Origin of the sequence: Acinetobacter sp. ANC 4204, from assembly GCF_002135205.1 — a bacterium.
GTDB lineage: Bacteria > Pseudomonadota > Gammaproteobacteria > Pseudomonadales > Moraxellaceae > Acinetobacter.
The window spans coordinates 285816-343486 of sequence record NZ_NEFZ01000001.1 but is presented as its reverse complement, the minus strand read 5'-3'; the positions used below and the strand labels follow the sequence as shown (position 1 = coordinate 343486).

Annotated in this window: 51 protein-coding genes, 1 other RNA gene and 3 pseudogenes (2 of these 55 cut by a window edge); 30 read left to right on the top strand and 25 right to left on the bottom strand. The window is 41.4% G+C overall.

Annotated elements, in window-relative coordinates:
* Positions 1-126: the end of an Lrp/AsnC family transcriptional regulator gene (locus B9T36_RS01705; RefSeq protein WP_086207856.1), read on the top strand. The gene continues 330 nt to the left of window position 1, outside the view; 126 of the gene's 456 nt are visible here — the last part of the coding sequence; the start codon falls outside the window, past its left edge; the stop codon is at positions 124-126.
* Between the two features lie 145 nt (positions 127-271).
* Here the strand turns inward: B9T36_RS01705 and B9T36_RS01700 are convergent, their stop codons facing one another.
* A complete protein-coding gene (locus tag B9T36_RS01700; protein ID WP_086207855.1) occupies positions 272-679 on the bottom strand; it encodes an Lrp/AsnC family transcriptional regulator in 408 nt (135 codons plus the stop codon).
* 132 nt (positions 680-811) lie between these two features.
* On the opposite strand from B9T36_RS01700, the gene B9T36_RS01695 reads away from it, so the two are divergent.
* Complete coding sequence (locus B9T36_RS01695; protein WP_086207854.1) at positions 812-1357, top strand: cysteine hydrolase family protein; 546 nt, start codon at positions 812-814, stop codon at positions 1355-1357.
* Between the two features lie 72 nt (positions 1358-1429).
* Here B9T36_RS01695 and B9T36_RS01690 read toward each other — a convergent pair whose 3' ends face one another.
* On the bottom strand, positions 1430-1939 hold the full coding sequence (locus B9T36_RS01690; RefSeq protein WP_086207853.1) for a hypothetical protein: 510 nt from the start codon (positions 1937-1939) through the stop codon (positions 1430-1432).
* 427 nt (positions 1940-2366) lie between these two features.
* Between B9T36_RS01690 and B9T36_RS01685 the strand changes: the two genes are divergently transcribed.
* The 4 genes from B9T36_RS01685 (at position 2367) to B9T36_RS01670 (ending at position 6395) form a co-directional block, all read left to right on the top strand.
* A complete protein-coding gene (locus B9T36_RS01685) occupies positions 2367-3533 on the top strand; it encodes an ATP phosphoribosyltransferase regulatory subunit (RefSeq protein ID WP_086207852.1) in 1167 nt (388 codons plus the stop codon).
* Positions 3534-3602: 69 nt separating this feature from the next.
* A complete protein-coding gene (locus B9T36_RS01680; RefSeq protein WP_086207851.1) occupies positions 3603-4922 on the top strand; it encodes an adenylosuccinate synthase in 1320 nt (439 codons plus the stop codon).
* 209 nt (positions 4923-5131) lie between these two features.
* Positions 5132-5437, top strand: a complete 306-nt coding sequence (locus tag B9T36_RS01675) for a hypothetical protein (RefSeq protein ID WP_086207850.1) — start codon at positions 5132-5134, stop codon at positions 5435-5437.
* A gap of 184 nt (positions 5438-5621) precedes the next feature.
* The gene (locus tag B9T36_RS01670) at positions 5622-6395 is read left to right on the top strand and encodes a M48 family metallopeptidase (protein ID WP_086207849.1); all 774 of its coding nucleotides are present in this window, start codon (positions 5622-5624) and stop codon (positions 6393-6395) included.
* A gap of 182 nt (positions 6396-6577) precedes the next feature.
* Here B9T36_RS01670 and B9T36_RS01665 read toward each other — a convergent pair.
* Both B9T36_RS01665 and crp read right to left on the bottom strand, forming a co-directional pair.
* Positions 6578-7626: pseudogene (locus B9T36_RS01665) on the bottom strand (NADP(H)-dependent aldo-keto reductase).
* Between the two features lie 183 nt (positions 7627-7809).
* The gene (crp, locus tag B9T36_RS01660; RefSeq protein ID WP_086207848.1) at positions 7810-8517 is read right to left on the bottom strand and encodes a cAMP-activated global transcriptional regulator CRP; all 708 of its coding nucleotides are present in this window, start codon (positions 8515-8517) and stop codon (positions 7810-7812) included.
* A gap of 147 nt (positions 8518-8664) precedes the next feature.
* Here crp and B9T36_RS01655 point away from each other — a divergent pair, with 147 nt between their 5' ends.
* The 4 genes and pseudogenes from B9T36_RS01655 (at position 8665) to B9T36_RS01635 (ending at position 14876) form a co-directional block, all read left to right on the top strand.
* Positions 8665-9087, top strand: coding sequence for an OsmC family protein (locus B9T36_RS01655; RefSeq protein WP_004982311.1), 423 nt, complete (start codon positions 8665-8667; stop codon positions 9085-9087).
* 390 nt (positions 9088-9477) lie between these two features.
* Positions 9478-12057, top strand: a complete 2580-nt coding sequence (clpB, locus tag B9T36_RS01645) for an ATP-dependent chaperone ClpB (RefSeq protein WP_086207846.1) — start codon at positions 9478-9480, stop codon at positions 12055-12057.
* Between the two features lie 237 nt (positions 12058-12294).
* A complete protein-coding gene (locus B9T36_RS01640; protein ID WP_086207845.1) occupies positions 12295-13581 on the top strand; it encodes a DUF945 family protein in 1287 nt (428 codons plus the stop codon).
* A gap of 140 nt (positions 13582-13721) precedes the next feature.
* Positions 13722-14876, top strand: a pseudogene (locus tag B9T36_RS01635) (IS4 family transposase).
* Between the two features lie 100 nt (positions 14877-14976).
* Here the strand turns inward: B9T36_RS01635 and rlmKL are convergent.
* Entirely contained in the window at positions 14977-17181 is a 2205-nt protein-coding gene (gene rlmKL, locus B9T36_RS01630) for a bifunctional 23S rRNA (guanine(2069)-N(7))-methyltransferase RlmK/23S rRNA (guanine(2445)-N(2))-methyltransferase RlmL (protein ID WP_086207844.1), read from the bottom strand.
* A 230-nt stretch (positions 17182-17411) separates the two neighbouring features.
* Between rlmKL and B9T36_RS01625 the strand changes: the two genes are divergently transcribed.
* From B9T36_RS01625 to B9T36_RS01605, 5 genes are all read left to right on the top strand, one after another.
* Positions 17412-17765, top strand: a complete 354-nt coding sequence (locus tag B9T36_RS01625) for a hypothetical protein (RefSeq protein WP_086207843.1) — start codon at positions 17412-17414, stop codon at positions 17763-17765.
* A 287-nt stretch (positions 17766-18052) separates the two neighbouring features.
* A complete protein-coding gene (locus tag B9T36_RS01620) occupies positions 18053-19069 on the top strand; it encodes an aspartate carbamoyltransferase catalytic subunit (RefSeq protein WP_086207842.1) in 1017 nt (338 codons plus the stop codon).
* An 11-nt stretch (positions 19070-19080) separates the two neighbouring features.
* Positions 19081-20316 (top strand): dihydroorotase, encoded by a 1236-nt coding sequence (locus B9T36_RS01615; protein WP_086207841.1) that lies wholly within the window; start codon positions 19081-19083, stop codon positions 20314-20316.
* Between the two features lie 167 nt (positions 20317-20483).
* Positions 20484-21941 carry an OmpA family protein gene (locus B9T36_RS01610; protein ID WP_086207840.1) on the top strand — a complete coding sequence of 486 codons (1458 nt, stop codon included), beginning with the start codon at positions 20484-20486 and terminating at the stop codon, positions 21939-21941.
* Positions 21942-22053: 112 nt separating this feature from the next.
* Positions 22054-23076 (top strand): DUF1311 domain-containing protein, encoded by a 1023-nt coding sequence (locus B9T36_RS01605; RefSeq protein ID WP_171264400.1) that lies wholly within the window; start codon positions 22054-22056, stop codon positions 23074-23076.
* Positions 23077-23288: 212 nt separating this feature from the next.
* On the opposite strand, the gene B9T36_RS01600 is transcribed toward B9T36_RS01605, so the two are convergent.
* The 7 genes from B9T36_RS01600 to B9T36_RS01570 are packed head-to-tail and all read right to left on the bottom strand — an operon-like array spanning position 23289 to position 31179.
* Complete coding sequence (locus B9T36_RS01600) at positions 23289-23918, bottom strand: CoA transferase subunit B (RefSeq protein WP_010327116.1); 630 nt, start codon at positions 23916-23918, stop codon at positions 23289-23291.
* A gap of 3 nt (positions 23919-23921) precedes the next feature.
* Positions 23922-24626, bottom strand: coding sequence for a CoA transferase subunit A (locus tag B9T36_RS01595; RefSeq protein ID WP_086207838.1), 705 nt, complete (start codon positions 24624-24626; stop codon positions 23922-23924).
* 26 nt (positions 24627-24652) lie between these two features.
* Positions 24653-25555 carry a hydroxymethylglutaryl-CoA lyase gene (locus B9T36_RS01590; protein WP_086207837.1) on the bottom strand — a complete coding sequence of 301 codons (903 nt, stop codon included), beginning with the start codon at positions 25553-25555 and terminating at the stop codon, positions 24653-24655.
* Positions 25552-27543, bottom strand: coding sequence for an acetyl-CoA carboxylase biotin carboxylase subunit (locus B9T36_RS01585; RefSeq protein WP_086207836.1), 1992 nt, complete (start codon positions 27541-27543; stop codon positions 25552-25554). The genes B9T36_RS01590 and B9T36_RS01585 overlap by 4 nt, the downstream gene beginning before the upstream one ends.
* A gap of 20 nt (positions 27544-27563) precedes the next feature.
* A complete protein-coding gene (locus B9T36_RS01580) occupies positions 27564-28358 on the bottom strand; it encodes an enoyl-CoA hydratase/isomerase family protein (protein ID WP_086207835.1) in 795 nt (264 codons plus the stop codon).
* A 10-nt stretch (positions 28359-28368) separates the two neighbouring features.
* Positions 28369-29970, bottom strand: coding sequence for a carboxyl transferase domain-containing protein (locus B9T36_RS01575; protein WP_086207834.1), 1602 nt, complete (start codon positions 29968-29970; stop codon positions 28369-28371).
* A gap of 36 nt (positions 29971-30006) precedes the next feature.
* On the bottom strand, positions 30007-31179 hold the full coding sequence (locus B9T36_RS01570) for an isovaleryl-CoA dehydrogenase (RefSeq protein WP_086208236.1): 1173 nt from the start codon (positions 31177-31179) through the stop codon (positions 30007-30009).
* A gap of 148 nt (positions 31180-31327) precedes the next feature.
* On the opposite strand from B9T36_RS01570, the gene B9T36_RS01565 reads away from it, so the two are divergent.
* The 7 genes from B9T36_RS01565 to B9T36_RS01535 all read left to right on the top strand — a co-directional run bounded on the left by B9T36_RS01565 (position 31328) and on the right by B9T36_RS01535 (position 38186).
* The gene (locus B9T36_RS01565; RefSeq protein ID WP_086207833.1) at positions 31328-31957 is read left to right on the top strand and encodes a TetR/AcrR family transcriptional regulator; all 630 of its coding nucleotides are present in this window, start codon (positions 31328-31330) and stop codon (positions 31955-31957) included.
* Between the two features lie 101 nt (positions 31958-32058).
* Entirely contained in the window at positions 32059-33747 is a 1689-nt protein-coding gene (locus tag B9T36_RS01560) for an AMP-binding protein (protein ID WP_086207832.1), read from the top strand.
* Between the two features lie 74 nt (positions 33748-33821).
* Complete coding sequence (bioB, locus tag B9T36_RS01555) at positions 33822-34814, top strand: biotin synthase BioB (RefSeq protein WP_086207831.1); 993 nt, start codon at positions 33822-33824, stop codon at positions 34812-34814.
* A gap of 70 nt (positions 34815-34884) precedes the next feature.
* A complete protein-coding gene (locus B9T36_RS01550; protein WP_086207830.1) occupies positions 34885-35559 on the top strand; it encodes a class I SAM-dependent methyltransferase in 675 nt (224 codons plus the stop codon).
* A 53-nt stretch (positions 35560-35612) separates the two neighbouring features.
* On the top strand, positions 35613-36410 hold the full coding sequence (locus B9T36_RS01545; protein WP_086207829.1) for a thioesterase family protein: 798 nt from the start codon (positions 35613-35615) through the stop codon (positions 36408-36410).
* Between the two features lie 89 nt (positions 36411-36499).
* Positions 36500-37273 carry a Rossmann-like and DUF2520 domain-containing protein gene (locus tag B9T36_RS01540; RefSeq protein ID WP_086207828.1) on the top strand — a complete coding sequence of 258 codons (774 nt, stop codon included), beginning with the start codon at positions 36500-36502 and terminating at the stop codon, positions 37271-37273.
* Between the two features lie 127 nt (positions 37274-37400).
* Entirely contained in the window at positions 37401-38186 is a 786-nt protein-coding gene (locus B9T36_RS01535) for a fatty acid desaturase family protein (RefSeq protein WP_086207827.1), read from the top strand.
* A gap of 376 nt (positions 38187-38562) precedes the next feature.
* Here B9T36_RS01535 and ssrS read toward each other — a convergent pair.
* From ssrS to B9T36_RS01520, 3 genes are all read right to left on the bottom strand, one after another.
* Positions 38563-38747: non-coding RNA, 6S RNA (gene ssrS, locus B9T36_RS01530), on the bottom strand.
* Between the two features lie 100 nt (positions 38748-38847).
* Positions 38848-39132: a cell division protein ZapA gene (locus tag B9T36_RS01525; RefSeq protein WP_086207826.1), complete on the bottom strand. Its 285-nt coding sequence runs from the start codon at positions 39130-39132 to the stop codon at positions 38848-38850.
* 2 nt (positions 39133-39134) lie between these two features.
* The gene (locus tag B9T36_RS01520; protein WP_086207825.1) at positions 39135-39686 is read right to left on the bottom strand and encodes a hypothetical protein; all 552 of its coding nucleotides are present in this window, start codon (positions 39684-39686) and stop codon (positions 39135-39137) included.
* Positions 39687-39750: 64 nt separating this feature from the next.
* On the opposite strand from B9T36_RS01520, the gene B9T36_RS01515 reads away from it, so the two are divergent.
* The 3 genes from B9T36_RS01515 to B9T36_RS01505 all read left to right on the top strand — a co-directional run bounded on the left by B9T36_RS01515 (position 39751) and on the right by B9T36_RS01505 (position 42857).
* Complete coding sequence (locus tag B9T36_RS01515; protein WP_086207824.1) at positions 39751-40383, top strand: UPF0149 family protein; 633 nt, start codon at positions 39751-39753, stop codon at positions 40381-40383.
* Between the two features lie 80 nt (positions 40384-40463).
* On the top strand, positions 40464-41786 hold the full coding sequence (gene pepP, locus B9T36_RS01510) for a Xaa-Pro aminopeptidase (RefSeq protein ID WP_086207823.1): 1323 nt from the start codon (positions 40464-40466) through the stop codon (positions 41784-41786).
* A gap of 144 nt (positions 41787-41930) precedes the next feature.
* The gene (locus B9T36_RS01505; RefSeq protein ID WP_086207822.1) at positions 41931-42857 is read left to right on the top strand and encodes a phosphotransferase family protein; all 927 of its coding nucleotides are present in this window, start codon (positions 41931-41933) and stop codon (positions 42855-42857) included.
* 74 nt (positions 42858-42931) lie between these two features.
* Here B9T36_RS01505 and B9T36_RS01500 read toward each other — a convergent pair.
* A pseudogene (locus B9T36_RS01500) lies at positions 42932-44104 on the bottom strand (IS3 family transposase).
* Positions 44105-44831: 727 nt separating this feature from the next.
* On the opposite strand from B9T36_RS01500, the gene ubiH reads away from it, so the two are divergent.
* The 3 genes from ubiH to B9T36_RS01480 all read left to right on the top strand — a co-directional run bounded on the left by ubiH (position 44832) and on the right by B9T36_RS01480 (position 47708).
* Complete coding sequence (gene ubiH, locus B9T36_RS01490) at positions 44832-46040, top strand: 2-octaprenyl-6-methoxyphenyl hydroxylase (RefSeq protein ID WP_086207820.1); 1209 nt, start codon at positions 44832-44834, stop codon at positions 46038-46040.
* On the top strand, positions 46037-47281 hold the full coding sequence (locus B9T36_RS01485) for an FAD-dependent monooxygenase (protein WP_086207819.1): 1245 nt from the start codon (positions 46037-46039) through the stop codon (positions 47279-47281). Before ubiH ends, B9T36_RS01485 begins: the two co-directional genes overlap by 4 nt.
* Positions 47282-47456: 175 nt before the next feature.
* Complete coding sequence (locus B9T36_RS01480) at positions 47457-47708, top strand: hypothetical protein (RefSeq protein WP_086207818.1); 252 nt, start codon at positions 47457-47459, stop codon at positions 47706-47708.
* A gap of 123 nt (positions 47709-47831) precedes the next feature.
* Here B9T36_RS01480 and B9T36_RS01475 read toward each other — a convergent pair whose 3' ends face one another.
* The 5 genes from B9T36_RS01475 to B9T36_RS01455 form a co-directional block, all read right to left on the bottom strand.
* Positions 47832-48488 carry a DUF2238 domain-containing protein gene (locus tag B9T36_RS01475; RefSeq protein WP_086207817.1) on the bottom strand — a complete coding sequence of 219 codons (657 nt, stop codon included), beginning with the start codon at positions 48486-48488 and terminating at the stop codon, positions 47832-47834.
* Between the two features lie 94 nt (positions 48489-48582).
* Entirely contained in the window at positions 48583-49971 is a 1389-nt protein-coding gene (purB, locus tag B9T36_RS01470) for an adenylosuccinate lyase (protein ID WP_086207816.1), read from the bottom strand.
* A gap of 57 nt (positions 49972-50028) precedes the next feature.
* Positions 50029-50760, bottom strand: a complete 732-nt coding sequence (gene hflD, locus B9T36_RS01465) for a high frequency lysogenization protein HflD (RefSeq protein WP_086207815.1) — start codon at positions 50758-50760, stop codon at positions 50029-50031.
* Between the two features lie 13 nt (positions 50761-50773).
* Complete coding sequence (gene mnmA, locus B9T36_RS01460; RefSeq protein WP_086207814.1) at positions 50774-51907, bottom strand: tRNA 2-thiouridine(34) synthase MnmA; 1134 nt, start codon at positions 51905-51907, stop codon at positions 50774-50776.
* Positions 51908-51911: 4 nt separating this feature from the next.
* Positions 51912-52397 carry an NUDIX hydrolase gene (locus tag B9T36_RS01455; RefSeq protein WP_086207813.1) on the bottom strand — a complete coding sequence of 162 codons (486 nt, stop codon included), beginning with the start codon at positions 52395-52397 and terminating at the stop codon, positions 51912-51914.
* Positions 52398-52587: 190 nt separating this feature from the next.
* Here B9T36_RS01455 and B9T36_RS01450 point away from each other — a divergent pair, with 190 nt between their 5' ends.
* Complete coding sequence (locus B9T36_RS01450) at positions 52588-53499, top strand: LysR family transcriptional regulator (protein WP_086207812.1); 912 nt, start codon at positions 52588-52590, stop codon at positions 53497-53499.
* 7 nt (positions 53500-53506) lie between these two features.
* Here B9T36_RS01450 and B9T36_RS01445 read toward each other — a convergent pair whose 3' ends face one another.
* Complete coding sequence (locus B9T36_RS01445) at positions 53507-54016, bottom strand: polyketide cyclase (RefSeq protein WP_086207811.1); 510 nt, start codon at positions 54014-54016, stop codon at positions 53507-53509.
* Positions 54017-54304: 288 nt separating this feature from the next.
* Positions 54305-54982, bottom strand: coding sequence for a hydrolase (locus B9T36_RS01440; protein WP_086207810.1), 678 nt, complete (start codon positions 54980-54982; stop codon positions 54305-54307).
* A 125-nt stretch (positions 54983-55107) separates the two neighbouring features.
* On the opposite strand from B9T36_RS01440, the gene B9T36_RS01435 reads away from it, so the two are divergent.
* Positions 55108-56004 (top strand): LysR substrate-binding domain-containing protein, encoded by an 897-nt coding sequence (locus tag B9T36_RS01435; protein WP_086207809.1) that lies wholly within the window; start codon positions 55108-55110, stop codon positions 56002-56004.
* 34 nt (positions 56005-56038) lie between these two features.
* Here the strand turns inward: B9T36_RS01435 and B9T36_RS01430 are convergent, their stop codons facing one another.
* Entirely contained in the window at positions 56039-56575 is a 537-nt protein-coding gene (locus B9T36_RS01430) for a gamma carbonic anhydrase family protein (RefSeq protein WP_086207808.1), read from the bottom strand.
* Positions 56576-56667: 92 nt separating this feature from the next.
* Positions 56668-57671 carry the 3' portion of a D-alanyl-D-alanine carboxypeptidase PBP5/6 gene (dacC, locus tag B9T36_RS01425; RefSeq protein ID WP_086207807.1) on the bottom strand. The gene runs 145 nt beyond the window's last position, so the window shows 1004 of its 1149 coding nt (coding positions 146-1149); its start codon lies beyond the right edge, outside the window; its stop codon occupies positions 56668-56670.

Here is a 57671-nt window from a genome sequence, read left to right as displayed (position 1 = left end):
GCAGATTTGGATGCCTATCGACAGTTTCAAATTCACCGTCTGAATAAAATTCCCAATATACAAAGTATAAAAACAGAAATTCCGTTGCAAAATATTAAACAAACGACTGAGTTACCCTTAGCTTAACGGGTTTAGTCGTGATGTATATCATCCAAGTTGAGTGCAAGCGTGATTAGAGACCTGTTCTGCAAATCAAAGGCGATTTTCCGCTTGGCAAACTTGATCACTACTCTGTGGGCTTCTACGTGAAAGGATGATTTGTGAGTTAAGTTTATAGCTCAATCGTTTTGACCACGCTGTCTACGGAATATTGTCCCCATGCGGAGAGCTGTTCAATAAAGTCATTCAATTGTCTTTGATGAAAGTGGCAGGTCAGCATATAGCATGCGGAGCCACAAACTTTATATGCATATTCAACTTGATCAAACTGTGCTAAAAAAGTTTCAAACTGTCCAAATTGATTATTTTCCATCATGATTCGAATAAATTGGGTCGTCTCATAATTTAAATCAACCGTATATTTTTGAATGAGACCTTCGTTTTGCATTTTTGCAATACGATTTCCTACCGCTTGACCTGTGCGATGAACCAATTCACCAATGTCTTTATGACTTAATCGGGAGTCATTTTTAAGAATCTTTAAGATTTTTAAGTCAATTGGATCTTGATTTGACAGCATAGATGATCGTTCTTTCACTCTGAAAACATTTATAGATACATTCTTTCATATTCAACTGCAAGAGCCGGTTTATTTTACTTATTCTATGGCATTGATACATCAGACTGAAATGAAGATGAGAGGGTGATTTAAATGAATAAAACAGCACTAATTATTATTGATGTTCAAAATGATTATTTTCCACAAGCTAAGATGGCGCTATATCAGGCTGAGCTAGCATTAAAGCAGATTAATCTTTTGGAAGACGCATTTTTGAAAAATAAACAGCCAATTATCTATATTCAGCATATTTTTAATCAACCTAATGCCCCATTTTTTGAAGCGGGCACGTTTGGTGTTGAATTACATTCAGGCTTGCAATTGACAGCAGATTCAATCGTGGTTGAAAAACATTATCCGAATAGTTTTTTTGAAACCAATCTAAAGACGGTGTTGGATCAGCTTGGTGTTGAAAAATTAGTGATTAGTGGCATGATGACGCATATGTGTGTAGATGCAACTTCCCGTGCTGCCGCGGAGTTTGGCTATGATCCAGTGGTTATTGCAGATGCAACAGCAACACGTGATTTGAGTTATGCCAATAAAACTGTGCAAGCAGAGGATGTACAGTCTGCATGTTTAGCAGCATTTCAAATGTTTTCGACGGTGCTGTCAGTAGATGAGTATTTAAACTCATAATTCTTAGATTTGAGTTGCTATGTTGAGGCAAAAGTACACAAGTGATTGGACGTGTACTTTTGCATTGACAACTTACTCTTCGTTTAAAAAGCCTTCTTTAATTTCTTTAGGCAGATCTGCATGCCACCATGCATAAATACTGGCTTTAATTTCTTCATCTTCTTCCGGATCATTTAACGGTTCATCGTCTTCGCGGACAAGCTCGTCTCCGTCGAACTTAAACCAAAACTCCCACGGATCATCATCGCCACAGCCCCATGCTTGTGTGTGAATGTCTGGAAGCAAGGCTTTCAAGAAGAATAAAATAGCTTCAATGAATTCATCGCCTGCTGAGCCATGAACAAAATGGGCAACTGAATAGCCTGCAATAGTGCCTAATGACTCAGGACCCAGATCAAACTCGATGTTATCAATCGTATTTAAAATATCTTCAGCCAGTTCAACACCATGTTCAGGGTTAATGTCACAGGTTAAAGTCGTAAATTGGCCTGCATCACCACGATGTTCTTGGAACAGCCGGTCTAATTTTGCCATGATTTGAGCATTTGCATGCTTGTAATATAAGTTGCTGTGCAATTCCATCAAACGTTCCCCAAGTGAAAATAGTGTGATTAAAATGGTCTATATAATGTGGTGTTGTATTTATTCTTGCTGTTGAATTGAGCAGGAGTATAAAATAACTTGCTTTTTTCGCAAGCAGTCTGTTAATGGGAAATAAAATATAAAACAATGTTTTAAATGATTTTTTTCAATATGCGACATGCTTCGGTATAGTCAGCAGTCGTTTGAGTTGCGATTTTGAGATGATTTAAAATCTAGTTAAGAATGAATGATTCAAAAGCAACAGATTTTATAGCGCGCTGGTTGTTAAAGTTGAAACGATAAATTAAATTTTCCGAAATTGTCTAATGCACAGCACATTGTATCGTGATAGACTAAGAGAAATCGGGTGTGCCCCGATTTTTTTATGCGGATTCGTTCCGCGCTGACAAGATTTTAGGTTTACAACATGCCCATTTCAGAGACATGGTTATTACCTGATGGTGTAGCTGATGTACTGCCAGAACAGGCGCAAGTGATTGAAACTTTGCGTCGTCAAGCATTAGATTTCCTCGCAACACGAGGTTATCAGTTGGTGTACACGCCATTCATTGAATATATCGAATCGTTATCTTCTCTTTCAGAATCGAATCAAGATTTAGACTTAGCCACCTTTAAAGTCATTGACCAGTTATCTGGTCGTTTGCTTGGTGTGCGTGCCGATATGACACCACAAGTGGCTCGTATTGATGCGCATGTACATCCAGTTGAAGGCGTTGCTCGCTATTGCTATGCAGGAACAGTCCTACATACCAAACCACAAGGCTTTAATACCACACGTGCGCCTTTACAATTAGGTGCTGAGTTATTTGGTTCAGATAGCATTGATGCTGATGTTGAACTGATCGACGTGATGATTAGCTTACTTGCGAAAGCAGGCTTTGCAGATGGTATTCACTTGGACTTAGGTCATGTGGGCTTATTCCGTAGTTTGGTGAAAGTTGCAGGCTTAAACAAAGCAACTGAACGTCAACTCTCTGATTTATATCAACGTAAAGCATTGCCAGAGTTGGCTGAATTTACTCAAGATTTGAACTTTGGTGCAGACTTTTATACTTTAGGGCGTTATGCAAGTGACTTAGATGCTTTGCAAACGCATTTAAGTGCAGCAGTGATTGCCGATGCTGAGTTTAAACAAGCTTTCGACGCATTAAAAACCACACAGTCTGAAATTCAAGCGCGTTGGCCAAACCTACAGATGGGTATTGATGTGGTTGAACTTCGTTCATATCACTACCATACGGGCTTAATGTATGCTGTTTATGCGCCTAATCGTGCTGCGCCATTGGCACAAGGTGGGCGTTATGACGGAATTGGCGAGCACTTTGGTCGTGCACGTCCAGCGACAGGTTTTAGTTGTGACTTGTATGCGCTTAGCGCAGGGCGTTTTCAGCAAAACAGTTTAGTTGTTGCGCCGAAAGGAACACAAACAGATTTGCTCCAAGCGATTGAACACACACGTGCCAAAGGCATGAGCGTGATTCAACTTTTGGGTCAGGATGATTTAACTACACTTCCATATGCGACGCACCAATTGGTGAATGTTGCAGGTCAATGGACTGTAGAACAGATTTAATCACTTCTTCAGGTCAGTTAAAGCCTGAAAAGTTCTTCAATTTTAACAGCATGATGCAATGAGGCTATTATGGGCAAGAATGTTGTGGTACTCGGTACCCAATGGGGCGACGAAGGTAAAGGTAAAATCGTCGACCTGCTCACAGATCAAGCGGCTGCGGTCGTTCGTTATCAAGGCGGACATAACGCAGGTCATACACTTGTCGTTGGTGGTAAGAAAACTGTATTACACCTCATTCCATCTGGTATTTTACGTGAAAACGTACTGTGCTTAATTGGTAATGGTGTTGTACTTTCTCCTGAAGCGCTCATCAAAGAGATGGACATTCTTGAAAAAGAAGGCGTGCCAGTTAAAGAACGTTTACGTATTTCACCAAACTGTCCATTGATTTTGCCAAACCATATCGCATTGGATCAAGCACGTGAAATTAAGCGTGGCAATGCAAAAATTGGTACAACAGGTCGTGGTATTGGCCCTGCGTATGAAGACAAAGTTGCACGCCGTGCAATTCGTGTTGCAGACTTGGTACGTGGTGGTGAGCATCTTAAAGCTCAGCTGACTGAATTACTTGAATACCATAACTTCCAATTAACCCAATTCTACGGTGTAGAAGCAGTTCAATTAGAAGATGTGCTTGCGCTTTGTGATCAATGGCGTGAAGTTGTTGCACCACTCGTGATTGATGTTACAGGTGAGTTGCATAAATACCGTAAAAATGGTGACAACATCATGTTTGAAGGTGCTCAAGGCTCACTTCTTGATGTTGACCATGGTACATACCCGTATGTAACGTCTTCAAACACCACAGCTGGTGGCGTAAGCTCAGGTTCAGGTTTGGGTCCATTACACCTTGACTATGTATTAGGTATCACAAAAGCATACACGACACGTGTCGGTGCAGGCCCGTTCCCAACTGAGTTGGTTTACGATGCTGCAAATGACGTAGGTGACGCTATTGGTAAGCACTTAGGGACGATTGGTTCTGAGTTTGGTGCATCTACTGGTCGTCAACGTCGTTGTGGTTGGTTTGATGCGGAAATTTTACGCCGTTCTGTGGAAGTCAATTCACTTTCAGGTATTTGCTTAACTAAATTAGACGTTCTTGATGGTCTAGAAGAAGTGAAAATCTGTGTAGGTTATGAAGCTGCTGATTCTGGTTGTGTTGGTTCTTCTGATGCGTTGGCATTTGAAACTTTAAAACCAATTTATGAAACGATGCCAGGTTGGTCTGAGTCTACTTTTGGTGCGAAATCAGTAGATCAGTTACCACAAGCAGCAATCAACTACGTTAAACGCCTAGAGCAATTAATTGAATGTCCAATCGACATTATTTCTACTGGTCCAGACCGTGAAGAAACAATTATCTTGCGTCATCCGTTTGAAGCTTAAGCGCTAAACACCCATTAAAAAACCCTGCCTTTGTGCAGGGTTTTTTAATGGGTGTTACAGGAGAAAGTTAGGCATTAAGCTTATATTTAATATGGATATAAACAGTTGAACTACTATAGTTTTCCAGACTAAAGTTGCATGAATAAGCACGACATCATGTATAAGTGCTTGTTAGAATAAAATTCAAGATAAACAGATGAGCAGGCAGGATGCAAAAGAATATCGCAGGAACTATTTTTTACTCACTACTTTTTGCTATGGGTGGTGCGCCAACAATCGCGATGATGATTATTCAGGGGCAAACCACTGATCCTGATGTTATTTATAGTGCGCTGATTGGGCTGTCTGTGATTATTGCTTGTATTTTGGTGCCAATTATTCTTATTCAAAATGCATTTTTATTTGCTAAACGTAAAAGTCAAACGCTTGAAGAAAAAATTGAGCCATTAAGCCATCTATATTTGGGCTTAAATATTCTGTGTCTGGTCTATTGGCTTCTGATTCAGTTTCTGTAATAACTTTAAGTTTGGAGTCTGACATTTGTTGTGAATTTGGCTTTGTTGAATATGCATAGTGATGAAGCTGTTTTTACATAATTGCTATGATAAAACATGCTTATGATATTTAACACTTTAGATCTATTCATTATAATTCAACACATTATGTGAAGTGCTTTAAAATGGATGGAGTTAAGCCATAATGAAAAATAAAATATTAATGAGTCTGTGCGCAGCAACGGTGGTCACCATTTCTGGTTGTGCAACTTTTGCGGAGGTTGCAGGTGCGGATACAGCAACTTTAAATGCAGCAGCAACTCAAGGTTTTAACAAAACTGTAAATGAAGCAAAAACCAACAAAACTTTGGACACTTCATCGAGCACGTACAAGCGTATTTATGGTGTATTCAATCGCTTGAAGCCTTATGCTGATCAGATGAATCAAACAGGCACTCGATTTGACTGGCAGTTGGCTGTACTTAAGTCAAATCAAGTCAATGCTTATGTAGCGCCTGGTGGTAAGGTGGTGTTCTATACGGGTATTGTGGATAAGTTGAACCTTACTGATGCTGAAATTGCAGCAGTGATGGGACATGAGATGGTGCATGCTTTAGAAGAGCATTCAAAGAGTAAAGTTGGTGCGCAAGCATTAACTGACTTGGCTTTGGGTATTGGTCTCAGTGCTGCTGGCGTGGGTCAAACTGGGACAGCTGCGGCGCAGTTAGGTAGTCAGATTGGTATTGGCCTGCCGTATTCGCGTAGCTTAGAAAGCCGCGCAGATGAGGGCGGTTTAATGTTGATGGCGCGTGCAGGCTATAACCCACAAGCGGCAATTAGCTTATGGGAGAAAATGAATAAGCTCGATGGGGCTGGTGGTTCTTCATTCCTTTCGACGCACCCATCAAATAGTCAGCGTATTGAAGCGATGCGTAAGAACTTAGCCGCTGCACAAGCAGTTTATAATCAAAGACGTTAATTTCTTTTTGAGCAAAAAAGGACGCTAAAGCGTCCTTTTTTAATATCAGTTTAGGATTTTAAAAAATAATAAATTATTTGTGACAGGTGAAGTAGTGATTCAAACATTACACTTATCACCCCAATAGAAGCAGTACAGATATAGTCTGAGTCATACAACAAAGCAGTGCTTTCTTGTATGACTTAGGGTGCTGGGTTTGGCTGTTGCTGATGAATGGCTTGAATACCTTGTAAAACCTCTTCTGATAAATCAATCTCAAAAGCTTGAATATTTTCTTTTAGTTGGTTTAAGTTTGTTGCGCCAATAATGGTACTGGTCACAAAGAACTGTTGTTTGATAAAGGCTAAAGCCAGTTGTGTAGGTGTTAAACCATGTTGTTCAGCCAGTTGAGCATACTGTTCCGTTGCCCATTCACTCTCAGGGTTGCTATAACGACTAAAGCGACTAAAAAGAGTCACTCGAGCATTCGCTGGGCGCGCACCATTGCGGAATTTTCCCGTGAGGTAACCAAAAGCGAGTGGGGAGTAGGCGAGTAAACCAACGCCTTCATATTTCGCAATTTCAGACATCCCAATTTCGTAAGTGCGGTTGAGTAAGTTGTAAGGGTTTTGCACACTTACAAATTTAGACAGACCAAGTTGCTCTGCAATCTGTAAAAATTTCATGGTTCCCCATGGCGTTTCATTAGACAAACCAATATAACGGATACGACCTTTTTGAATTTCAGCTTCGAGCGCAAGTAAAGTTTCTTCTAGAGATGTTACGGTTTTGGTGCTGTGAGCTTCATCATTTTCATAGCCTAATTTGCCGAAAAAGTTGGTCGGACGTTGTGGCCAGTGTAATTGGTACAAATCAATATAATCGGTCTGTAAACGCTTTAGATTGCCATCTAGAGCAGAAGAAATGTCGTTGGCATTAAAACGGGTTTGTCCGTCACGAATATGACTGCCACCTTGAGATGGGCCAGCAATTTTAGAAGCTAAAAAAGTTTGTCACGTCCCCCACGCTGCGCAATCCATTGTCCAATAATGACTTCCGTTGCGCCTTGCGTTTCAGGCTTGGGTGGAACTGGATACATTTCTGCAGTATCCCAAAAATTGATGCCTTGTGCTAAAGCATAGTCAAGTTGCTCAAAGGCTTCAGCTTGCGTATTTTGTTCACCAAAGGTCATGGTGCCGAGACAAATTTCAGGAACCAAAATGCCTGTATTGGCTAAGGGTTTAAATTGCATTCAACATTTCCTTTATGGACTGTGCTTTGGGGTCGAATAAGATTAAACAATTATCAACAGTAGGTTAAATCACTATTTTTACAAAGTTTGTCACGATTTTGTCAAAGCAGTTACGAATTGAAGGCATAAAAAAAGCAAATCCGAAGATCTGCTTTTGGCTGTATCAGCTACGAAGAATAAATTTTATTCTTCGTCATCATAATCTTCAGCATGGGCTTTGGATTCTTCTAAAGAGGCATCAAAAATTAAGATAGCTTTACCATCAGTCTCAATCATCCCTTGGTCTTCTAATGTTTTTAAAACACGACCAACCATCTCTCGCGAGCAACCAACGATGCGACCGATCTCTTGACGTGTAATACGGATTTGACGGCCATTAGGTAAGATCATTGCTTCTGGTTGAGCAGATAAGTCAATAAGACAACGTGCAATACGACCTGAAACATCAATAAATGCAAGGTCAGTGACTTTACGCGTGGTGTTTTTTAGACGACGCACAAGCTGTGCAAAAACTGCATAGCTGAGGTCTGGGTATTGTTTGCTCAATTCATGGAAGTTTTCATAAGTCACTTCAGCAATTTCACAAACGTCACGTGTACGTACTTCAGCAGTACGCTGTGAATTTGCTTCGAATAGACCCATTTCACCAAAAAAGTCACCCGCATTTAAATACGCAACAACAATTTCGCGTTCATCGTCTTCACGCAAAATAATAGAGACCGAACCTTTTAAAATCAAATATAACGATTTAGATTCTGAGCCAGCATCTACGATCGTTGTGCGCTTTGGATAACGATTAATATATGCGCGTTTTAATAGTGCTTTCACTGACTCTGGGAGTTGACCTGGAGACAGCGCATCAGTGCTTAATTGTGAAAAGCTTGAAGTCATGCTAACGGTTCCGAAAATGGATAAATTATAGATCGCACAGACCTAGAGTGAACTTGTCACACAGTCAGAGCTGAAATTCCTTATCAACTCAATTTATGGTAGTGTACAGGTACTTCGTCAATTTATAGCTTTTTTTAGGTAGTTGCAATGCAAACAACTGTTCATTGGTTAGAGAATGTTGCTTTCGAAGCAAAAACTCAAAGTGGTCACAGTGTCATCATGGATGGTTCACCCGAATATGGTGGTGAAAACCGTGGTCCAAGACCAATGGAATTGATCCTGACAGGACTCGGAGGTTGTGCTTCTTTTGACATCGTGACTATCCTTAAAAAATCACGTCAAGAAATAACGGATGTTCGCTGTGAACTCAAGGCAGAGCGTGCAGATAGCATCCCCGCAGTGTTCACAAAAATTCACTTACATTTCGTGATTACTGGTCATGCAGTGAAGGAAAAACAAGTCGCAAAAGCTGTGGAATTATCGGCAGAAAAGTACTGTTCTGCGAGCAAAATGTTGATGGATGGTGGCGTAGAAATCACCCATGATTTTGAGATTATTGAAGCAAATTAATCCCTGACTTTTAAGTCATTTGAGGCTGATCTGATGATCGGCCTTTTTCATGCTTCACGCTTTTGTTTTCATTCCGTAAACTGGTACACAGTTCGTTACATGGATAAATAGAAAAAAGAGTTGTTTGTTTGTCTAATAATTGATCAAATGATTTTAAGTTTAGCCCATTTAAATCAATCGGCCATTTCGCTTTGACAAAAAATGCAAGCTTATGCTTGAAAAATGTACATGGTGAACCCATATTATGATTAAGTTCTATTTGTTTATTGTTAAGACAAACTAATGAAAAATAAAATAAAATGTAGAAAAGTTAATTAAATTTGAATTGAATTCTGAGTAATCGTTCCCATATATCCATCAAGTTCAAAATTTGTTGTGAGGAAAACAAGAATGCGATTTGAAAAATTCACAAACCGCTTACAGCAAGCTCTTTCAGATGCTCAATCACTTGCAATGGGGAAAGACCATACCGCAATTGAGGGAATTCATATTTTATCAACCTTGTTGGAAGAAACCTCAAATCTGAGTTTGTTGCAACAAGCAGGTGCTAATCTGCCTGAATTACAAGCCAAATTAAAGCAAGCCCTTGCTGATGCGCCAACCCTGTCGAATCCGACAGGTGATGTCAACCTCAGTGCAGATGCAGTCAAAGCATTGAATTTGGCAGATAGTTTTGCGCAAAAAGCAGGTGATGAGTTTTTATCTACTGATTGGGTAATACAAGCTTTAGCTGAAGTAGGTGCAACCAAAACCTTATTAAATAGTGTGGGTGTTAAACCAGACCACCTGCGCCAAGTCATTTTAAAAATTCGAGGTGATGAGAAAGTCATGAGCAACAATCATGAAGATCAACGCGATTCTCTGAATAAGTACACGATTGATTTAACTGAGCGTGCATTGGCAGGGAAATTAGATCCTGTTATTGGGCGTGATGATGAAATTCGTCGTACCATCCAAGTGTTGTCACGTCGTACTAAAAATAACCCAGTGTTGATTGGTGAACCTGGGGTGGGTAAAACTGCAATTGTAGAAGGTTTAGCTCAGCGAATTATTAACCGTGAAGTGCCTGAAAGTTTACAAGGTAAACGAGTTTTATCTTTGGACTTGGGGTCTTTGCTTGCTGGTGCTAAATACCGCGGCGAGTTTGAAGAGCGCTTAAAAGCAGTATTGAAAGATTTAGCAAAACAAGATGGTGAAGTCATTTTGTTTATTGATGAATTACACACACTGGTAGGCGCAGGTAAGGGCGAGGGCGCGATGGATGCAGGTAATATGCTAAAACCTGCTCTCGCACGTGGTGAGCTACGTTGTGTGGGTGCGACGACCTTAGACGAATATCGCCAATTCATTGAAAAAGATGCCGCATTAGAACGTCGCTTCCAAAAAGTCTTGGTCGATGAGCCGAGTGTAGAAGACACTATTGCGATTTTACGTGGCTTGAAAGAACGCTATGAAGTGCACCATGGTGTAAAAATTTTAGACTCTGCCATCATTGCAGCAGCGAAAATGTCACATCGTTACATCACCGACCGTCAATTGCCTGATAAAGCGATTGATTTGATTGATGAAGCAGCTTCTCGTATCAAAATGGAGCTGGACTCTAAGCCAGAAGCTTTGGACAAACTTGAACGTCGTTTGATTCAATTAAAACTGCAACTTGAAGCAGTGAAAAAAGATGAAGATGCCGGTAGTCGTGCGGAAGTCGCTCATCTTGAAAAGCAAATTAGCGAAGTTCAACGTGAATACAATGACTTGGAAGAAGTTTGGAAAGCTGAGAAAACTTTAGTTGAAGGCACCAAACAAGTTCAAGCTGAATTGGATCAGGCTCGTATTGCGCTGCAAAAAGCGCAGCGTGAAAATGACTTGGGTGAAATGTCGCGTCTTCAGTATGGTGTGATTCCTGAGCTGGAAAAACGTCTCAATGAAGAAGAAGTGGTGGAGGAGAAAGAGGAGCCGAAACTACTACGTAACAAAGTTACTGACAACGAAATTGCAGAAGTTGTTAGTGCTGCAACGGGTATTCCTGTGGCAAAAATGATGCAAGGTGAACGTGAGAAACTTCTCCATATGGAAGAGTTCTTGCATAATCGTGTCGTTGGGCAGAATGAGGCTGTGGTTGCAGTATCCAATGCGGTTCGTCGTTCGCGTGCTGGCTTATCTGATCCGAACCGACCGAGCGGCTCGTTCTTATTCTTGGGTCCAACGGGTGTTGGTAAAACAGAATTGACTAAAGCACTGGCAAACTTCTTGTTTGATAGTGATGATGCCATGATTCGAATTGACATGTCTGAATTTATGGAAAAACACTCGGTCAGCCGTTTGGTGGGTGCGCCTCCAGGTTATGTGGGGTATGAGGAAGGTGGTGTCTTAACCGAAGCTGTGCGCCGTAAACCGTATAGTGTGGTGTTATTTGATGAAGTGGAAAAGGCACATCCAGATGTGTTTAACATCTTGCTCCAAGTATTGGATGATGGTCGCTTAACAGATTCGCAAGGTCGTGTGGTTGACTTTAAAAATACTGTAATTGTGATGACATCTAATCTTGGTTCAAGTGATGTACGCGAGTTGGGTGATAATCCATCTGATGAAGAAGTGCGAGCAGTAGTCATGAATGCCGTGACACAACATTTCCGTCCAGAGTTTATCAACCGTATTGATGAGTTGGTGGTGTTCCATTCACTCAAAAAAGCACAAATTCGAGGTATCGCAGATATCCAGTTGGATCGTTTACGTGCTCGTTTGGTTGAAAAAGACATGCGTTTAACAGTCGATGATCATGCTTTTGATTTGTTGATTGATGCTGGTTTTGACCCTGTATATGGTGCGCGTCCACTGAAACGTGCCATCCAACAGCAAGTTGAGAATAGTTTGGCGCAAAAAATATTGTCTGGTGAATTTGTTGCTGGAGACAATATTGTTGTCACAGCGCAAGATGGTCAACTCAGCTTCGATAAAGTAAAAATGAATTAACCATTCAAATGATTAATTTTATTTGTTGAGATTAAAAAACCCAGCTTCGGCTGGGTTTTTTATGGCAGGATAGAAGTGTTAGAAGGTGACATTTTTAAGCATAAATGTGACGTAGGTTTTCACATTTATGTGATGAATATGGCATCTAAGTGCTTTATTTGCAAAATAATTATCTTTATTTAAAAATTGTCTTTATAATTTATTTTAATAAAAAGTAAATAAATTGAGATAGAGAAAATGAGTCAATTAAAGTGGGGTGTTGGGGGCGTATTGACGCTGGCTGTGGTCGCAGTTGGTGGTAATCTTTATGCAGATAAAAGCCTAAAGGCTTATTATCAACAGGGCACTAAACAATCGAATAATTTGAATTTGCAGTATCAACAATTCCAAATGGGTGCTTTAAAAGGGAGTGCGAAATGGAGTGCCGAATTAGTATCAGATCCGTGTAAACCCAAAGACGTGGTTAAATTAAGTGGTCAAGATAATATTCAGCGTAGTTGGAATGGGTATGCGATCCAGTCGGATATTAAAATTACTCAGGCATCAGGAGCACTCCAATCTTTGTTGAAGGAACCACTCAAAGTTGATACGAAAGTCAATTGGTTAGGCACCATGAATAGTGTATTGACTACACCAGTGATTACCCGCAATGAAGCTCAACTCCAGTCTAGATTAGATCCAATGACGTTGCGGTTTCGAGCAAAGCCGATAGAACAACAGCTTAAGATACTGGATTTACAGCTTGAAATTCCAAATTTCACGATTACCGAGCCCAATATGCATATGCAAATGGTGGGGTTAAAGCTAGCAACCAACCAAGGGCTCAATGGTGAATATCTTGAAGCAGGTGAAAGCAAAATCCAGATGGATCTGCTGAAAATGTCAGATCGAGATATCAATAAACCCATTAGTGCTGAAATTAAAAATTTTAGTCTAGAAACGCAAAGCAAATTGACGGATCGGGTTTTAAACACTGAGATGATGCTACGCTTAGATGAAATGAAAATGCCTGCCGCACCTGCAATTCAAAACCTACAGTTTAATTTTAATGTACTCGATGTGAATCGACAAAAAATGCAGGCGCTGTTTGATATTGTGGCGAAAAGTGAAAATAGTTGCTTAGCCAAAGAGACTGTGGAAAAAGATATGGAGCCTGCTTTATTAGCCGTGATCAATGAAGGTTTCCGCTTTGAATCCAAAGAGAACCAGTTTGCTATCGGAGATGGTGTTGCTCAGGCGAATGTGACGGGGCGTATTATGCCGAGTCACCAATCGACTGTGATGGGAATGGTGAAAATGATGCCAAGTTTAATGGAATATAAAGCAGATGTTCAGTTTGATAAAAATATGATCTCGCGCATCATGAATAATTATCTGCAAAAAGGCGGGATAACGATGTCTGATCAAGAAGTTGAAAGCATGCTTTCGACAATGCAAAGTTCAGGTCAGGTGAAACGCGAAGGTAATACTATGAAAATGTCAGTTGAATACAAATATGGGCAAACCAATTTTCTCACTGAATAATGCAAAATATGTTGCTGTAGCAAATAAAAGGGGACGTATTTCGCACTGCTGTCCCATAGTTAGACTTAAATAAAAAACCTGAGTCCAAAGTAGTTAAAATATAAGTGCGAACAAACACTTCAACTACAAGGATTCAGGTTTTGTCACATCAGAATACTGTATTTCATCAATTACTCAAACCCATTTTAAGACAAGATTTTGAACGTCTTGCAAAACAATACCATCAAGGACAAAAATTAAGATCTGCAACACGATGGGATCAATTTATTGCTATTTTGATGTCTCAATTATCATGTCGTCAAAGCTTGAGGGATATTGAGTCTAATCTCGAATCACAACAGGAAAAGCTTTATCACCTTGGTGCCAAAAGAATTGCACGAAGTACGCTAGCAAGAATCAATGAAGAACAACCAGCTAGCTTGTATCAACAATTGTTTATCCAATTACTTCAACATTGTGAAAATTCCAAGATTGCTCATAAATTTCGATTTTAAAATCCATTATATTCACTTGATGCGAGTCATATTGATCTTTCACTGTCATTGTGTGAATGGGCAAAAGTACATGAGTCCAAAGCCAGTATAAAACTTACAGTTGGGTTAAATCATAGCAACACCATTCCTGAATTTGTTGCGCTTGGTGATGGTATTGAAAATGACATGGTACAAGGTCGACGACTCAAATTCCCACCTGGAAGTATCATTGTATTTGATAAAGGGTATGTTGATTATCAGTGGTTTGCAGACATGACCAACCAAAAAGTCAGCTTTGTCACTAGGCTGAGACCAAAGACAGTTTATGAGGTGAAATCAAAACAAGATGTGTTCGTCAGTAAGGGGATTCTTGCGGATGAATATATTGAGTTGAGTAGTGATTATGCTAAAAAGCGTGGTGCACCTAAGCGATTAAGACGTATAGAGTTTTATGATACTGAAAAGAAAAGGACATTTGAATTCCTAAGCAACAATTTTCATCTCGCTGCATCAACCATTGCTGCAATTTATAAAGATCGGTGGAAGGTAGAACTATTTTTTAAAGCGATCAAGCAAAACCTAAAATTGAAATCGTTTTTAGGCCGTAGTCGCAATGCGATCCAAACACAAATATGGATTGCCTTAATTGCCTATTTACTGGTGAGTTTTGCGAAACATATGGCGCAGGAAGGATGGAGTGTTCAAAGATTATTAAGAATTATTCAGGTGAACTTATTTGAAAGGAAACCATTGAAGGCTCTGTTTTTACCTGACAAAAAGTGGAATAAGCAAGAAGAACCTCAGCTGAGGTTCTTCTTGTGATATTTATGGGACAGCAGTGACGTATTTCGTCCCTTTTTATCTTTGAAAATTGTCCATGTAAAATTTAATGAAGATGAAATCAAGTTTCATCTTTAATGCATTAATTTTTTGGATGGGTGATTTTCCATGCCCGATGGATTTTTTGATTACGTTTGAAATCAGGCCCAATGGTTTCACTGGTGATTTCTTCGACATCAAAGAATGCCAAAATTTCTTCGTCCATTTCAAAGCCACGGTAGTTGTTTGAAAAGTACAAAGTGCCATCTGTGGTTAAACGGTTCATGGCGCGTTTAAGCAATGATAAATGGTCACGTTGTACATCAAAGGTACCGTAGAACTTTTTTGAGTTTGAGAAAGTTGGTGGGTCAATAAAGATCAGATCATACTGTTCATGACCTTCTTTCAACCATTCAAAACAATCGCTGGCAAAGAACTGATGTTGTTCATCGGCATGATCGACCGTTAAGCCATTCAAGACGAAGTTTTCTTTAGACCAACTCAAATAGGTGTTTGACAGATCGACGCTGGTTGTACTTGCCGCACCACCTAAAGCTGCATGTAAGCTGGCTGTAGAGGTATAACTATACAAGTTCAAGAAGTGCTTACCACGCGCTTCTTGTGCGATGCGTAAGCGGATTTGACGGTGGTCTAAGAACAAGCCAGTATCTAAGTAATCAGTTAAGTTAACTAAGATTTTTGCTTTGCCTTCTTGCACGATAAAACGTTTTGAAGCCGTACTTTGTTTGGTGTACTGGTTTTTACCTTCTTGGCGAGCACGTGTTTTGATAAAGATCGCATCACGGCCTAAACCTGTTACAGCACGAATCGCCTGTAAAGCGAGATTGAAACGTTTCTTGGCTTTTTCAGGATCGATTTTTTTCGGTGGTGCGTATTCTTGTACATGTAAACGTTCGCCATACAAATCGACTGCAACGTTAAAGTCGGGAAGGTCAGCATCATATAAACGTAAACAGTGAATGTTTTCTTTTACCGCCCATTTCTTTAAGGTCTGCATGTTCTTTTGTAAACGGTTAGCAAAGTCTTCAGCGCCTTCAATTGCTTCAAACTGCTGAGGCTGCCAAGTTTCTAAGAACGGCTTGATCACTGCAACAGGTTTCACGGAACCTGAACGCACGTAAATTGGCAGTTTACCATTCATCAAACGCATGGTTTGCGGGTCATTCAGCGCCAATACATCGGCTTGTTCAACGGCTGCTGCGATAACCGCTGCGGTCTGATTTGGGAAGTTCTTTTGCAGTAATGCGGACAAGCCTAAATATAAAGCACGGTTAGAGGCCTTATCGCCTAAGCGCTCACCATAAGGCGGGTTGGTCACAATAAAGGCTGTTTTTCCTTCTGCTTCGAAGTTTGGCCAATCTGCCAAAGTCCGTTCTTCGATTTGAATGTGGTCGAGTAGACGTTCAAATCCTGCAGCGATGATGTTTTGTTTGGTGGCTTTTACTGCTTCCCAGTCAGCATCAAAAGCATAGAACTTAGGGAGCGGTTGCTCCAAAGCTGCTTGATGGCGATCAGCTGCTTCCGCTTTGATGCTCATCCATAGTTCGTGATTATGACCATTCCAACCATTGAAACCGAAACGACGGACTAAGCCGGGTGCACGGTCTGTCAGCATCATCAACGCTTCAATAATGAATGTCCCTGAACCACACATTGGATCGAGGAAAATATCGGGTCTTTTTGACAGCAGTTTGGCTTTTTGTAAAATCGCAGCCGCTAAGTTTTCTTTAATTGGGGCATCGGTCATATAACGACGGTAGCCACGTTTATGCAGTGAGTCACCAGATAAGTCTAAACAGTAGGTGTGTTCAGTTTTGCCTGCGAGTGCATAAATGGTAATTTCAGGTTGCTTAATGTCAATACTTGGGCGCTTACCCACAGCTTCCATAAACGAATCGACGATACCGTCTTTTACACGTAGCGTTGCAAACTGGCTGTTGACCTTAATTTCACGTTCAATATGTAAACGTACAGCAAAGGTACTTTGTGGTGCAAAAATCAGAGACCAATCAAAATTGATTGCACCTTCATAGAGCTCTTCAGCAACATCACGTGCATCATGACTACGTTCTAATTCGTGGACGTGAATAGGCGTGAGTACACGTGATGCAAGACGCGACCACATACAAATGCGATAGGCATGCTCAAGAGTGCCTTTGAAAACTAAACGCCCAGGGAAACGTTCAATGTTTTGAACACCTAAACCTTCTAATTCTTCTTGGAGTAAGGTTTCTAACCCATCAGCACAAGTAACCCAATAGCTGCTTAAACGTGAAGCGGTATTCATAAATTTGAGAGACCAAAATAAAACAAAATAAACTCGCTAAAGTTTAACGTATTTTGCCTCTGAATGGTTTTTTTAATGTGCTTCTAGCTTTAGGAAATAGCAAAATAAATGAATTGCCATGTGAACAATAACGTTTTTGGTACGCATTTTGCTAAATCCTTGCAAGTTTAATTTATTGAATGATTTTTATAAGTCATCAGTAAATATTTTTCATTTGAAAGGGGAAGAATATGTCGACCAAGTTAGACCGAGGTGTTGTAAGTCATGCTGATACTTTTTCAATTGCAACTTTACTTTACGCACGTCTGCGCCGCGTATCGGGGCGCGTAATTGATGTGCTTTATTTAGTTGAAAATCCAAGTTATGCGCGTCAAATGGCGGAGTTGGCTTTAAGCACAGAGGATGCCGAATTGATTCGTTTGGTGAGCCGTTTAGATAGTGTTATGGACTTATTCAACTATGAGGAACCAGAAGCTATCGAGCAACCAAAAAACATGAATAACAGTCGCTATGAGTCAGGAGCAACCGAAGAAGAAATTTACCGAGCTCAAGTGTCGCATCACTATATTGGTGCTTTACGATAACAATCATTCAAATTTGATCAGCTCTCGAAAGAGGGCTTTTTTATAGCGATGCGAAACGTATCGGTGAAAGAATGTGCAATGTGCTAGATGATCCTCAATGGATTTGAGTAAAATTTTGAGAAAATAGATGCTAAAAAATGTTTAATTTAACTAATTGAAATAATAAATAAGAATTTCATAATCTTAGTTTTGAAGCCGATGATAATTAAGGCAATTGTTTTAAACTGAGGTCCAAATTAAAAAGAAAATCTGTATAATGCGTTAACTTAACGTAGAAGGAATCTCTCATGCACTTGGCAGCACTGCATACTCCGAGTCAGATTCAACTCAACCAAGATGGTCATCTCAAACACTTCCTTACCATCGAAGGTCTTTCTAAAGAAACTCTTACAAAAATATTGGACACTGCGCAGTCCTTTTTTAATGACCAAAATCAGCTGATGACGAACAACCTCTTAGAAGGTCGAACGGTCATGAATCTCTTCTTTGAAAACTCAACCCGTACTCGTACCACTTTTGAAGCTGCTGCAAAACGTCTTTCTGCAAATGTATTAAATATTGATATCGCACGTTCGAGTACTTCCAAAGGTGAGACGCTAAGAGACACTTTGTGGAACTTAGAAGCGATGGCGGCAGATATTTTTGTGGTACGTCATTCATCGTCAGGTGCCGCACATTTCATTGCCCAAACTGTTTGTCCACATGTCGCAATTATTAATGCAGGTGATGGTCGTCATGCACATCCAACACAAGCCATGTTGGACATGTTAACCATTCGCCGTGAAACCAAAAAGAAATTTGAAGATATTTCAATTGCTATCATTGGTGATATTAAACATTCACGCGTTGCACGTTCAGATGTTGCTGCATTACAAACTTTGGGCTGTAAAGACATTCGCGTGATTGCACCGAATACACTGTTGCCCTATGGTTTTGATGAATATGGTGAAGGTGTACGCCTCTTTAATAACATGGAAGCAGGGATTAAAGACTGCGATGTGATTATTACCCTACGTATTCAAAATGAACGTATTGATTCGCCTGCGCTGTCATCTCAAGCTGAATTCTATAAAATGTACGGTTTAAACAAAGAACGCCTTGCGATGGCGAAACCTGATTGCATCGTGATGCATCCGGGGCCTATGAACCGTGGTGTAGAGATTGATTCCAGTATTGCCGATGGCCCACAGTCGGTGATTTTAAATCAGGTGACCAACGGGATTGCAGTACGTATGGCAGTTTTGGCGCTTGCAATGCAAGGTCAACTGCAAGAGCAAGGTTTGTTAGACGCGATTGCGGTGTAAGGAAATAAGTCATGACTGTTGTAAAAATTGAAAATGTACGTGTCCTTGACCCAATTCATCAAACAGATACGGTTCAAACAGTATATGTGGAAAATGGCAAGTTGGTTTCTGAAACAGCTGACATCACAGAAACTATGGATGGACATGGTAAATGGTTGATGCCAACTATGGTGGACTTATGTGCACGCCTACGTGAACCAGGTCAGCAACAGCACGGGACATTAAAGTCAGAGGGTCGTGCTGCACGTGAAAATGGTATTTTACATGTGTTTACACCACCAGACTCCAAACCAATTGTGCAAGATAATGGTGCTTTGATTCATGGTCTGATGGAAAAAGCCATGTTGGATGGTGGTATTTATCTAGAAGTGATTGGTGCCCAAACCCAAGGCTTACAAGGCAAGCAACCTGCAAATATGGCAGGTTTGAAAAAGGGCGGTTGTACGGCAGTGTCAAATGCCAATGCGCCTTTTGCAGATGATGATGTTGTACTACGTACTTTAGAGTATGCGGCAGGCCTAGGCATGACTGTGGTGTTTTATGCAGAGGAACCACAAATTGCCAAAGATGGTTGTGTGCACGAGGGTTTCGTTGCATCCCGTCAAGGTTTACCGATGATTCCTGCAATTGCTGAAACCATTGCGATTGCCAAGTATTTGTTGATGATTGAAGCAACGGGTGTTCGTGCACACTTTGGTTTGCTGTCTACAGGTGCTTCTGTGAATTTGATCAAAATTGCTAAAGATAAAGGTTTGCCAGTTACCTGTGATGTGGCGATGCATCAACTGCACTTAACAGATCAGTTGATTGATGGTTTCAACTCACTTGCGCATGTTCGTCCACCACTACGTGCTGAGTCAGATAAAGAGTTCCTTCGCCAAGGTGTGAAAAATGGCGTGATCGACGCAATTTGTACCCATCATGAACCATTGAGCAGTTCTGCAAAGCTAGCGCCATTTGCTGAAACACAGCCAGGCATTAGCGCTTTTGATACCTATGTGGCTTTCGGTGTGCAATTGGTACGCGAAGGTTTATTTAGTCCTTTGGAATGGGTTGAGAAAGTCACAACTGCACCAGCAACAGTAGCAAATATGCTTGAACGTTGGACTGTTGAAGCAGGCTGGGTATTGGTTGACCCAGAGTTAGATTGGATTGTGAATAAAGACAATATTTTGTCGCAAGGGAAAAATACACCTTTAATCAATCAAGTCGTGAAAGGTAAAGTTATAAAAACTTTTATTTCTTAAGTTCCAGCTTATATTTCAAAATCGACTAAAAAGTCAGCTTAGGCTGGCTTTTTTATTGATTTGACGAAAAGTAATGTAAATACAATATTTTACAAAGTACAAAAAATGAGCAGATAAACTAAAAAATGACAATGAAAACAATGCGAAAAAAGTGGGGGTAAGATTTCATGAATGTCGATTTTATGGATTTACTAAAACAAAATGTCTCTGCTATTGTTTTAGAAGGGGATACACAACATTTACTTGAAAAAAATCAAGCAATTCAATCTTTTTTACCTATTTTACTGTCTGTATTGAAGTCAAAATCTGAGTTAATTTCTGCATTTCAACAGCAGCTCAACCCACGTTTAAATGATGCTTTTGCATCACATATAGGGTTGAAGCAACAATTTCTCGAACAAGTGAGGGGGAGTGCCCCTACCGATGAAATTGAAAGTACCTTGAGCCGTTCGATTACACCTGCCTTGGCATTTTTAACGACAGAGGCAGGTTCTTCTGAACCCGAAGCGATTTTACATTTGCTACAGGTGAATGCTGCTTCTATTAACAATGCACTGCCTGAGTGGGCAAGAGCATTACTGTCTGGATTAGGGGTAAATCCTTTACAGGGGCAGGCTACACATGTCTCACCTACAAGTGTATATAGCTCTAAATCAGAAGAAAAACGCTCTTTTTTACTGCCAGTCTTTGCTTTGATTATTTTAGCTGCGTTGTTCGCGTTTATTTTTAGAACCTGTACAGATAAAACAGATTCAGAAATAACACCTGCCAATAACGTGAGCGCCAGCCAACCTGCAAAATTTCAAATCACAACTGGGGCGACAGGGGATCTGGTGACTTGCCAAATTTTATCGGGGAATGCCAGCTATGTTGAAATTTTGCAAAAGGAAGTGAAGCAAACTTTTAACAACAGCATTGGATGTGGGGTTGATACACAGAACATTTATCATACCGCGTTTATTGATCAAGACGTGATCCCCAGTGTTTTGCGTACCCTAAAAGGTGTGCCAAATGTTAACCTTACTTGGTTGGGTGATCAGCTCTCAATTCAAGCCAACGATCCAGCCAATGCAGCTAAAATAGTAGATCAAATTAAACCTTTATTAAGGGATATGAAGCTTACAACACAGCAACCACTAGATGTGAATCGTGCAATTGATACCAGTATTAGTGATGCTGAACGTGCATTAGCTGAAATTAACCCAGCGCAAGTTCGAGCATTAGATGTTGCGACTGCATTAAATTTGCAAATTATCAACTTTGACACGGCTTCATCTACAGTTCCCGATGCCAATAAGTCGATTTTGGATCAGGCAGCGGCTCTGATGCAAAAAGCACCTCAAGCCAAACTGACCGTGATAGGACATACTGATGCAACAGGAGATGCGAGTATCAATAAAACCTTGTCGCAAAACCGTGCGCAAGCTGTTGTGGATTATTTAATTTTTAAAGGTGTCGATCCTGCACAGCTTCGAGCGATCGGTTATGGGCAAGAAAAGCCAATTGCAGATAATCAAACCACTGAAGGTAAGTTTAAAAACCGCCGCATTGAGTTTGAAGTTTTAAATACAGACACTGGTGTCGTACGTGAAATAGGCGAAAGTGGTGTTGAAAAGGTTAATTAAAAGGTATTTAAACCCTGCTTAGGCAGGGTTATTTTATTTATATACTCGCGTAAAGCTTTATTTTTTGGTTAAATACGCAGCGAAAACAACGACCTTATGGTTTATAACAATGATGAAGAAAACAATTTTTGCCAGCTTAATCTTGAGCAGCTTATTTTTGAGTGCTTGCAATCGTTCAGAGAACAAAACAGAAACAGCTGCTGAGACGCAAGATATGTCGGATTGGAGTTGTACAGCCCCTGCCAATGTCGAACAAATTCAAGCACATTTAAAAACGGAATATTTAAAAGCCTTAGACCGCCGTTTACGTGATAGTCGTGAATATGAGGCAGATGAAAAACTATTAGCGCAAATTAATAAAGGCATTCGTTTTGAAATTAAAGGCATTTCAACAATCACAGAAAAACCAGAAACAGCAAAGCAGTTGGACTGTGAAAGCCAGTTGGTGGTGATTTTCCCGAAAGGTTTACAGAAACGTGCTGAAAATGCATTTTTAGCGCGTCCATGTGAAGAGTGTGAAGATGGTTATCAAAGTACTCTACGCGATGTCCTAGAAGATGGTGAATACTCACTCCGTTTGGACAATGATCAGCTACAAGGCGCATTTAGCTATAACATCATAAAAACAGATAAAGAGGGCATTAGCCTCAACGTACCTAATCAAAATGGTGTGATTGATGGTGTGGTTCTCGTAACACAAAATGCAGTGCAGTTTGCAGCCTATGAAAAAGAAAATGCAGAAATCCAAGCGAATATGAAGCAGTATAACGAGCAAGAAGTTGCGCAGATGGAACTGGCTCAAAAAGCCATGAATATCCGTAAAAAAGAACTGGATGCAGACCAAGTCAAAGTGGTGGAACGCCTGAATCAAACTTGGGATAACTTGACTGAGGAACAAAAACAGCAGCTACAACAAGACCAAACCGAGTGGTTTGAAAAACGTGATGTAGACTGTAAAGTGATTTCTCAGAAAAGTGTCTACCAAATGGCGGATAGTGAAAAAGAAACCTATCAAAAACAGTCACAATATTGGGATGATGCGTTACGTGCCCAAGATCAACAATTGCAATATACCAAGTGCTTTAACCAAAAAACGACCGAGCGTGTTGTGTATTTAAATAATGTGTTTAATTAAGTAGCCTACACTATAAGTACACTTTTTGAGTATTTGTAGAATGAGAAAAGGACGAAGAGAATTCGTCCTTTTCTCATTTGGATTAAGTTTTATCTTTGGTTTAGTTTAAAGAATAGCAGGCATTTATTCATGTATGGGAACCATACCTTTAAAAACAGGATCGTTGCTTTAAAGGCATTGGATTATTTTTCTATTGTATAAATGATGCCGAATTAGCGGATGAGGGGAACACCTGTCACTTTTTGAATGTCTTCAAAACTGACATCTTTCGCCAGTTCAACTAATTTCACACCTTCCTGAGTAATGTCCATGACACCGAGGTCAGTAATTACGCGATGTACGACATTTTTACCTGTCAGGGGCAGGCTACACTGCTCGACAATTTTTGGTGTACCATCTTTTGCAGAGTGTTCCATGAGCACCACCACTTTTTGCACTCCAGCAACCAAATCCATTGCGCCGCCCATGCCTTTGACTTTTTTGCCTGGAATCATCCAATTAGCTAAATCGCCATTTTGTGAGACTTCCATGGCCCCTAAAATGGCGATGTTGACATGACCTCCACGGATCATGGCAAAAGAATCTGCACTAGAGAAAAATGCAGCGCCCTGACGTGCGGTAACGGTTTGTTTTCCAGCATTGATTAAATCGGCATCGACCGTTTCGGCTGTTGGAAACTCGCCAATACCCAATAACCCATTTTCAGACTGCAACCAGACGTTGACGTTTTCAGGAATATAGTTGGCCACCAGTGTAGGTAAGCCGATGCCCAAATTGACATAAAAACCATCTTCCAGCTCAAGCGCTGCACGTTGTGCCATTTCATTACGAGACCAAGCCATGGGTTAAGCCTCCTCTTTTAATGTGAGTTGTTCGATACGTTTTTCAGGGTTTGCATTCAGCACAATCCGATTGACATAAATACCTGGCAGGTGAATCTGGTCAGGGTCTAAAGCGCCAATTTCAACAATTTCCTCAACTTCGACAATGCAGACTTTTCCAGCCATTGCACATACAGGGTTAAAGTTTTGTGCGGTTTTACGGAAAATTAAGTTACCAGCAGTATCGGCCTTGTATGCCTTCACGAGTGCAATGTCAGCGGTGAGCGAGTTTTCTAGAATATAAGGTTTACCATTAAACGCTCGCTCTTCTTTGCCTTCGGCAATGAGTGTGCCGACACCTGTTGCGGTAAAGAAGGCAGGGATACCTGCACCTCCAGCACGGAGTTTTTCTGCCAGTGTGCCTTGAGGGGTGAGCTCCACTTCAAGCTCACCACTTAAGAACTGACGTTCAAATTCTTTGTTTTCACCCACATAAGAAGCAATCATTTTTTTGATTTGTTTGCTTTCTAATAAGAGACCTAAGCCGAAACCATCGACGCCTGCATTGTTTGAAATACAGGTAAGGTTTTTCACGCCTGTTTGCTTTAATGCCGCAATCAGACTTTCTGGAATACCGCATAAGCCAAAGCCACCAACCGCTAGGGTTTGACCATCTTGAACCACATCTTGTAGTGCATCCTTTGCACTTGAATAAACTTTATTGACCATAGTGTTCTCATTATTAATTGAATGGCTTAGGCACAGCGCTTTTGCCAGTAGGCATTGGCATAATTAGATGGATTGGTACGTTGTAGTACTTGGCTGATGTTTTGGCTGGCAATCATCAGTGCATCAAGATCAATCCCTGTGTCATAACCCATATTGGAGAGTAGGTAGTAAAGGTCTTCTGTGGAAACATTGCCCGATGCACCTTTGGCATAAGGGCAGCCGCCTAAACCAGCAATGGACGAATCAAATACACGAATGCCTTGTTCTAAAGACTGGTAAATATTGGCAATCGCCATGCCATAAGTATTATGAAAATGTCCTGCTAAACTCGCAGTATCCATTTCGGCTAAACATGCCTGCCAGACTTTTTTCACGCGGTCTGGTGTCGCCGTACCAATCGTTTCACCTAAGGACACTTCATAGCAGCCCATGTCCAGCAAACGTTGACTGACGTGTACAACTTTGCTCGGCGCAATTGCGCCTTCATAGGGGCAGTCCACAATACAAGACACATAGCCACGCACTTTAATGTTATGGGATTTCGCCGCAGTCATGATGTCTGCAAATTTTTCAAAGCTTTCATCAATGGAGCAATTGATGTTTTTTTGAGTGAAGCTTTCGGAGGCTGCGGTAAAAACAGCAACCTCCTGACAGCCGACAGCCAATGCAGACTCAAACCCTTTTAAGTTCGGAGTCAATAAACTAAGACTGATATTCGGATCTTTAGGTAAGCTGGCAAAGAGTTCATCACTCTGTGCCATTTGTGGAACCCACTTTGCAGAGACACAAGAGCCCACCTCAATAGCACTGAGTCCTGTCTGCATTAAATCTAAAATCAGTTTACGACGGTCATCCAAAGTGAGTGGTGTCTTTTCATTTTGCAAACCATCTCGTGGTCCGACTTCAACAATTCTGACAAATTCACTCATGCGGCACCTTCCAAACTTGAAAACTCAACCAATTCATCGCCCGCTTTGACCTGATCACCGACTTGGAAGTAAGCCGCAGAGACAATGCCGTCATGTGGAGCACGAATTGAATATTCAATTTTCATCGCTTCAAGCGTGAGGAGAACCTCATCTTTTTTCACTGCACTGTTGTTTTGTACCAAGACTTGCGTGATCACACCCGGCATTGGTGCTTTTAAGTTATTGGCATCAGAAGCATCATCTTCAGTATTAAAGTTAGGCTGAATATGTGCAAATTTATAGCTTTGACCGTCTGCATACAGGGTTAGACCGTGTGCATTTGAACTATAAGCATAGCTCTTTTTACTTGTTGCACATTCAATTTTAGCTAAATGTGTCTCTAACAATTCACCTTGAATGAAAATGCTATGTCCATTGTATTTTGCGGTAAAGCCTTTTGCCGTTGGGCTGAAATAGACTTTATGTTCTTCATCGTTCAGTGCCAGTTTAATGGCATAGCTGGCATTAATATTTAAACGCCATAGAGACTCGGCTTGCCAAACAGGATTTGCAGCTGTTTTATTGCTGGAAAAACGGGACAAGAGTTCAATCAATGCCGCCGTGATGATGAGCTCTGCAGAGGCTGTTTCATTGTGTTGTAGTAAAAACGCTTCTTCACGTTGAATTAAGTTGGTATCTAGGTTGGCGGTTTTAAACGATTCTGAACGGACCAAGCGGTCTAAGAATGCAATGTTATTGCCCAAGCCATCGACATGAAACTGACTGAGAGCATGGTGCATTTGGGTGAGTGCTGCTTCACGATTTTTTGCCCAAACAATCAATTTGGCAATCATTGGGTCGTAAAAGGTCGTGATTTCATCCCCTTCAACAATACCACTGTCTACACGGACATGCTCATTTTGCTGAGGGTAGTGCAGGTAGTGAATTTTACCAATCGCAGGTAAGAAACCTTTTTCAGGTTCTTCAGCATAGACACGCGCTTCTAATGCATGACCATGAATACTAAGTTCGTGTTGTTGTTTAGGCAGTGGTTCACCAAAAGCTACACGTAGTTGCCATTCCACCAAATCTTGCCCTGTAATCATCTCTGTTACAGGATGCTCAACTTGCAGACGGGTATTCATTTCCATGAAATAGGCCGTGCCGTCTTGCTCCACAATAAACTCAACTGTACCTGCACCGACATAATCTACTGCACGTGCTGCATCAATAGCGGCTTGGCGCATGGCTTCGAGTTTTGGTTCTGCCATTTTGGGTGCAGGTGCTTCTTCTAATACTTTTTGGTGGCGACGTTGCACTGAACAGTCGCGTTCAAATAGATGCACATAGTTACCATGCGTATCACCAAACACTTGCACTTCAATATGGCGCGGTTGTACCACATAGCGTTCAACTAAAACATCGTCATTACCAAAGCTTGAACGTGCCTCACTTTTACATGAAGCCAAATGGCTTAAAAAGTCTTCGCCGCGATCAACCAAACGCATGCCTTTACCCCCACCGCCAGCACTGGCTTTAATCAGCACAGGGTAGCCAATGGCATCGGCTTGTTGTTTTAAAAAATCAGGATCTTGGTTGGTGCCATGGTAGCCCGGTGTCAGTGGTACGCCTGCTTTTTCCATTAAAGATTTAGAGGTGGCTTTAAGGCCCATGGCTAAAATGGCATCTACAGGTGGGCCAATAAAGACAATGTTGTTTTTTTGGCAGGCATTGGCAAATTGGTCATTTTCAGATAAGAAACCATAACCCGGATGGATTGCTTCTGCACCTGTGTCTAAGGCAGCTTGGATAATACGTTCAATTTGTAGGTAGCTTTGTGCAGCAGGAGATTCGCCGATATAAATGGCTTCGTCCGCTTGTTGCACGTGCTGTGCCCGAGCGTCAGCATCTGAATAGACTGCAACGGTGGCAATGCCCATTTTTTTTGCAGTTCGGATCACACGACAAGCAATTTCACCACGGTTTGCAATTAAGATTTTATTAAACATATCGATATCCTTTCTTGTTGTTATGCCGTCGTCTTGATCCAGACTGGACTGTGTTTATTTAAAAAAGCATTTAAGCCATTTTTCGCCTCTGATCCTTGGCGTACATGGGCAATATGTTGTGCGGTTTGCAACAACAATGCTTCGGTTAACACGTGTTGATCGACCATTTGGATAAGTTGTTTTGAAGCTGTTTGTGCTTCTGGCCCACCCAAAAGTAAGGTATCGACCATTTCTGCGACTTTTTCATCCAACTGTTCAGCATCGGCCACCACATGCGCTAGACCAATGTGTAGCGCTTGTTCCGCAGAAATACGTTCTGCGGTTAAAAAGTAGCGTGAAGCTTGACGTGCGCCAATCGCACGAATCACATAAGGGCTAATGGTTGAAGGGGCTAAACCTAAGCGCACTTCAGAGGTCGCAAACTTAGCATCACTGCTTGCGACACAAATATCACAGGCAGAAGCCAGTCCCATGCCACCACCAAAAGCAATGCCTTGTACGCGGGCGATGGTCGGTTGTTTTAATGTCGCTAAACTTTGTAGCATTTTCGCCAGTTTTAATGCATCGGCTTCATTTTCAGCCTGTGAGGCTTGTCCCGCTTCTTTCATCCAGTTCAGGTCTGCACCCGCTGAGAAGTTTTTGCCACGTCCAGCTAAAATCACGACACGGACATCATCACGCGTATTGAGTTCGCTAAAGCAGCGGTGTAGTTCTTCAATCACTTGAGTATTAAAGGCATTATGCATTTCTGCACGATTAATCCATACCGTTGCCACTTGGTCGCGTTGTTCGAGTTGTAAATATTGAAAGCTCATCGCTCATCTCCTACATGCGGAACACGCCGAATTTGGTCGGTTGAATGGGTGCATTTAAGGCTGCGGCTAAACTTAAACCGAGCACCTGACGGCTTTGTGCAGGGTCAATCACACCGTCATCCCACAAACGCGCCGATGCATAATATGGATGGCCTTGATGTTCAAATTGGTCACGGAAGGGTTGTTTAAAATCATCTTCTTCTGCGGCTGACCAAGACTCGCCACGTTTTTCGATTTGATCACGCTTTAGAGTCGACAATACACTTGCTGCTTGTTCACCCCCCATCACCGAAATACGCGAGTTCGGCCATGTCCACATGAAGCGTGGTGAATATGCGCGACCACACATACCGTAATTGCCTGCACCAAATGAACCACCAATCACAAGAGTGAGTTTTGGGACATTTGCGGTGGCAACAGCCATGACCAGTTTGGCGCCATTTTTGGCAATACCTTCATTTTCGTATTGGCGACCGACCATAAAGCCAGTGATGTTTTGGAGGAACAGTAGGGGAATATTGCGCTGCGTACAGAGTTCAATAAAGTGAGCCCCTTTTTGTGCAGACTCTGAAAATAAAATACCGTTGTTGGCAATGATGCCAACGGGCATGCCATAGATTTTGGCAAAACCAGTGACTAAGGTGGTGCCAAAGCGAGCTTTGAATTCATCAAAACGTGAACCATCGACAATGCGCGCAATCACTTCACGAATATCGAATGGCTTTCGTGCATCACTGGGCACAACACCATACAATTCTGTTGCATCAAATAACGGTTCTTCAATCTCTGTTGCACGTGTATGTGGTGTTTTATTCAGGTTGGCTACGATGTTGCGGGCAATGATAATTGCATGTTCATCGTTTTCCGCCAAATGATCGGCCACACCGGACAGGCGAGTGTGCACATCACCACCGCCTAAGTCTTCACTGCTGACCACTTCACCTGTTGCCGCTTTCACCAGTGGTGGACCACCTAAGAAAATTGTCCCTTGGTTACGCACAATAATGGTTTCATCAGACATGGCAGGTACGTATGCACCCCCAGCCGTACAACTGCCCATTACCACCGCAATTTGGGCAATTCCCATGCTGGACATACGTGCTTGATTATAGAAAATACGCCCAAAGTGATCACGGTCAGGGAAAACTTCATCCTGCATCGGTAAATAGGCACCGCCTGAGTCCACCAAATAAATACATGGCAAATGGTTTTGCTCTGCAATCTCTTGAGCGCGTAAGTGTTTTTTCACTGTTAGCGGATAGTAGGTGCCGCCTTTCACTGTTGCATCGTTGGCGACGATCATGCAGGTCACACCATTGACCTGACCTACACCAGCAACGACACCAGCCGCAGGCACATCGTCTGCATAGACGTTTTGTGCCGCCAACTGACCAACTTCAAGGAATGCCGTGCCTGCATCAATTAACTGATCAATACGATCACGTGCTAATAGTTTTCCGCGTGCCAAATGTTTTTGTCGCGCCGCTTCACCGCCGCCTAAAGCAATTTGTTCTGCTTTTTGCTTTAAGTCATCGACCAAGCTTTGCATCGCGGTTTGGTTGGTTTTGAAGTCTTCACTTCGAATATTGATCTTGCTATGTAATTGATTCATCACGAACATCCTTGTCATTTTTATTGTTGTGGAGGGTTAAGCTGTTTCATTAAACAATTCGCGGCCAATCAACATACGGCGAATTTCAGAAGTTCCCGCGCCAATTTCATAGAGTTTTGCATCGCGCCATAGACGGCCTGCAGAAAATTCATTGATATACCCATTTCCACCTAAGGTCTGAATGGTTTCACCTGCCATCCATGTGGCTTTTTCAGCAGCATATAAAATTGCACTGGCTGCATCTTTACGTAGGCTACGGCTATGGTCAGCCTTGTCGCACTCAGCACCCACGGCATAGACTAGCGCTTTACATGCCAACCAAGTCGAATACATATCGGCAATTTTCCCTTGCATTAGCTGGAACTCACCAAGTGCTTGGCCGAATTGTTTACGGTCATGGATATACGGAATCACGGTATCCATGCAGGCATCCATAATGCCTAAAGGACCTGCACTCAGAACAGCACGCTCATAGTCCAAACCACTCATGAGCACTTTGGTGCCGTTTCCTACACCACCCATCACGTTTTCTTTTGGCACTTTCACATTGTCAAAGAACAGAGGGTAGGTGTTCGAACCACGCATACCCAACTTGTCTAAATGTGTGCCATGGCTAAAACCTTCCATGTCTTTTTCTACAAGGAAAGCCGTCATGCCTTTAGCGCCTGCATGCAAATCCGTTTTGGCATACACCACAAGCACATCGGCATCGCCACCATTGGTGATCCACATTTTTGAGCCATTTAACAGAAAGTGATCTCCACAATCTTCAGCTTTGAGCTTCATGCTGACTACGTCTGAGCCTGCATTCGGTTCAGACATGGCAAGTGCTCCGACATACTCACCTGAAATTAGCTTCGGTAAATAACGTTGTTTTTGTTCCTCGCTGCCATTTCGGTTAATTTGATTCACACATAGGTTAGAATGTGCACCATAAGAAAGACCAATCGAAGCTGAAGCACGTGAGATTTCTTGCATGGCAATGATATGTGCTAAATAACCTAGGCCTGTACCGCCATATTCTTCACTGACGGTTAGACCGAGTAAGCCCATATCGCCAAATTTTTTCCACAGCTGAGCAGGGAATTTGTTGTTCTGATCGACTTGTTGGGCAATCGGGGTAATTTCTTTGGCACAAAATGCAGCAACGGAATCACGCAGTGCAATGAGTGTTTCATCTAAACCGAAAGTTAAGCTTTGGAAGGTCATTTCTTCATTCATCCTATGATTGTATTTGTTGTTCCTGATAAAGCATTTTTGTTGTGCTTGATTTTTACAATACATCGAATTTTTAAAAAAGTGAACTAAAATTCACAAATTGATTTACAATTCATTTTATCTGGTTGAGAATAGAATTATGAGTTATAAAAGATCATCGTTGATGCAAGAACGAATGGAACAAAATCGCCAAGCGATTTTGCAATCCGCTCGTGAACTTATTGCTCAAGGGGGAATTAAGGACGCACAAATTCAAGCGATTGCTGAACGTGCAGGTGTTTCCAGTGGTTTGGTATATCGTTACTTCGATAACAAAAGCCAAGTGTTAATTGAGGTTCTTTCGGAGGCCATTCAGCATGAGGTGAAAATTTTGAACCACATTGCTGAAAGTGATGAGCTGACGTCAAAACAGAAATTAGACAAAGCGGTGACCACGTTTGTGAAGCGTGCCATGAATAGCCCCCAACTTGCGTATTCACTCATGTTTGAACCAGTTGATGCTGAATTAGAACATGAGCGTTTTCGCAGTAAACAACTGATTAAACAGAGCATGAAAGAGATACTGGCCGCAGGGAAAATTAACGGCGAGTTCGGTTTTGAAGACTTAAATACCGCAGCACTTTGTGTGGTCGGTGCCATGACTTTTGTGGTGATAGAGCCTTTAAATCCATCTCGAGGTGTAATGTTTGAGCAAAACCATAAAGACTACTTTGTGAAACAAATTGCCGAATTTTGTGTCAATGCAGTTCAGGTTCAGGAGGAAAAATAGCCCAAGGAATAAAGCACAAAGGCTTGGCGTTTTCAAAGGAAGTGGTCATAGAACAAATAAGTTGAATAACAAGATGATAATGAATCAAGGAGAACGATTCGATGACACAAGAACGGTTAAGTTATGCCTATGGAACGAGCAGTCAGCCTCTATTAGGGATGACGATTGGTGAGAAATTTGATCAGGCTTGTCAGCAGTATGCGGAACAAGATGCTGTTGTCAGCCTGTATCAAAATGTCAGACTCACGTATAAGGAATTACAAACGCAGGTCAATGCATTTGCCTGTAGTTTACTGAAACTGGGCTTGAAAAAAGGTGATCGACTTGCGATTTGGTCACCGAACTGTGTGGAATGGACGATTACCCAGTTTGCTGCGTTTAAAGCAGGCATCATTTTAGTCAACTTGAACACAGCCTATAAGAGTAGTGAACTCGAATATGTGTTGAATAAAGTCTCTTGTAAGGGCTTGGTCATTGCATCGCAGTTTAAAAGCACCAATTATCAAGATATTTTAATGAAAATTGCACCTGAAATTAAAGGTGCTGAAAATAAAGTGCTCAAGGCAGAACGACTGCCACATTTGAAATATATTATTAAAATTGATGAAGAAGAACATACGGGTTTGCATCGTTTTAGCGATTTGCTCACTCCCCCCAGCAAGAGACAGCTCAATCAATTAGAGCTCGTTGCAAGCGAGTCGCAGTTTGATGAAACCATTAATATCCAGTTTACTTCGGGCACGACAGGCAACCCGAAAGGTACAATGCTGACACATAATAATATTTTAAATAATGGTTATTTTGTTGGTGAAGCCATTCACTTGAGTCCTGCTGATCGTGTTTGTATTTCTGTACCGCTTTTTCACTGTTTCGGTATGGTGATGGGTAATTTGGCCTGCATTACGCATGGTTCAACCATGGTCTATCCATCGGCGGTGTTCAATCCTTTAGAAACTTTAAAAGCCATTCAGCAGGAAAAATGTACGGCTGCATATGGTGTACCGACCATGTTTATTGCCATTTTAGAGCATGAACAGTTTGATGACTTTGATCTTTCTAGTTTACGTACAGGCATTATGGCGGGCAGTCCTTGTCCACGTGAAATTATGCAACGTGTCATCGACCGTATGCACATGTCCGAAATTACCATTTGCTATGGTATGACTGAAACGGCACCGGTCAGCGCACAAAGTTCAACCTCAGATTCAGTTGAACAACGGGTTGGAACCGTGGGGCGTGTTCATCCGCATCTTGAAATAAAAATTGTAGATGAACAAGGCAAAGTTGTACCACGTGGTCAGTTGGGTGAACTGTGTGTTCGCGGCTATTCGGTAATGTTGGGTTATTGGGAAGACCATGAAAAGTCGCAAGAAGTGATTGATTCAGCACGTTGGATGCATACAGGTGACATCGCAGAAATGGACGAAGCAGGCTTTGTGAAAATTAAAGGCCGAATTAAAGATGTGGTCATTCGCGGCGGAGAAAATTTATTTCCGAAAGAAATCGAAGACTTTTTATATACCCATCCTGATGTCAGCGATGTTCAAGTCATTGGTTTACCAGATGCACGTTATGGTGAAGAATTATGTGCTTGTATTATTTTACATGAGCATCATGACATTACTGAAGAGTCGATCCGTCAGTACTGTGCAGAACACATTTCACACAATAAAGTTCCACGTTATGTCCGGTTTTTTAATGAGTTCCCAATGACGGCTTCGGGCAAAGCGCAGAAGTTTAAATTGCAGGAATTTATGCGTAATGAACTGGATTTGAAAGAAATCGCATAAGGTTGAAGATGGACTTTTCTTTGCTGGTTTGAAGCCAAAGGAAAGTCCGAAGTGAAAAGCAAAAGGAATAGCATATGCACCTGAGAAATGATTGGACTCGCGCTGAAATACAAGCACTCTACCAACAGCCTTTTTTAGATTTGGTCTTTCAAGCACAGCAAATTCATCGTCAGTACTTTGAAGCGAATGCGATTCAAGTCAGTACTTTACTGTCGATCAAAACAGGAAAATGCCCTGAAGACTGCAAATACTGTTCACAGTCTGCGCGCTATGACTCAAAGCTTGAAGCTGAAAAAAGAATTGCGGTTGAAAAGGTCATTAGCGAAGCACAGCAGGCGAAGGCCTCGGGTTCTACACGGTTTTGTATGGGCGCGGCATGGCGCAATCCACATGAGCGAGATATGCCTTATGTCTTGGATATGGTGCGTGAAGTGAAAGCATTGGGTTTAGAAACCTGTATGACGCTAGGCATGCTGAATGCCTCTCAAGCCCAACGTTTAAAGGGTGCAGGACTCGATTATTACAATCATAACTTAGACACGTCGCGTGAATACTACCCAAATGTGATTAGTACGCGTAGTTTTGATGACCGTCTAGATACCTTAAGTCATGTTCGAGAAGCAGGTTTAAAAGTGTGTAGTGGTGGGATTGTTGGCCTAGGTGAAGAGACCAAAGATCGAATTGGACTACTGTTTGAATTGGCGACTTTACCAATCCATCCTGAGTCTGTGCCGATCAACATGCTGGTCCCAATGCAAGGCACGCCTTTGGCAGAAGTTGAAAAGTTGGATGTGACCGAGTGGATTCGCACTATTGCGGTAGCACGCATCATTATGCCGAAAAGCTATATTCGTCTGTCTGCGGGACGTGAATCGTTGTCCGATGCCGATCAAGCTTTGGCTTTTATGGCAGGTGCAAATTCACTGTTTTCAGGTGAAAAATTGTTGACTACGCCAAATATTGCTGAGGGGAAGGATCAACAACTCTTTCAAAAACTGGGTCTACATGCAGAAAAAGCCAAACCGCAACTTGCTGAGTTAACGGTCGATGCTATGGCTGTGGCTTAAGTGCTAGAACATGCAGTCATGAAAGTGTAGATTTAGGGCGACGATTAAAAATAGATGAGTGAAGAATAAAATGGCGAAAGACTTTCAGAGTCAAACTGTAGTGGATGGTTATGATGAACATATTCGTAAGCTCATTCCAGGTTATGAATTGGTTCATTTACAAATTCAAGCCATTTTAAAAACACATTTATCAGAACATGCGCATGTATTAATTGTGGGCTGTGGCACAGGCTATGAGCTTTCATATTTGTTGGCGCAGCATCCGACGTGGAGTTTTACCGCTGTTGATCCATCTTTGACCATGATTGAAAAAGCGCAGCAGTTATTGAGCGTGACCCATAGTGATTTAACGCGGGTTCGCTTTGTCCATGGTGATACCACGGCATTACAGGAAAGTGCACAGTTTGATGCCGCTTTAGCCATATTGGTGGCGCATTTTATTCCACTTGAAGCAAAGCCATTCTTCTTTGCCGACATTTTACGCTGTCTTAAAACGCAAGCGATTTTACTCAGCTATGACCTGATGAGCTCTAGTGATGACAGTGAGCTCAAGGTTCTACAAACCTTATGTCAGAGCAATGGTTTGACGGTGGTACAGAGTGAAAAAATGATTGAGCGCCTGCAACAAGATTTTTACCTGATATCTGCCAACCAGATGCGAGAGCTTCTGACTAAAGTTGGATTTCATGAAGTACGAACTTATAGTCAACTGTTGAATTATTATGGTTTTTTTGCACAAAAGTAAGAACCAATAGCAGTGAAAAGATACATTTTAAAGATAAGAATGAAGGAATACACATGGCAGCCTATTATCAACTTTTAAATCGTGAACAGCACAGTGATGGGAGCTGTACGGCGTCTTATCTTTCCAATATTCATGCACAGGGTGCATGGAATCCGCATGAGCAGCACATGGCGCCAGCAACTGGGGTTTTGTGTGCGGAGTTAGAGCAGTTTCAACCACGCGAAGAGATGCGCATTGGACGTGTGAGTTTAGATATTTTTGGACTGATCGCTTTTGGTGAGTTTACGGTGCATACCCGTGTCATTCGTGCTGGAAAAACCATTGAACTGATCGAGGCGGAAATGCAGGCAAACGGCAAGACCTGTATTGTGGCTCGTGCTTGGAAAATGATGAAGCAAGATACCAGTGCAATTGCAGGGTTAGAAGATCAATCCATTGTACATCCTGAAACTTTGCCCGTGTGGGATGGGATGAAATGTTGGCCGGGTGGTTATATCCAAAGTATTGAGACACGTGCGGCAGACGGCCATCGAGCAGGTAAAGGCATCGTCTGGTTACATAATGATTTGGACATGGTGGAAGCTCAGCAAACATCAAGTTTTGTGCGCTTACTGGGGATGGTCGACACAGCCAATGGTATTGTGCCACGTCAAAATCCTGCATCTGGATGGGGCTTTCCCAATTTAGACCTACAACTGCATTTATACCGTTTACCCCAAGGGAAATGGTTAGGTTTGGAAGCGACGCAGCAATATGGTGATGATGGTATCGGTTTAACCAGTGCGGTTTTGCACGATGAGCAAGGGCCATTTGGTCGTAGTGAACAGATTTTGACCCTGCGTAAGTTTTAGTCGCTGAGTGTCAATCTGATGAATAGGATGAATTGCTTCATCCTTTTTTTATTGGCATGCTGTAGGCACTTTAAAATAGTGAAATCAAGATGCGGATCAGTTTAATTGGAGCAGGGCGGGTGGCTCATCATTTGGCCAAAGCCCTGATGTCTCAGCATGAAATCGTCAATATTTATAGCCGAAGCTTCGACAAAGCAGCAGTTTTGGCGCAAGTTGTACATGCAAAGGCGGTCAGTCATTTTAAGCAGTTAAATACTGATGTGGATTTGGTGATGATTGCGGTAAGTGATCAGTCGATACCAAGCGTGATTTCAGCATTGACTGAATACCTGCCGAATGTGTTGATTGTGCATACTTCGGGGAGTACAGCGCTTTCAGTTTTGGCGATGAAACATGCACGTGCAGGGGTTTTTTATCCCTTACAGACCTTTAGCTTAGAACGTGAAATTGATTGGTCAAATACACCGTTGTTTGTAGAAGCCACCGAAAATACGGATCTTCAAAGACTACATACTCTGGCAGAAAGCCTGAGCCAACGCGTGTATAGCTATAGCTCTGCGCAGCGTCTAAGTTTGCATTTAGCGGCTGTCTTTGCTTGTAATTTTAGTAATTATTGCTATGACATGGCGAAACAAGTGGTGGATGCAGAGCAGGTCGATTTTAGTCTGCTATACCCCTTGATTTTAGAAACCGCGCAGAAAAGCACACAGAATGACCCGAAGCAGATGCAAACTGGCCCTGCGATGCGTCAGGATCAGAATATTCTACAAATGCATCAACAGATGCTTGCGCAAGCTCAACGTGCGGATCTTGCTGAAGTGTATGCCTTAATGAGTCAGCAGATCAGTCAACGTCACAGTTAACATTTAAAATAATAAACGAAAAAGCGAGTGACAAAGAACAAGCAAAGCCACTGAAAACGTGGCTTTTTTTATGCCTTAAGATTCGGTACAGTATTGCTTAAAATAAATACAAACAAATAGAGGGCATATGCGTTCACATTCATTATTAGAACAAGTGCAGTGGAAAGATCTCGTTCAGTTAGGCCGTACCGATGTGATCAGTGAGTTGTTCATTTCTTTACCGTGGTTGATCGTCTCTTTCATTTTTGCAAGTTTACAGTGGTATGTCTTGGCGCTGTTTTGCTCGTTTATGTTTTTCTTAACTGGGCTGAGACAGGTGCATAATGCCTTTCATTTTGCCTTAGGCATTAGCCGACCTGCGACTCATTGGGTCATGTTTGTCTTAAGTATTATCATGCTCGGCTCGATGCATGCGGTACAAATTAATCACCTGCGACACCATCAGCACTGTATGCAGGACGAAGATATTGAAGCGAAAAGTGCAAGCATGAAGTGGTGGCAAGCTTTGCTTTTTGGCCCTATTTTTCCATGGATGTTGCATAAAAAAGCCTTTGAGGTTGGGACTAAAACCCAGAAAAAATGGATGTCTGCTGAGCTGGTTGCCAACCTCATGGTATTGTTTTTGGTTTTTGTGATCTTGGATATCAGTATTTTAAAATACCATGTCAGTGCCATGTTGATTGGGCAATGCATGACGGCTTTTTTTGCGGTGTGGACGGTACATCATGATACTGAAGATCATGTGTATATGGCGCGCACAGTGCGCAATGAGTTTAAACGGGTCGTGACCTACAACATGTTTTATCATGTGGAGCATCATTTGTTTCCCGCAGTGCCGACACGACGTTTACATATTTTGGCAGAACGTTTGGATGAACATGATCCAACGGTTGAAATTCGGCATGTGTTCTAACATTTTAAGTATAAAAATAGGGCACTCGGCCCTATTTTTAGAGGATCTAAAATTTATTTTCTTAAATAGAAAGTATTTTTAAAAAAATCAATAAAGTAGGTTTTAGACTAAGTAACGATAATATCAAAGCCAATGGTCAGAGAGTCACGATAAAAACTTTTTTCCTGATGCTTCTAAGAGGGAGACTATCAATAAATGTTTTTGTTAGCTTATGTCTTTGAGCCATTGTACTTTTTAACTGATTGAAACAATACTCAGCAATATAGCACAATAATTCTAGAGCCTACCATATGACTACTTTTGATGATTTATGTGAATTTACATAAACAGAATAAGAGATATGTTTTATTGTAACTTGTTGTTATTGGTAAAAATAAAGTACTCCGAAGATGCCGCTGCATGTGTCGTTACCCTGAACCCGATGAGTTCAAGGTGGACGCGACGTATACTTGCTGGGTTTCCCGCTCGAAGACGGGCATACACTCTAAATATACAGAACACAATCCATAAGTTTAAGTATCGGCAGGGGAATAGACCCGCTGGCGAACACCTCAGAGTTGCATTAAGTATAACGCATCTCACGTTGATGGCAACTCATAGACCGCTACGAACTGTAAACTCGTGCACAAGTGTTGATAGTTTATGCAAAAATGAAAGCACTTTAGGTAAAATCTTTAACGTCTTCAATAATGCTCGCTAACAAACGTTCTGCATGTGCATATTCTTGTAGCGTTTTATTCATAGACAGAACTTCTTGCATTAACTCAAGCGCCACCATAATGATGATTTTACTAGGTTCTACACGTGGTGCTTTACGACGAAATTCATCATATTTATCATTTAAAAGTAGCGCTGCACGTTCAAGGTCAGCTTTCTCTTTTTCTGTTGTGACTAAACGAAAACTATGACCTAAGACACGTAATTCAACAGTAATTTGTTCACTCATGATTAAACTTCCTCGCCAGCTTCAGTAGGGTGGGCAAGTTGCTGAATTTCTTGCGCGTGATGGTCTTGCTCTGTACCTAAAATAGCTAGACGTTGGATGATGGCTTCGACTTTAGCTTTGGCATGTTCATTTTTTTGTAACAATCTTTCACGTTCTTGCTGAAGTGCTTGGATTTCTTGCTGCGCTTGACGCTGATCATTGTTCAATTTTTCTTTAATTGCACGTAATTCATTACGTTCAGCCAAGATTTCCTGAAAGCGATTTTTTAAATCCGTACAACTTTTTTCCAAACGGCTATAACGATCGGCCAAAGCAGTCGCATCAGTATTCAAGTGTTGATATTGGGTCTGAGCGCTACTTAATTGCTCAGTTAAATCATCAATTTGTTCTTGTTTCTGGGTAATTAAGCTATTTTTTTGCACAACTTGAGAACGGTGCTGTTCTTCAGCATCCAGTTTGGCTGCATTTAAAGTGCTATTTTCACTTTCAAAATGAGCAAGTCGCGTTTTTAAAACGCCAATATGCGCCTGTAGACGCTGTAATTCTTCTAACATATCGTGGTCGCACAGTGTTGCAAACAAAGGTAATATATAAGAAGTATAGAGATTGGATAAACGAATGCAAGACGATATTTCAGGTTGGTCAGAATGGCAGCCAAATTTTTCTAAAATTGAAGAGATTTCTAGCCCAAGTGAGTTACATGGTTTGCTTACAGGTATCATTTGTGTAACTCAGGCACCAAGTCGTGAGGAATGGCAACATATCTTAGCGACTTTAGAAATTCCAGAGTTAAGCGAAGAAGCTTTGGCTTTATTAGCAGATGAAGCTGAAGATGTCTCACATGCACTTTCTGAAGATGAATTGGACTATTTACCATTACTTCCCGATGACACGCATACGCTCGCAGACCGTGTACAAGCTTTGGCGGATTGGTGCGCAGGCGTAGTGCTGGGCTTCGGTTTGGCGTCAGGTCATATTCGTCCAGATGAAATGGAGCTGATTGAACATTTACAAGATGTGGCAGCAGTTGAGTTTGAAGAAACTGATGATGATGAAGAGGGTGAGGAGAGTTATCAAGAGTTATATGAGTTTGTTCGTTTAATTCCTGTGAGCTTATCTGTCGGTCGCAAAAAGATTGCAGTTGAGGAAAGTTCTTTACTTAAACACTTTCATAACAAGCAACAAGCGGATCGTTCTGTAACAGAAGCGAACAATGTTGTAGAAATGTTTACACCGCATCGCCCAAGCTAATTGGCATAAGACTTGCTGCGCGTACAAGATAAGGTGCGCGTGGCACTTTTATTCTTTGGTATAAAAAAGACAGATCAAACATGAAACTAACGCAAGTGGATTTTCAGGAACGCCGTGACCGTTTGGCTGAACAAATGGGTCCGAATAGTATTGCCATTATCGCAACTAGCCCGGTGGCGATGCGTAATCGTGATGCAGACTATAAATACCGTACCGATAGCAGCTTTTTTTATCTGACCGGTTTTGCTGAGCCCGAAGCCGTGGCGGTCATCGAAACCTTTGCCGAAGACGATGAAGATGGTTATAGCTACAGTTTGTTCTGCCGTGAACGTGACCGTGAGATGGAAATCTGGAATGGTTATCGTGCAGGTGTAGATGGTGCGGTAGAAGACTATGAAGCTGATGAAGCCTATGCGATAGATTTGTTAGATGAAGAAATCATTGAAAAACTTTTAAGCAAAGAAAAATTATTCTATCGCATTGGGCAACAACCTGAATTTGATGCGCGTGTAGCAAAATGGATCACGACTGCTAACGGTGAGTCACGTCGTGGGACTGCTGCACCTGCGCAAGTCATTCAGCTAGACCGCATTTTAGATGAAATGCGTTTGTTTAAATCAGAACAAGAAATTGCATTGATGCAAACAGCTTCTGATATTTCTGCACAAGCTCATACTCGTGCCATGCAAACTGTTAAGCCAGGCATGATGGAATATGCTCTAGAAGCTGAACTGAATTATGTATTTGGTCAAAATGGCTGCGTGCCGTCGTATAACAGCATTGTTGGTGGTGGTGAAAATGCTTGCATTCTGCACTATGTAGAGAACAATAAAGAGCTAAAAGATGGTGATTTGGTCTTAATCGACGCAGCATGTGAATATGAATACTATGCTTCAGACATTACCCGTACTTTTCCCGTCAACGGAAAGTTCAGCCCTGAGCAAAAAGCACTTTATAATGTAGTCCTCGATGCACAACTTGCTGCAATTGACGCAGTGCGTATAGGAAACTCGTATAAAGAACCACATAATGTTGCTGTGCGCATCTTAGTTCAAGGTTTGCTTGATTTGGGCATTATGCAAGGTGATATTGAAGAGATTATCCAAAAGGAAAGTTTCCGTCAGTTTTATATGCATGGCACAGGACACTGGTTGGGTATGGACGTTCACGATGTGGGTTCATATAAACAAGAAGGTGTGTGGCGTGCCTATGAAGAAGGCATGGTAGTGACGGTTGAACCGGGCTTGTACATTGCACCTGATGATCAGACTGTCGATGCGAAATGGCGTGGCATTGGTATTCGTATTGAAGATGACATCGTAGCAACCCAAAACGGTCCACTGAATTTGACTGTGAAAGTGGTGAAGTCGGTAGAAGAGATAGAAGCGTTAATGGCACGATAAATATCATTTACTGTATAAAAGCCGATCATGAGATCGGCTTTTATTTTTTATAAGGTGTTTATATTAAATAGAAACCTATAATATTTATGAATAAAAAAATTAATTATTTCATCATCATTTTACTAACAACAGACATTCGGCAGTATGAAAGATTTATATGATTTAAAGCATAGGATTCAGGCAAAGACGTTACATTTGGTTACACAGAGAAATGGATCTTCCGTGTATCAAGGACAATCCTCTCAAGGAGAAGTCTTTATTAAAATAGCAAATAATCAAACGGCTAATGAACGTTACTATGAAATCTTAGAAGCGCTCAAGGAGTTTCCATTAACACCAAAGGTATTTAATAAATTTGAATGGGGGAGTTGTTCTGTCATTGTTATGAGTGCTCTTGAAGGTACACAAGTCGATCAAGTATTGAAGAATTGTACCCGGGCACAGAAAGTCTCTTTGCTTAGGAATACGGGACGAGCTTTGGGTGAACTTCATCGTGGAATTTCACAGACTCGCTTATTGAATATGAGGTTCTGGCAAGATCGAGATGGCTTATTGACACATTCAATGCTGTGGAGTCAACATTTGGAATTGATGATCTCCAAATGGATGTCGCGTATCAATCCATTGTCATCCGATCATCACGAATTTTGTGATCAATTGAATGAGTTACAAAAGTACGGTAAAGCTATATGTGAGCCAACACAGCTTAATTTACTGCATTGTGACTATATTGGTCGAAATATCCTTGCAGACAGTGAAAATCGGATTTCGGGTATTATAGACTTTGACGCTGCCCGTATTGGAGATGCGGTCTACGATTTAGCGAAAATTGTTTGGGTGGATATAGATTTCTCTGATCTGGAATTGCGAAATGCTTTTTTAGAAGGTTGGGAATATACATATAAACAGACAGTGCCTAAAATGAAATTTCTATTCTATGTGGGTATTCAATGTCTTGCAGCAATCGCTTGGACAGATAAAAATCCGTCTTTTGACGGAACTAATACTATTTTCCGTGCTTCCGCAATTCGGACGCTTAGGATTGTGTTAACGGAGCTAGATGCACTTTAACTAGGTTCTAGCACTCTCGTTTCGTATAACGCTATTTTGTTAAATGGGATCTTTTAAGCTATCAAAACTTGATCCTAGACAGTATCGTGGACAGCATATCCCTCTAAATTCTTAAAATATTTATGTTCAAAGGCTTCAGGACTTAACCAGCCGTTTGCAGAATGTCGTCTGATTCGATTGTAGTAAACTTCAATATATTCAAACAAGACAGCATTGGCTTCTTTTCTAGTGGCAAATACACTGTCATGTATCACATGACCTTTCAATGTATGAAAGAAGCTTTCAGTCACCGCATTATCCCAACAATTCCCCCTACGTGACATGCTTTGAATACAGTTATTCGCCAATAATAGTGCTCTAAAATCACGACTACAGTACTGTGAGCCTTGGTCCGAATGCACCATGACACCTGTTGGATATCCCTGACGTGCCATTGCATAATTAAATGCATCACATACCAATTGACGATCTATCCGATGGCTGGTTTGCCAACCTATAATACGACGACTAAATAAATCTAGCATCACACATAAATACAGCCAACCTTCTTTGGTTCGGATATAGGTGATGTCTGTTGTCCAAACTTTATTTGGCAGAGTGACTGTAAACTGGCGATCTAATAAATTCGGTGCCGTCGGCAAACGATGATTTGAATCAGTCGTATGCTTATATTTACGTGCAATCTTGCTGCGTAAACTGAGCTTTTTCAGCATCCTTCCAACTGTACGTTCACTCATGCAGTAACCTAAATCATGCATGTCGTGCACCAATGAAGGTGCTCCTAAGCGAGCATGGTGTTGCCAATATACAGCTTTTAAATCAGTGTACTTCTGATTGACGTAAATCTGTCTCTTTCGCCAAGCATAGTAGCCCGAAGTGCTGACACCTAGGCATTTACAGGCAGAAGAAACCGTAATTTCAGTCACAGTTAGGCCTTGGATTACCGTGTACTTTTCTTGGCATGATCTGTCAGGAAGTACACATGCGCCTTTTTTAAAATATCATTAGCTTCCCTGAGTTGTTTGACTTCTTTTTCTAAATCGAGAATCTTGCGCAATATATTGCTCATGTTCTGGCGAGAGCTGTCTTTTGCTGGAACCAGTGGGGTTGGTCTCACGAATCCATTTATCTAATGTTGAATAACCCACACCTAATTTCTGGGCGATAGCAGCCACAGATTCGTACGAGTTTGAAAGTGCATAATCAATTGCTTGTTGTTTAAATTCTGGACTAAAGCGTTTAGCCATTTTTACATCTCCAAAGTTAACGTTACGTTATCTTTAGAGGGAATCATTGTCCATTATTTTGGCTAGGATCAAGTCAAAGAACAGACACATTCACTTAATTCTACTGGAAGAATATTAGAGTTTGATATTTCATGCTCTATGTATGATTGCTTGGCATATGAAGAAACTAAAGGGTTCTTCGATGAGTGCGATTGCCCACCTCCAGAATTTTGGATTGCTTACATTGACGGTAAATTATTTTCTTATATTCCAAAAGAATACTTACATATAGCAAATTTAGGTGTAGGTATATCTATGAGCGGAAGCTTGCAATGGGTCCAAACATTAGTAGATTAAACTTTATTCTTTTATAAGATTTCCTAAAATTAACATAATACACCTTATACGTAATTCTTAAAATTAGCTTTTAAATTCAAATACTTACTTTGTATCAAAGAGCTCAATCTGAATTGTTTGGGCTTTTTAGTGATTATTCACGTTACACGCTTATTCTGAGGTCAGAGCTCCACATTTCTTATAAGTCTGTTTAAACAGTGTTCTGAACAAGTTTTGATGAAAATTAGAAAACTGTCTTTTCAGAAATCATGGCATGACACTTTACGCTGAAAGTACGCAAAAACATCCATTTCATTATAAAAAATAAAATCTTTGATGTAATATAAATCCATTAAAACTTATAGGTATTTGAAGTTTTTGACTTTAGGTACACCATAAAAAGGATAGAAGCATGCAACAAGAAGTCATCATAGTTGGTGGTGGTATGGTCGGACTCAGTCTGGCGTTGATGTTAGCCAAACAAAACATTGCGGTGAAGCTTTTAGAAGCGATCAAATACCCAAATTATGATGATGTAAACCTTGTGCCATACCATTCTAGCTTTGATGCAAGAAACAGCGCACTTTCACGTCGTACAGTCCAAATTTACCAAGAACTGGGCTTATGGAGTGCGTTACAAGAACATGCAACGCCTATTTTAGAAGTAAATATCACCGAACAAGGCAGCTTTGGTAAGGCGCGTCTTAAAGCAGAACAAGAAAAAGTCGAAAGCTTCGGGCAAGTCATCGAAAACGCATGGCTCGGTCGTGTGCTACTGACAGAAGTTCAAAAACAGCCACTTATTGAGTTGATTGATGGTGTACAAGTCACTCAACTAACGCAAGATGCTGATTTGGCGTACATTGAAGCAAACCGTGGAGAAGATGAACTTTCAATGCAAGCAAAACTCATTATTGCTGCAGATGGACGTGATTCATTCTGCCGTAAAGCTTTAGGAATAGGCGCTTCAGAACATGACTATGACCAAGTCGCTATTGTGACTACCGTACAAACCTCAAAACCGCACAACCATGTGGGTTTCGAGCGCTTTAGTAGTTTAGGGCCATTGGCATTGTTACCGCTTCCGGGTGAATACCGTCGTTCTGTGGTGTGGCCTGTGCAAAAGGGTACTGAAGGGGAATGGTTGGGCGATGAAAATGACCAACACTTTTTAAATGCCTTACAAGAAACCTATGGCGATCGTGCAGGTAAATTCCAAAAAACAGGTAAGCGTTTTAGTTTTCCATTATCACAAGTACTAGCAGAAAAGCAGGCCGCAGGACGGGTGGTGTTAATGGGCAATGCCGCGCATACTATTCACCCTGTTGCAGGGCAAGGTTTTAACCTATGTATGCGTGATGCGCACGTCTTGGTCCGTTATTTAACGGAACAAAGTGCGCAAGATGCAGACTTGGGTGATGCAACGATGTTGCAATCCTATGAAGCTTCACGTTTGACTGACCAACAGCGTGTAATTAAGTTCTGCGACTCTGTAGTGCGTGGTTTTAGCAACAGCAACCCGATCTTAAAATTTATTCGAAACACGGGGCTGGTCGCATTTGATACAATTCCAGGCATTAAACCGCTAGTAGCTAACTATGCCATGGGGCTAAAAGCATGAGCCAAGTTCAAGCTGATATTTTAGATGTGGTGATCATTGGCGGTGGTTTAGTTGGTGGACTGACAGCCTTACTTTTAGCACAGGGTGGTGTGCAAGCGACAGTACTGGATGCTGCGCCTATTTTAGATGAACAAAAAACGCTAAGCATTGCCAACCCACGTGTTTTGGCACTCAGTCAAGCAACGATACATTTGCTTAAAACCATTGATGTTTGGGATAAAATTGCCCGCCAGATGCCCTATAGCGGCATGCAGGTGTGGAATAAAAATGGCTATGGTGAAATTAACTTTGGTCATGCGTCCCAGCAGGAACCGCAAGGCGAACAAGCTCTCGGTTCTATGGTCGAGCCAAGTTTGCTCAATTTAGCGATTCAACAGCAAATGCTTAATGTACTCAATGATTACCGCACCCAAGTTAAAGTTGCCCGTGTCGAAGAAGGTGTTGGGTTATGGTATATCCATTTAGCCGATGGCACGGTGCTAAAAACCAAACTGGTGATTGGCGCAGATGGTGCAAACTCTTTTGTACGAGAGCAAGCATTTATTGATATTGATGTACTCGACTACAAACAAGCGGGTTTGAGTTGCGCCATTCGGACGGCACAGCCACATCAATATGTTGCACGTCAGATTTTCTTAGAAACTGGCCCTTTGGCATTTTTACCGATGGCGAGTTTAAAACCAGAGCAAGCAGGACATTGGCAGTCGATCGTATGGACTTTACCTGATGATTATGCAGATGAATATGCTGCACTTTCAGATGCTGAATTTACCGAGCTGTTAACGCGAGAAAGTCACCACATGTTAGGCGAAGTGTTGGAAGCGACACCGCGTGCTACTTTCCCACTCAAAGCACGTGCTGCACAACAATATGTTAAAGCGGGTTTGGCTTTAATTGGTGATGCGGCTCATGTGATTCATCCGTTGGCGGGACAGGGGGTGAATATCGGTTGTCTTGATGCAGCTGTACTATGTGATGCATTACTACATGATCTAGCACGTGGCGTATGGGCAAATGAGCAAACATTGAAGCGTTATGAACACCGCCGTAAAGGACAAAATGATGCCATGATGCATAGCATGTCTGCGATTGGTTGGATGGAAACTACACAACTCTTTCCCGTAGTGTGGGCACGAAACTTTGGTTTGAAACAGGTTGAAAAATTGCCTGTATTAAAAGATGCTTTTATGACACAGGCCAATGGTTTAGGGTTGCTCAAAGAGACGCGTTATGCTGTCTAAGACGGGAAGTGTTATTTTTTAGCCAGTCGTAAAATAAGATTACGATTTTGATTAAAAAAGATACGATTTTCTGGTGAATAAGACTATGCGAAAGGCTGAGAGCTTGTTAAATTTCAACATAATTGAAAACCAGTAATACATTGGAACCTTAAAGGTCATTTGTGGGGAGATTAAGATGACTGATTCAAATGATTATGATGATGTAGAAGACTCAGCGGTTGATGAGGATGAAGCACAAGCCGCTGAAAAGGGCGCATCAGATTCTTCTGAAAATGCAGCAAGTGATGGTGATGTTGCCGAAGCTGAGACACTCACTGTGACTGCGAAATTGAAACAGCGCCAAGCGCTAGAAGATGAAGTGGCTGCTTTTCTCGCACGTGGTGGTCGTATCACAGAAGTGCCAGCAGATGAGTCTGCAAAAGATTGATGTTTATAAAACACCACCAACGTGGTGTTTTTTTATGGTCTGCTTAAAGTTTCGTGCATCAATTACAATACGTGCAATCAATTTTGTACAGTCGTCAGTTGCCTCTATTCGACTAACTGTTGATTAGCTTTTAAATAAGTAAATGATGCCTGTGATGATTGAGCCAACGGTTGCTAATAGCATATCTTTGTGAGCATCCCACATGTCACCTTGCTGGCCATTATAATTTTCAGCATCTTCAGGTGATAAGCCCATCGCAATCAGCCATTCAATCCATTCATAAATCAGACTGCTTGCCATCACAAACTGAATCACCAAAAGGAATAGTGTCAGTTTTGAAAGTTGCGGTAACCAGACTTGAAATACACGATAGAAAAATGGGTAGAGCAGTAGACCGTATGCTAAATGTACAAAGCGATCATACATATTACGTGTCCAACCTAAACTCTGGTTGAGGTCAAGGTTTAAGTATTGGATCGACCATTCATTATAGGGTACATAAGAATACAGATAATGTGCGCCAAGTATATGAATCAGCAAAAAAACAATATACAGCACAAAACTCATCAAGCTGAGTCCGAGTTTATACAGACAAATGATCAGCGTAATTAGCATGAACACAGTTCCGACCTGATGCAAGATATAAGAGCTGAGTTCAAGCGGGTGGATTGAAGCCAAAGCCACTGCTAAACAAAGCAGGATGAGACAGATCCAATGTGGCCTTTCCAGTTGATCGTTGATGGGATTTTCTGTGGTTGATGTTTTCAGTATGGTTGTCATCTTTTTATTTTTTCAATGAGATGTATGCAATATGCTTGTTTGTATTATAAATAAAAAAGCGAAGCCTAAGCTTCGCTTTTTTAATTTCTAAAAGTTAGATTTTAGAAATTAAGTCCGCAACTTGTTTTGCTTGTTCAGCTGCATTACCTGTATAGGTTGCAGGCGTCATTTCAGCTAAACGTGCACGGTCAGCAGCAGGAACAGCTTCAAGTTCATTACCATTAACGAAGTCAACCATCATGTCACGCGTCATCGCTTGACCACGTGTTAATGCTTTTAATTTTTCGTATGGCTTTTCAACGTTGTAACGACGCATAACGGTTTGAATTGGTTCAGCTAGAACTTCTTGCGCATTGTTCAAGTCTTCGTCAATACGTGCAGCATTTAGTTCAAGTTTACCAATACCTTTTGAACATGCTTCAAAAGCAATCAAGCTTTGTGCAAAACCAACACCCATGTTACGTAGTACAGTTGAGTCCGTTAGGTCACGCTGCCAGCGAGAAATTGGAAGTTTTTCACCCAAGTGAGCCAATACTGCATTGGCTAAGCCTAAGTTACCTTCTGAGTTTTCAAAGTCAATTGGGTTCACTTTGTGTGGCATTGTTGAAGAACCCACTTCACCGTCTTTCAGTTTTTGCTTGAAGAAACCTAAAGAGATGTAGCCCCAAACGTCACGGTTAAAGTCGATCAAAATCGTGTTGAAACGACGTAAAGCATCAAACAGTTCCGCCATGTAGTCATGTGGTTCGATTTGAGTGGTGTATGGGTTAAAGCTTAGACCTAAAGACTCAACGAATGCTTGTGAGTGCGCAGGCCAGTTAATGTCTGGGTAAGCAGAAAGGTGGGCGTTATAGTTACCTACCGCACCGTTAATTTTGCCTAAAAGTTCAACTTGTTTGAATTGTTTGATTTGGCGTGCAAGACGATATGCTACGTTCGCCATTTCTTTACCCAAAGTGGTTGGGCTTGCAGTCTGACCATGTGTACGAGACAACATAGGTTGGTCAGCATGCTTTTCAGACAATGCTACGATTGAGTCAATGATTTGCTGCATAGAGGCAACCAATACATCACGACCACTTTTCAGCATTAGTGCATGAGACAAGTTGTTGATGTCTTCAGATGTACATGCAAAGTGAATGAATTCACTTGCATATTTAAGTTCTTCAATACCTTCAATTTTTTCTTTCAGGAAGTATTCAACCGCTTTTACATCGTGATTTGTAGTGCGTTCGATTTCTTTGATACGATTTGCATCGCTTTCAGAAAAATCAGCAACAATTGCATCAAGTGCAGTATTGGTCGCAGCGCTAAATGCAGGGACTTCAGTGATTTCTGGACGGTTTGCAAGCGCTTGTAACCAACGCACTTCAACAGTCACACGAGCATGGATTAAACCAAACTCAGAGAGGAAAGGACGAAGCGCATCACATTTGCTAGCGTAGCGTCCATCTAATGGAGAAAGTGCGGTTAAAGCGTTCATAGCGATTCCTTAAACTTTGGAATTAAACGTAAAACTAAAAAGCCCGTCGATCATGTGTTAAATCACCTGATACTGTAAACGAGCGAGATCTTGAATATCTTTAAGCAATTTGCGTTTGCTAAACACCATGCCCCATGAACTTCCACCGAGCTGACGCCATAAATGTGCCAATTGTAAGCCTGTAAAGAGGGAAGCACGAATGCGGTTGGTATGTGATGAATCTTTAAATGCTTCTGCATTGCCTCGCACCATAATGCGTGGGTTAATTTGTCCTGCAGTGTCTACGTAGGTTTGTGCGAGGTTGGCAATGATGCTTGGGTGCAAATAGTTATTATCGAAAAAAGAAAGCTGTCTTAAAATTTTTTGTTGGGACTGTTCAATAATTTCAACGAATTTGGGGTTGCTATACACTTTCTTTTCTAATTGTAAGAGTGCCATGGCATAGGTCATGGGAAGTTTAGCAGTGGATAATTTAGGAATTCGAGTTTTGGGTGAGGTATTAAAGGGTTGGGTAATGCTACTTTCTAAGGTTTTCAGTCCTAAGGAGATGTCCGCTAATTGATGAAAGAAGTCTAAGGTTTGTCCGCTTTGGTTGCCCTTTGGTCGGATATTTAAACTGGCTTTAATCAACTGCTCTAAATAGAAGTTACCGCTTTCCCCAATACTTTGCTGACCGCTCAAGGCGGTCATATGCGTTAGTTGCGCAGACTGAAACACAGCCGCCAACGCCAACGCTCGGTTTTGGCGTTCGTTCAAAGTTTGAGGCTGTTGAAACGGTAACTCAGCCATGTCTTAAAATCCTTTAAATAAAATCAGGTTTAGGAGCATTGGTATGATGAATCACGCCACCGCCTAAACAAACTTCACCTGAGTAGAATACGACACTCTGACCCGGAGTCACGGCACGTTGCGGTTCATCGAACTCAACGCGTACGCCACCTGGGGTAGTCGGATCATTAAAGATCACACAATCTTGGTCATCTTGGCGATAGCGCGTCCGAGAGGTACAACGGAAACCTGTCTCAGGAATCTGCATTTCACCTGCGACCCAGTCAATCGCTTCACTCCAAAGTGTAGTACTTTGCATGAGTGGATGTTCATGACCTTGACCAATCACCAAACGGTTGTTTTCAATATCTTTATGTAGAACGAACCATGCACCTTCAGCGACACCTTTCAAACCACCAATACCAATACCACCGCGTTGACCGAGCGTATAGTACATTAAGCCGTGATGTTCACCAACCTCTTTGCCATCATCTAAGACGATTTTTCCAGCTTGTGCAGGTAGGTATTGTTTTAAGAAGTCATTAAAACGACGTTCACCAATAAAACAGATGCCCGTTGAGTCTTTTTTCTTCGCCGTGACTAAGTCATATTGTTCCGCAATTTTACGTACTTCTGGCTTTTCAATTTCACCCACTGGGAACAAGGTCTTATTAATTTCACGACCATGCACAGCATGTAAGAAATAGGTTTGGTCTTTATTTTTATCTAAACCACGTAGTAAAGGTGCATATTCCTCACCTTTAGAGTTGGTCATAGTTTCGCCGCGACGTGCATAGTGACCAGTTGCAATAAAGTCCGCGCCTAGTTGCATGGCATGATCTAAGAACGCACGGAATTTGATTTCTTTATTACATAAAATATCTGGGTTTGGGGTACGGCCCGCAGCATATTCCGCTAAGAAATGCTCAAATACACGATCCCAATATTCCATAGCAAAATTGGCGGTGTGTAACTTAATCCCTAGTTTGTCACAGACTGCTTGAGCATCGGCTAAGTCTTCCATCGCTGTGCAGTATTCTGTGCCGTCGTCTTCTTCCCAGTTCTTCATGAAAAGACCCTCAACTTGATAACCTTGTTGAAGAAGAAGAGCAGCAGAAACAGATGAATCTACACCACCCGACATACCGACGATGACACGTTGTTGCATAGGACTAGGCATCCAAACTTGAAATAAGAGGAGAATTTTGGTGCTCATAAACGAGCGATAAAGGATATTTTTGACCCGCGAGTGCGTCTTGAACTGCTTTAATCACCAATGGACTACGCGCACGAGCCGTTTCGAGCAGTTCATCCAAAGTCATCCATACTGCACCGACGATACCTGTATCGAGTTCGGCTGTTGGATTATGATGAAGTGACTGCGCTAAAAAGCAGAAACGGTAATAGGTACGATCTGGAAACATGGGCGGTGTATAGGTATAAATGCCCAATAACGCATCTATAGACACTTCATGTCCAGTTTCTTCCATTGTTTCTCGAATGGCAGCTTCGATGAGGGTTTCACCTGATTCAACATGACCTGCGGGTTGGTTAAATACTGTATGTGTCACACCAGCGCTGTGTTCTTCAACAAACAGAAATTTTCCGTCTTTTTCAACAACGGTTGCGACGGTCACGTGAGCTGTCCAAGCGGTCATGTAAAAGCACCATGGGGAGAAAAGGGTATTCTACAAAATTTAGGCCGTGGTGGCTATGTTGAATGTTTTTTTCTTGAAAGATGAATATGCTCAATATGATGATTAGCTAATTTTTAAACACTTTTACTCTATGTAGCGAATAAGACTTTCTAGCTTATAATGAAAATAATAAATTTAAGGCTCTCATATCATGAAGCATGATATCAAAAATTTGGATCTCAACTTACTGAAGACCTTTGATGCACTTTTTGATGAGCGTAGTGTAACGGGTGCGGCCAAAAAGTTGTACCTCACTCAGCCTGCTGTGAGTGGAATGTTACAGCGATTGCGTGACTATTTTGAAGACCCATTATTTACGCGTTCTCAACGGGGAATAAACCCAACTTTAAGGGCATTAGAACTTGCGCCAGTCGTTAAAAATATTTTAAGTGATATCCATACTTTACTAAAACCCAGTATTTTTGAGCCCAAAGAGGCTGAGCTTACGCTACGTATTGCAGCTACAGATTATGCTTTAAAGACAATTTTGGTACCTTATATTGCTGCGCTGAGACGTTCTGCACCTAACGTTCAAATTGCAGTGGTTTCTGTGCACAATGATGAGATATTTACCCAATTAGAACGTGGTGTTATTGATTTTGCATTAATTACACCAGAACATGCACATTTAGATTTGCATACTTACGATTTATTTGAAGAACACTATGTTTGTCTCATGAGTGCTCAACATCAAATGGCACAAAATAAACAATTGAGTATTGATGATTTCTGTTCTACAGATCATGCTTTGATTTCTCATGATGGTGGACAATTTGTTGGGGTGACTGACTTACAGCTTAAAGGACTAAAAAAAAGACGACAGGTAATGTTGTCGGTGAATAGTTTTTTGATCTTGCCTGCGATTTTGAGTACGACAGACTTAATCGCTGTTGTGCCGTCACGTTTAACTCAGAATCTGCAAGGTTTTAAAGTTTTTGAACCTCCTTTAGATATCCCTCACTTTACTAAAACACTGGCTTGGCATGAACGTAACCACCGTGATGCTGCCCAGCAGTGGTTACGGCTCTTATTAATTCAGACAGCGAAGGGAAGTCTGTGCTGAGAGCTCTCTAAATTTTAGATTTTGCTATTTTAACTAGACCGTCTAACCAGTCTTGGTGTCCATTTAACATCGGGTTCGGTTTAGTGTGTGCTAATTCTTGAGCTGGTCGACCTATTTGGGTTTCTTGAGTCAAAATACGGACGCGGTCATGAGGAAGGTCTTCAATCAACCAAGCATGGTGGACATCCAAGCGATCACTACAATCTGGTTCACCTGCCCAGCCATGCCATGCGATTCTAGCGGGTTGATGATCTTTAGGCGGGGCATACTCAACGACCTGAGCATTGACTGGAAAGCCAAAAGTTTTAAAGAAAAAGACTAAGTTGAGTTCTAAGTATTCTGCACCATTCAAATCAATATCTGAGGCGTTTCCATAATATGAAGGCCATAGATGCGCATTGACTAAAAAAGGCCAAATATCTTGAACGGATAAGTTTGAAACAATCACTTCATTCGAAACAAAGTTATCGGTATGTCCAGGGAGGTAATTTTCAGGCCAGTGGATTGCGTTAAGCATGTTAAATACTGTTGTTTTCTAGGATTCAAATGATCTACTGCTCTTGTATATAATACTAATTGTATTCTTTAATTTTAATTATACGTTTTTTTTATATCTAAACGGTACTCATTTTTAATGTGATTTTTTATTTTAAGATTTTGATAAATATATCGTTTATTTTAAAAATGAGTGACTTGGACTGATTTAAACTTCAGTTCAGCAAAATAGGCACCTATAATGAGATGCCTATTTATTTTCAATTTAGCTTTAAACGGTTAATGGCGGTTCAGCCTTGATTATTTTAGATTAGCGATTGGAATCTAAAACTTCGTTATTTTGAACGACTTCTTGCGCTTTCACATAGCTTTCCATCAATAGTGCATAAGCAGGAAAGATCTGAGTGTAGACTTGAGCCCATTCCTGAGCATCTTCACGATTCCATGTTTTTTGGATTTCAGAAGCAACTGCCGCAGTATCCGTCGGTACAACACCTGCTTGAACCACACGTGCAAGAGTAATTTCCTCTGCCATTTTGGTGTATGTCCCTGAAGCATCAATCACTGCGAAAACTTTATAACCTTCAGCAACTGCACTAATCGCAGGGAAAGCCATACATACACTAGTAATGGTTCCTGCAATAATTAACGTCTTTTTCCCTGTCGCTTTGACTGCATCGACAAAGTCTGGGTTATCCCATGCATTAATTTCGCCTTTACGTGCTACATATTGTGCATGTGGGGCATTTTGGTGTATTTCTGGAATTAGGGGACCATTTGGACCTTGAGGAACAGAAGCTGTTGTAATGACTGGAATATTGGCGAGTGATGCAATTTTTGCCAAAGCCGCCGCGCGTTGACGCAATTCAGGCATCGGCATATCACCTACAGTTTGAAATAAACCACTTTGATGGTCAATTAAAAGCATCGCTGAATCTGTTGGATCAATCACAGGACGTTGGCCATTGAAGTTTGCTGGAGTAGACATTTTTATTACCTTTTGTATGGATTAACTGGTGATTGCTATGTTAATTTCATGACAAAGGTGAAAAAATACCTAATATGGGAAACATTGTCATACTAAAAGAACAATTAGATGTTCAGGGATTGTAGATGAAAGATTTTAATGACCTGTATTATTTTGCCAAAGTGATCGAGTACGGCGGTTTTTCCGCAGCCAGTAATGAACTGATGATCACTAAATCCTTGCTGAGTCGTCGTATTGCGGAGTTGGAAAACCGTTTAGGGGTAAAGTTACTCAACCGAACCACACGCAGTGTGTCCGTGACGGAAGTTGGAAAAGTCTATTATCAGCACTGCCAAGCCATGATTATTGAGGCGGAAGCGGCCGATGCAGCTATTGAAATGCTCAGTTTAGAACCTGTAGGCACAGTGAAAATCTCATGTCCTGTGAATTTATTGCATTTGAATGTCAGCACTATGCTGAATGATTTTTTAAAGAAATATCCCAAAGTGCGTTTACATGTTGAAGCCACCAATCGAAAAGTAGATTTGATGAATGAGCGTTACGATCTAGCAATACGTATCCGCCCCTTACCACTAGAAGATAGTGGACTCGTTGTACGTAACTTGTCTTTGTCTCGGCAGTTTATTGTGGCGAGTCCACAATTGGCCTATCAGCAGTTTTCCATTCAACATCCTAAAGAGTTAAATCAATGGCCTGTGTTGATGATGGAGTCATTTGTACCTGAATATCATTGGAAATTATTCGATGAAAATGAAGAACTATACGTGCTGAAGTGTGAACCGAGACTGACCACTACCGATCTCAACGCATTGCATGTAGCGACTTTACAAGGTCTTGGGATTGCCAAGTTGCCTGAACTAATTATTCATCAGGATTTAAAAGAAGGGCGTTTAGTCAAAGTAATTCCAAACTGGGAGCCAAAACCAGAGTTGATTCACTTAGCCTATACCTCTAGACGTGGTTTGTTACCATCAGTGAAAGCCTTAATTGACTTTTTGGTGACAGCATTTGAAAAATATTAAGAAATGAAAAGTGCGATGCAACTCGCACATGGGCCTATGACTCTAAATAATGCCCTGAAACTTTCACATAGTTTTGTGCTGAATAGGGTAAAAATGCTAATTCTTTTTCCGTAAGTGGGCGTACCTTTTTAGCTGGGCTTCCGACATATAAATAGCCACTTTCCAGCACTTTTCCAGGAGGCACTAGTGTGCCTGCACCAATCATGACATCGTCAGGAATAACGACATCATCCAAAACAATGCTGTTGATGCCAATCAGTACACGATTGCCAATAGTACAACCATGTAAAGTGACATGATGTCCAATAGTCACATCATCACCAATGATCAAAGGAGAACCGTTAGGTTTGTCTACTTTTTTATGACTGACATGCAGCATCGCATGGTCTTGTACATTTGAGTTTTTACCAATTCTGATTGAATTTACATCGCCTCGAATCACAGCAAAAGGCCAGACTGAAACATTGTCAGCCAAAATGACATCGCCAATCACTACGGACATTTCATCAATATAGCAATTGTTACCCAGTTGCGGTGTGGTGTTCAAATAGGGGCGAATATTTTTAGCCATATTGGTGTTCTGCTTTTATGTAGGTGCTCATTATAAAATAAAAAAGCACCCAGACCGAGGTGTGGATGCTTTAACTTAAGTCTAAATATGACTTAGAATAAGTTTGAGAAGAATTGTTTGATGTGATCTAACATACGCGCAAAGAAGCCTGCTTCTTCAACATCTTTTAATGCAACCAGTGGCTTTTCAGCAATCACTTTACCATCAAGGCTTGCAACGTATTTACCAACCACTTGACCCTTTTTCAACGGTGCAGTGAGTTTCGGTTGAACTACAATCTGCGTTTTAATAGAGTTGGCTTGACCTTTAGGCATGGTCACGTTGAACGTTTCAGCTAGGCCCACAGGGACTTCACTGTCTTTACCAAACCACACTTTCGATTTGGCTAAAACTTGGTTCGCTGCTTGTACGTTTTTAGTTTCAAAGTTCGCATAACCCCACGCTAAAATTTCACGTGTTTGTGTTGCGCGTTCTTGCATGCTTGGCGCACCAAAAATCACCGAAATTAAACGCATAGGCCCGCGTTTTGCTGATGTGGTCAAACAATAACCTGCTTCATCAGTATGGCCGGTTTTCAAACCATCGACACTTGGGTCGGTATAAAGCAAGGCATTTCGGTTACCTTGTTTAATGCCGTTAAAGCTAAACTCTTTTTCAGAATAAATAGGATAGTATTTTGAGCTATCATGAATGATATGCTGTGCAAGCGTTGCCATGTCTTTAGCGGTTGAGTAGTGACCTTCAGCTGGCATACCAGTTGAATTCATAAAGCTGGTATTGCTCATACCGATACGTTTTGCTTCAGAATTCATCATATGTACGAAAGTACCTTCGTTACCAGCAATGTGCTCAGCCATCGCTTTAGATGCATCATTTCCCGATTGAATGATAATGCCTCGTAGCATCTCTAATGCAGTTGCAGTACCGTTCAAAGGAACATACATACATGATTCTGAACTGCTGCCACGACACCATGCAGATTCGTTCATGCGAACTTTTTCATTTTCAGTCAGTTCACCTGCCAGCAATTTCTGTTCAATAATGAAGCTGGTCATCATTTTTGTCATTGAGGCAGGTGCTAATTTTTCGTTTTCAT

What these genes read in the sequence shown, in the direction of transcription:
- B9T36_RS01700 (WP_086207855.1), bottom strand. Translation starts at nt 679, where the DNA reads ATGCTGTCAAATCAAGATCCAATTGACTTAAAAATCTTAAAGATTCTT.
- B9T36_RS01695 (WP_086207854.1), top strand. Translation starts at nt 812, where the DNA reads ATGAATAAAACAGCACTAATTATTATTGATGTTCAAAATGATTATTTT.
- B9T36_RS01690 (WP_086207853.1), bottom strand. Translation starts at nt 1,939, where the DNA reads ATGGAATTGCACAGCAACTTATATTACAAGCATGCAAATGCTCAAATC.
- B9T36_RS01685 (WP_086207852.1), top strand. Translation starts at nt 2,367, where the DNA reads ATGCCCATTTCAGAGACATGGTTATTACCTGATGGTGTAGCTGATGTA.
- B9T36_RS01680 (WP_086207851.1), top strand. Translation starts at nt 3,603, where the DNA reads ATGGGCAAGAATGTTGTGGTACTCGGTACCCAATGGGGCGACGAAGGT.
- B9T36_RS01675 (WP_086207850.1), top strand. Translation starts at nt 5,132, where the DNA reads ATGCAAAAGAATATCGCAGGAACTATTTTTTACTCACTACTTTTTGCT.
- B9T36_RS01670 (WP_086207849.1), top strand. Translation starts at nt 5,622, where the DNA reads ATGAAAAATAAAATATTAATGAGTCTGTGCGCAGCAACGGTGGTCACC.
- crp (WP_086207848.1), bottom strand. Translation starts at nt 8,517, where the DNA reads ATGACTTCAAGCTTTTCACAATTAAGCACTGATGCGCTGTCTCCAGGT.
- B9T36_RS01655 (WP_004982311.1), top strand. Translation starts at nt 8,665, where the DNA reads ATGCAAACAACTGTTCATTGGTTAGAGAATGTTGCTTTCGAAGCAAAA.
- clpB (WP_086207846.1), top strand. Translation starts at nt 9,478, where the DNA reads ATGCGATTTGAAAAATTCACAAACCGCTTACAGCAAGCTCTTTCAGAT.
- B9T36_RS01640 (WP_086207845.1), top strand. Translation starts at nt 12,295, where the DNA reads ATGAGTCAATTAAAGTGGGGTGTTGGGGGCGTATTGACGCTGGCTGTG.
- rlmKL (WP_086207844.1), bottom strand. Translation starts at nt 17,181, where the DNA reads ATGAATACCGCTTCACGTTTAAGCAGCTATTGGGTTACTTGTGCTGAT.
- B9T36_RS01625 (WP_086207843.1), top strand. Translation starts at nt 17,412, where the DNA reads ATGTCGACCAAGTTAGACCGAGGTGTTGTAAGTCATGCTGATACTTTT.
- B9T36_RS01620 (WP_086207842.1), top strand. Translation starts at nt 18,053, where the DNA reads ATGCACTTGGCAGCACTGCATACTCCGAGTCAGATTCAACTCAACCAA.
- B9T36_RS01615 (WP_086207841.1), top strand. Translation starts at nt 19,081, where the DNA reads ATGACTGTTGTAAAAATTGAAAATGTACGTGTCCTTGACCCAATTCAT.
- B9T36_RS01610 (WP_086207840.1), top strand. Translation starts at nt 20,484, where the DNA reads ATGAATGTCGATTTTATGGATTTACTAAAACAAAATGTCTCTGCTATT.
- B9T36_RS01605 (WP_171264400.1), top strand. Translation starts at nt 22,054, where the DNA reads ATGAAGAAAACAATTTTTGCCAGCTTAATCTTGAGCAGCTTATTTTTG.
- B9T36_RS01600 (WP_010327116.1), bottom strand. Translation starts at nt 23,918, where the DNA reads ATGGCTTGGTCTCGTAATGAAATGGCACAACGTGCAGCGCTTGAGCTG.
- B9T36_RS01595 (WP_086207838.1), bottom strand. Translation starts at nt 24,626, where the DNA reads ATGGTCAATAAAGTTTATTCAAGTGCAAAGGATGCACTACAAGATGTG.
- B9T36_RS01590 (WP_086207837.1), bottom strand. Translation starts at nt 25,555, where the DNA reads ATGAGTGAATTTGTCAGAATTGTTGAAGTCGGACCACGAGATGGTTTG.
- B9T36_RS01585 (WP_086207836.1), bottom strand. Translation starts at nt 27,543, where the DNA reads ATGTTTAATAAAATCTTAATTGCAAACCGTGGTGAAATTGCTTGTCGT.
- B9T36_RS01580 (WP_086207835.1), bottom strand. Translation starts at nt 28,358, where the DNA reads ATGAGCTTTCAATATTTACAACTCGAACAACGCGACCAAGTGGCAACG.
- B9T36_RS01575 (WP_086207834.1), bottom strand. Translation starts at nt 29,970, where the DNA reads ATGAATCAATTACATAGCAAGATCAATATTCGAAGTGAAGACTTCAAA.
- B9T36_RS01570 (WP_086208236.1), bottom strand. Translation starts at nt 31,179, where the DNA reads ATGACCTTCCAAAGCTTAACTTTCGGTTTAGATGAAACACTCATTGCA.
- B9T36_RS01565 (WP_086207833.1), top strand. Translation starts at nt 31,328, where the DNA reads ATGAGTTATAAAAGATCATCGTTGATGCAAGAACGAATGGAACAAAAT.
- B9T36_RS01560 (WP_086207832.1), top strand. Translation starts at nt 32,059, where the DNA reads ATGACACAAGAACGGTTAAGTTATGCCTATGGAACGAGCAGTCAGCCT.
- bioB (WP_086207831.1), top strand. Translation starts at nt 33,822, where the DNA reads ATGCACCTGAGAAATGATTGGACTCGCGCTGAAATACAAGCACTCTAC.
- B9T36_RS01550 (WP_086207830.1), top strand. Translation starts at nt 34,885, where the DNA reads ATGGCGAAAGACTTTCAGAGTCAAACTGTAGTGGATGGTTATGATGAA.
- B9T36_RS01545 (WP_086207829.1), top strand. Translation starts at nt 35,613, where the DNA reads ATGGCAGCCTATTATCAACTTTTAAATCGTGAACAGCACAGTGATGGG.
- B9T36_RS01540 (WP_086207828.1), top strand. Translation starts at nt 36,500, where the DNA reads ATGCGGATCAGTTTAATTGGAGCAGGGCGGGTGGCTCATCATTTGGCC.
- B9T36_RS01535 (WP_086207827.1), top strand. Translation starts at nt 37,401, where the DNA reads ATGCGTTCACATTCATTATTAGAACAAGTGCAGTGGAAAGATCTCGTT.
- B9T36_RS01525 (WP_086207826.1), bottom strand. Translation starts at nt 39,132, where the DNA reads ATGAGTGAACAAATTACTGTTGAATTACGTGTCTTAGGTCATAGTTTT.
- B9T36_RS01520 (WP_086207825.1), bottom strand. Translation starts at nt 39,686, where the DNA reads ATGTTAGAAGAATTACAGCGTCTACAGGCGCATATTGGCGTTTTAAAA.
- B9T36_RS01515 (WP_086207824.1), top strand. Translation starts at nt 39,751, where the DNA reads ATGCAAGACGATATTTCAGGTTGGTCAGAATGGCAGCCAAATTTTTCT.
- pepP (WP_086207823.1), top strand. Translation starts at nt 40,464, where the DNA reads ATGAAACTAACGCAAGTGGATTTTCAGGAACGCCGTGACCGTTTGGCT.
- B9T36_RS01505 (WP_086207822.1), top strand. Translation starts at nt 41,931, where the DNA reads ATGAAAGATTTATATGATTTAAAGCATAGGATTCAGGCAAAGACGTTA.
- ubiH (WP_086207820.1), top strand. Translation starts at nt 44,832, where the DNA reads ATGCAACAAGAAGTCATCATAGTTGGTGGTGGTATGGTCGGACTCAGT.
- B9T36_RS01485 (WP_086207819.1), top strand. Translation starts at nt 46,037, where the DNA reads ATGAGCCAAGTTCAAGCTGATATTTTAGATGTGGTGATCATTGGCGGT.
- B9T36_RS01480 (WP_086207818.1), top strand. Translation starts at nt 47,457, where the DNA reads ATGACTGATTCAAATGATTATGATGATGTAGAAGACTCAGCGGTTGAT.
- B9T36_RS01475 (WP_086207817.1), bottom strand. Translation starts at nt 48,488, where the DNA reads ATGACAACCATACTGAAAACATCAACCACAGAAAATCCCATCAACGAT.
- purB (WP_086207816.1), bottom strand. Translation starts at nt 49,971, where the DNA reads ATGAACGCTTTAACCGCACTTTCTCCATTAGATGGACGCTACGCTAGC.
- hflD (WP_086207815.1), bottom strand. Translation starts at nt 50,760, where the DNA reads ATGGCTGAGTTACCGTTTCAACAGCCTCAAACTTTGAACGAACGCCAA.
- mnmA (WP_086207814.1), bottom strand. Translation starts at nt 51,907, where the DNA reads ATGCAACAACGTGTCATCGTCGGTATGTCGGGTGGTGTAGATTCATCT.
- B9T36_RS01455 (WP_086207813.1), bottom strand. Translation starts at nt 52,397, where the DNA reads ATGACCGCTTGGACAGCTCACGTGACCGTCGCAACCGTTGTTGAAAAA.
- B9T36_RS01450 (WP_086207812.1), top strand. Translation starts at nt 52,588, where the DNA reads ATGAAGCATGATATCAAAAATTTGGATCTCAACTTACTGAAGACCTTT.
- B9T36_RS01445 (WP_086207811.1), bottom strand. Translation starts at nt 54,016, where the DNA reads ATGCTTAACGCAATCCACTGGCCTGAAAATTACCTCCCTGGACATACC.
- B9T36_RS01440 (WP_086207810.1), bottom strand. Translation starts at nt 54,982, where the DNA reads ATGTCTACTCCAGCAAACTTCAATGGCCAACGTCCTGTGATTGATCCA.
- B9T36_RS01435 (WP_086207809.1), top strand. Translation starts at nt 55,108, where the DNA reads ATGAAAGATTTTAATGACCTGTATTATTTTGCCAAAGTGATCGAGTAC.
- B9T36_RS01430 (WP_086207808.1), bottom strand. Translation starts at nt 56,575, where the DNA reads ATGGCTAAAAATATTCGCCCCTATTTGAACACCACACCGCAACTGGGT.